Raw genomic sequence first — 57,671 nt, 5'->3', positions numbered from 1 at the left:
ATTATTTAAATTCAATAAATATGAAAACATTTCTACTCAAATCACATTTTCAAACCATTGTTTTTCTTGTTGCAAATTTGTTTTTTACAAGCGTTGCTCTCGGGCAGGCTACGGTCACAACGGACAAAGATGATTATGCTCCAGGCGAATACGTAATTATCACAGGAACAGGGTGGACACCGGGCGAAACTGTAACACTTCATTTTGATGAAACTCCCAAACCGGAAACATGTCTGCTTTCGCATGATTTGACCGCTGTGGCAGATTCCAACGGTACTATTTATAATAATCAATTTTTAATAAAAATCAATCATATTGGAGTAGCCTTTTTGTTAACAGCAACTGGGCAAACCTCAGGGCAGGTTGCAACAAGGAATTTTACGGATGGAAATATTAGATTGCAAACAAATTCAGGAAGTATTTCTGTTTCGGCTTATAATCACACTACACTTGCATGTGGTGGAAGTTTTGGTTCAGTAATAATTACAAGTGTTACTACTGCAAATCCGGGAGTGACAGTTGCTGCTGCCAATGGTAGTCAATCATCATTTGTTAAGGCTACTCAATTAAATAGTCTTAATCAGGTTTTTAGTTCATGGACTACAAATGAAGCTTTTACAACTCCAGATAGTAGTAAGCCATATGAAATTTGTGTCGTAGGTAAAAATGGTACTATAGATTTTACTGCAAATTATGTTACTTGTACACCACCTTCCGCTCCAACAATATCTAGTCCTATAACGTATTGCCAAGGAACAACTGCAATTCCCTTAACAGCAACAGGTAGTAATTTATTATGGTATACAGTTGCAAATGGAGGAACAGGAAGTGGTAGTGCACCGACACCATCTACCGCTTCATCTGGTACTTTAAGTTATTATGTAAGCCAAACAATAGGTTGTGAAAGTTCGAGAGCAAAAATTGATGTTGTAATAAACGGAATAAACTCTGGAGTAATAGCCAAAGGAGCAACGCAACCCGGTCCGGGCTGTGGAACATTAGATCCTGGTACTACTTCTACAACAGCTTCTAATGGTTCAGGGGTTCTAACCTATGCTTGGCAGCAAAGTACTGACGGGGGAGCAAGCTGGACAATAGTTTCTGGTGCTACATCCGATCAAAACAATCCTCCTGAATTAACAGTGACTACTTCTTTTAAGAGAATTGTAACTTCAACAGTCAATGGAGTCGCTTGTTCTGCCGAATCGAATAAATTGATTTATGTGGTTAACCCTTTGCCTACAGTCACTCCTATATCACCTGGTGGAACGACAAACGTTTGTGTGGGTTCTGCTATACAGTTAGGTAATACATCTAGTGGAGGTAGTTGGAGTAGTGCAAATAGTGCAATTGCTACAGTAAGTTCGTCAGGACTAGTTGCGGGCATCTCTGTAGGTGCTGTTTTGATCAGTTATACTGTAACTGACGCAACTAGTGGTTGCAGTAGGGCGGTGAATAAAACTGTAAATGTTCTTGCAGTACCGGCAGCACCAGTAGCTGTAAATTACACTGGAGTTTATGATGGTGCATCTCATACTGGATCAGCTATCACCAATGTCGGTGAAACTACTGACTGGTACACTGCGGCATCAGGGGGAATTATGACGAGTGCTCCAACGGGAACAAATGCTGGTATATATTCGGCTTATGCAGAAGCTAAAAATACTACTACTGGTTGTGTAAGTACAACTAGAATACCAGTGTCTGTAACAATAACTAAAAAATCCGCTTCGGTTTCACCGATTGCAAATACCAAAGTTTATGGTTCGCCGAATCCAACTTTGACGGGAGCTTTAGTTGGATTCTTAGAAGCTGATGGAGTTACTGCCGCTTACAGCAGAACTTCGGGAGAAACCGTTCTTGGAAGTCCATATACAATCAGTGCGGTTTTAAGTCCAGCGGGAGTCTTGAGCAATTATAACATCACGTACAACACGGCTGCATTTACGATCACGACAAAATCCGCCTCGGTTTCACCGATTGCAAATACCAAAGTTTATGGTTCGCCGAATCCAACTTTGACGGGAGCTTTAGTTGGGTTCCTTTCAACTGACGAAGTTACTGCCGCTTACAGCAGAACCGCTGGAGATACCGTTCTTGGAGGTCCCTACACCATCAGTGCTGTTTTAAGTCCAGCGGGAGTGTTGAGCAACTATGACATCACGTATAATACGGCTACATTTACAATCACCACAAAAGCCGCCTCGGTTTCCCCGATAGCCAATACGAAAGTTTACGGATCACCCGAACCGGTATTGACGGGAGCTTTAGTTGGGTTCCTTTCAACTGACGAAGTTACTGCCGCTTACAGCAGAACTTTGGGAGAAACCGTTCTTGGAAGTCCATATACAATAAGTGCGGTTTTAAGTCCAGCGGGAGTTTTGAGCAATTATAACATCACGTACAACACGGCTGCATTTACGATCACGACAAAATCCGCCTCGGTTTCACCGATTGCAAATACCAAAGTTTATGGTTCGCCGAATCCAACTTTGGAGGGAGCTTTAGTTGGGTTCCTTTCAACTGACGAAGTTACTGCCGCTTACAGCAGAACTTCGGGCGAAACCGTTCTTGGAGGTCCCTACACCATCAGTGCTGTTTTAAGTCCAGCGGGAGTCTTGAGCAACTATGAGATCACGTACAACACGGCTGCATTTACGATCACGACAAAATCCGCCTCGGTTTCACCGATTGCAAATAACAAAGTTTATGGTTCCTCGGATCCAACTTTGACGGGAGCTTTAGTTGGGTTCCTTTCAACTGACGGAGTTACTGCCGCTTATAGCAAAACTTCGGGAGAAACCGTTCTTGGAAGTCCCTACACCATCAGTGCTGTTTTAAGTCCAGCGGGAGTGTTGAGCAACTATGACATCACGTATAATACGGCTTTATTTACGATCACGACAAAATCCGCCTCGGTTTCCCCGATTGCCAATACGAAAGTTTACGGATCACCCGAACCGGTATTGACAGGAACTTTAGCTGGCTTCTTGACAGCAGACGTAGTTACTGCCGCTTACAGCAGAACTTCGGGCGAAACCGTTCTTGGAGGTCCCTACACCATCAGTGCGGTTCTAAGTCCAGCGGGAGTTTTGAGCAATTATAACATCACGTACAACACGGCTGCATTTACGATCACGACAAAATCCGCCTCGGTTTCACCGATGGCAAATACCAAAGTTTATGGTTCGCCGAATCCAACTTTGGAGGGAGCTTTAGTTGGGTTCCTTTCAACTGACGAAGTTACTGCCGCTTACAGCAGAACTTTGGGAGAGACCGTTCTTGGAAGTCCATATACAATAAGTGCGGTTTTAAGTCCAGCGGGAGTCTTGAGCAACTATGACATCACGTACAACACGGCTTTATTTACGATCACGACAAAATTCGCCTCGGTTTCACCGATTGCAAATACCAAAGTTTATGGTTCACCGAATCCAACTTTGGAGGGAGCTTTAGTTGGGTTCCTTTCAATTGACGAAGTTACTGCCGCTTACAGCAGAACGTCGGGCGAAACCGTTCTTGGAGGTCCCTACACCATCAGTGCTGTTTTAAGTCCAGCGGGAGTTTTGAGCAACTATGACATCACGTACAACACGGCTTTATTTACGATCACGACAAAAGCCGCCTCGGTTTCACCGATTGCAAATACCAAAGTTTATGGTTCGTTGGATTCAACTTTGACGGGAGCTTTAGTTGGATTCTTAGAAGCTGATGTAGTTACTGCCGCTTACAGCAGAACTTCGGGCGAAACCGTTCTTGGAAGTCCATATACAATAAGTGCGGTTCTAAGTCCAGCGGGAGTTTTGAGCAACTATAACATCACGTACAACACGGCTGCATTTACGATCACGACAAAATCCGCCTCGGTTTCACCGATTGCAAATACCAAAGTTTATGGTTCGCCGAATCCAACTTTGGAGGGAGCTTTAGTTGGGTTCCTTTCAACTGACGAAGTTACTGCCGCTTACAGCAGAACTTTGGGAGAGACCGTTCTTGGAAGTCCATATACAATAAGTGCGGTTTTAAGTCCAGCGGGAGTTTTGAGCAACTATGACATCACGTACAACACGGCTTTATTTACGATCACGACAAAATTCGCCTCGGTTTCACCGATTGCAAATACCAAAGTTTATGGTTCACCGAATCCAACTTTGGAGGGAGCTTTAGTTGGGTTCCTTTCAATTGACGAAGTTACTGCCGCTTACAGCAGAACGCCGGGCGAAACCGTTCTTGGAGGTCCCTACACCATCAGTGCTGTTTTAAGTCCAGCGGGAGTTTTGAGCAACTATGACATCACGTACAACACGGCTTTATTTACGATCACGACAAAATCCGCCTCGGTTTCCCCGATTGCCAATACGAAAGTTTACGGATCACCCGAACCGGTATTGACAGGAACTTTAGTTGGCTTCTTGACAGCAGACGGAGTTACGGCTTCTTACAGCAGAACTTTGGGAGAGACCGTTCTTGGAAGTCCATATACAATAAGTGCGGTTCTAAGTCCAGCGGGAGTTTTGAGCAACTATAACATCACGTACAACACGGCTGCATTTACGATCACGACAAAATCCGCATCGGTTTTCCCGATTGCAAATAACAAAGTTTATGGTTCCTCGGATCCAACTTTGACGGGAGCTTTAGTTGGGTTCCTTTCAACTGACGGAGTTACTGCCGCTTATAGCAAAACTTCGGGAGAAACCGTTCTTGGAAGTCCCTACACCATCAGTGCTGTTTTAAGTCCAGCGGGAGTGTTGAGCAACTATGACATCACGTATAATACGGCTTTATTTACGATCACGACAAAATCCGCCTCGGTTTCCCCGATTGCCAATACGAAAGTTTACGGATCACCCGAACCGGTATTGACAGGAACTTTAGCTGGCTTCTTGACAGCAGACGTAGTTACGGCTTCTTACAGCAGAACCGCTGGAGAAACCGTTCTTGGAGGTCCCTACACCATCAGTGCGGTTCTAAGTCCAGCGGGAGTTTTGAGCAACTATAACATCACGTACAACACGGCTGCATTTACGATCACGACAAAATCGGCATCGGTTTCCCCGATAGCCAATACGAAAGTTTACGGATCACCCGAACCGGTATTGACGGGAACTTTAGCTGGCTTCTTGACAGCAGACGAAGTTACTGCCGCTTACAGCAGAACTTCGGGCGAAACCGTTCTTGGAAGTCCATATACAATAAGTGCGGTTCTAAGTCCAGCGGGAGTTTTGAGCAATTATAACATCACGTACAACACGGCTGCATTTACGATCACGACAAAATCCGCCTCGGTTTCACCGATTGCAAATAACAAAGTTTATGGTTCCTCGGATCCAACTTTGACGGGAGCTTTAGTTGGGTTCCTTTCAACTGACGGAGTTACTGCCGCTTATAGCAAAACTTCGGGAGAAACCGTTCTTGGAAGTCCCTACACCATCAGTGCTGTTTTAAGTCCAGCGGGAGTGTTGAGCAACTATGACATCACGTATAATACGGCTTTATTTACGATCACGACAAAATCCGCCTCGGTTTCCCCGATTGCCAATACGAAAGTTTACGGATCACCCGAACCGGTATTGACAGGAACTTTAGCTGGCTTCTTGGGAGCTGACGGAGTTACAGCAACCTACAGCAGAACTTCGGGAGAAACCGTTCTTGGAAGTCCATATACAATAAGTGCGGTTTTAAGTCCAGCGGGAGTTTTGAGCAACTATGACATTACATACAACACGGCTGCATTTACCATCACGGCAAAAGCGGCATCGGTTTCTCCGATAGCAAATACGAAAGTTTACGGTTCACCGGAACCGATATTGACAGGAACTTTGGTTGGATTCTTGGGAGCAGACGGAGTTACAGCAACCTACAGCAGAACTGCTGGAGAAACCGTTCTTGGAAGTCCATACACGATCAGTGCTGTTTTAAGTCCAGCGGGAGTTTTGAGCAACTATGACATTACATACAACACGGCTACATTTACCATCACGGCAAAAGCGGCATCGGTTTCACCGATAGCAAATACGAAAGTTTACGGTTCACCGGAACCGGTATTGACGGGAACTTTGGTTGGATTCTTGGGAGCAGACGGAGTTACAGCAACCTACAGCAGAACTGCTGGAGAAACCGTTCTTGGAAGTCCATACACGATCAGTGCTGTTTTAAGTCCAACAGGAGTTTTGAGCAACTATGACATTACATACAACACGGCTGCATTTACCATCACGGCAAAAGCGGCATCGGTTTCTCCGATAGCAAATACGAAAGTTTACGGTTCACCGGAACCGATATTGACAGGAACTTTGGTTGGATTCTTGGGAGCTGACGCGATTACAGCAACCTACAGCAGAACTTCGGGCGCAACCGTTCTTGGAAGTCCATATACAATCAGTGCGGTTTTAAGTCCATCGGGAGTCTTGAGCAATTATAACATCACGTACAACACGGCTGCATTTACGATCACGACAAAATCAGCTTCGGTTTCACCGATGGCAAATACCAAAGTTTATGGTTCGTCGGATCCAACTTTGACGGGAGCTTTAGTTGGGTTTTTAGAAGCTGATGTAGTTACTGCCGCTTACAGCAGAACTTCGGGCGAAACCGTTCTTGGAAGTCCATACACGATAAGTGCGGTTTTAAGTCCAACGGGAGTCTTGAGCAATTATAACATCACGTATAACACGGCTGCATTTACCATTACTAAAAAGACAGCAAGTGTAACACCGTATGCAGCTAGCAAATATTGTGGTCAGATTGATCCTTTTCCTTTCACTGGATCTTTAGCTGGATTCATTATTAGTGATAATATTACAGCTGCGTTCAACAGAACAGCAGGCGAAATTGCGGGAGGGACATATACAATCAGCGCATTATTAAGTTCCAGCGGTGTTTTAGCAAATTATAACATTGATTATAAAACCGCTTTGTTCACAATAAATGGTGTAAATGTTGACGCAAGTGCTAGTAGTGCACCAGTGGCATTAGGTTCTTCAGCAATTTTAAGCGCAACAGTTACATCAACAGTATCTGGAAATCTTTCTGGAATACCAGTTGTATTCACGCTTGATAATGGGAATGGTGGAATTACAAGTTATACTGCTCAAACGAACAGTAGTGGGCTAGCAACCTTTTCTGTTGTTGGCCTTGCAACTGAGGTATATAAGATTACTGCTATAGCTGGTGCTAGTTGTGCCACAGCAAATGCATATCTTGCTGTATACGATCCAAATGGAGGATTTGTAACTGGAGGAGGATGGATTAACTCGCCGGCGGGTGCTTACACCGCCATACCGACACTTAGTGGAAAAGCTAGTTTTGGTTTCAATGCTAAATACAAAAAAGGGAGCACTGCAGTGGATGGAAATACAGAGTTTCAATTTCAAACAGGAAATTTAAACTTTTCGAGTAGCATTCACGATGCCATGTCATTAGTTATTGCTGGTGCACAAGCTATTTATAAAGGGCAAGGTACTGTAAATGGAGTATCAGGCTATAGTTTTATGGTGTCAGCAATAGATGGGGATAAGAAATCAATAGGTGTAACGGATAAATTTAGAATAAAAATTTGGAATGCATCAGGTATTGTATACGATAACCAGATTGGCTCTGCCGATAATGCCGAAGCAATAACAGCGCTTGGTGGTGGTTCAATTGTTATTCATGATGTGAGAAAAAATACAACTGCAAAAGAGATTACTGTTGCGAAAGTCCCAGAAATTGTACCATTCGCTATCACGGCATATCCAAACCCATCTACGCAATATTTTATTGTTGATATAAAAGGTGGTACTGAAGATAAAACTGAAGTAATTGTATACGATATATTAGGCAAGATGGTAAAATATATTCAAAATAGTGGTAGCCAAGAAATCAAGTTTGGAGATGAGCTTTCCGCAGGTGTGTATATTGCAATTATTAGTCAGGGCGATAAGCAAAAAACAGTGAAATTGATAAAACAGTAAAAATTATTATACTTGTAAGGTTTAAATTAACTCCATCTCAATTTTTATTGGGATGGAGTTTTTTTATGTTGTTTAGTATTTCTGAAAATGATAACAATAGTAATTGGTAGTAATAGATCATTCCATAAAACGAATTCGCACCTTATAACTACAGTGTAGAATACCAAAATTAGCTACATAAAATGATTGTTACTACATGGGTAAATTTATTATGGAAGAGATTGGGTTGCTTCTAAAGTTGGAGTCAGGAACCGTCTCAAACCCATTCAATTAATTTGAAGAGGAAAAAAAATGAAATTTATTTGTTGGGATTTAAGCAAAAAAAAACACTCTGAGACATTTCAGAGTGTTTTTTGATTTTATCTAAACATCAATTTACACAAACTCACCGTGTTGAGAAATATCTAAACCTAATTCTTCTTTTTCTTCACTTACTCTTAACGGAGTTATTTTGTTTACAATAAAGAAAAGGAAATAAGATGCTGAGAATGCAAATATTGAAACGATAATTAAAGCAGTTAATTGATTTAAAAATAAGGTAGCATCACCAAATATAAGTCCTTGATTATCTCCTACTGCTGCATTAACAGTTTTTGAAGCAAATACGCCGGTCAAAAGCATTCCAACCATTCCACCTACACCGTGACAGGCGAAAACGTCTAAAGCATCATCAATTTTTCCTTCATGAAAACTTCTAACCACTAAATTGCTCACAATACTGGCAAATATACCGATGAACATTGCATGTGGAATACTGACAAATCCTGCAGCAGGGGTAATTGCCACTAAACCTACAACCACACCAATACAAGCTCCCATCGCAGAAAGTTTATGTCCAAGAATTTTATCAAGAAATACCCAAGCCATTCCCGCAGCCGCAGCCGCTATGGTTGTCGTGCCAAGTGCTTGTACCGCTAATCCATTCGATCCTAGAGCAGATCCCGCATTAAAGCCAAACCATCCAAACCATAATAAGCCTGTACCTAATAATACATAAGTGATATGAGCAGGGGCTACTTTTTGAACTTTCCTTTTTCCTAAAAAAATAGCTCCGGCTAATGCAGCCCATCCAGCACTCATGTGAACTACAGTTCCACCGGCAAAATCCAATACACCCATTTTAAAGAAAATACCATCTGGATGCCACGTCATGTGTGCTAGTGGTGTATAAACAAGTAATATAAATAAAACCATAAATAATAAATAGGCCCAAAAACGAATTCGTTCTGCAAAAGCACCTGTTATTAAGGCAGGTGTAATGATTGCAAATTTTGCTTGAAATAGCGCAAACAACATAAAAGGGATTGTTGGAGCAAGACTCCAAGAAGTAGTGATGCCAACCCCTTGAAAAAATAAATTAGGTAGCGGATTACCAATTACTCCTCCTATTGTAGGGCCAAATGATAAACCAAAGGCGATAACGATCCATAAAACGGTAACAATTATCATAGCCATAAAACTTTGAAGCATGGTACTGATAACATTCTTTTTTCCTACCATTCCCCCGTAGAAAAAACCAAGGCCAGGTGTCATTATTAATACAAGTGCAGTAGCAACGATCATCCATGCTGTATCGCCAGTATCAAATTTTACAGCTTCTGTTGGAGCAGGACTGGCAATTATGAAATAATTTGAAAAAAGGGTTAATACCAAAATCGTGATTAATATCACACTTAAAATAATTTTTCGCATTGTTTTTTAGTTTTAAATTTCGATAAAAATATAAAATTGATTAACAATCCCCTTGAAAAGCATGAGTTAATGTTTAATTTTTGTCATTTTTTTAGTCTGGACCCTATTTAATTATGGGTATAATATTATTTAAAGTTAAAATTTACAATTTATTAAAGAAAGGTTAAGAGAAAATATCGTTTTAGGAGATTACAGCACAATAATTATAAGAATTTAGAGGTCTTATATTCGAATGGGTTTTATTTTTTCTACTAAAAGTTAAATAGCATTAAAAAAAATGCACCAACTGAAATGAATTCAATTGGTGCAATTATATTAAAGTTTAATAAATGATGTCTTTATTTTAAAAGATGTTGACTTAAAATTTTATACACCTCATTGATGTTATTCCCTCCTTTACCAAATTGTTTGACAATTGGTGTAGTATCATTATTTAACCAAATTTTTAATTCAGCATCCATATCTAATATTCCAGCACTCTCTTTAGAGAATTTTTTGATGCTGGAGTAGGGGATTGACATATAATCAACTTTGGTTCCAACCAATTGCTTTTCGACTAAAATCAATCTTTTATTGGTGAAAATAAACATATCACGAATAAGTTTGTATGCTTTTTCAATTATTTCTCCATCAATTAAGATTGGCTCAAATTCATTCCTAACATTTTCAATGTTAACTTCAGATGCATTGCCTAAGATGGCGTTAAATAGTCCCATTTTTAATTTATTTTTGATTGTATTTGGTTTTGTATCTGTCGTTCAGCTTTGTTTGATGGGTGTCCAGACTGATCATTCTACCTTGAATAAAAGCATTGGTCAATTTATTAGTTCTCATATCCAAAGCATCTCCTTCGGAAATAAATAGTGTAGCATCTTTTCCTTGCTCTAAGGTACCACATTGAGCGTCAATTCCTAGTATTTTAGCAGTATTTGATGTTATTAATTGCAAAGCTTGCTCTTTGTCTAGTCCATAAGCAGCACATGTTCCAGCTAAAAAAGGCAGGTTTCTAGTGTTCATTCTTTCATGGGCGCCGCTATTTTCTAAACCTACAACAACTCCTTTATCGGTCAATAATTTAGCTGATTTGTATGGTAAATCAATATCATGATCATCATTTTCAGGCATATCATGAACACGTCTAAGCAATACGCCAATATTGTTTTTTTGTAATAATTCAGCAGTTTTATAGGCTTCATATCCACCAACAATCACCATCTTCTTTACTCCATTTTCTTTGGCAAATTGCACGGCATCTATAATTTGTTTTTCTTCATTGGCATGAATATATAAAGTCTGGTTTCCATCAAATAACCCTTTAGTAGACTCTAAAACTAAATTTCGATCTTTTGAACTATCCCCTAAATATGCTTTGGCATTGGCTAAAAAAGAAGATAATTCTATAACTTGTTTTGCATAATCCTTATTGGTTTCAATGTTTCCTGGTTCAAATCGTGAACCACCTCTTCTAAAAGTAGCAGGGAAGTTTACATGAATTCCATCATTTTCTTTTAGCAACGCATCATTCCAGTTCCATGCATCCAGCTGAACAATTGATGAAGACCCAGAGACTGTTCCGCCACGAGGTGTAATTTGAGCCATTAAAATCCCGTTTGGTCGCACTGTTTCTATTACTTTAGAATCAGCGGTGTAAGCAATAATACTTCTAACATTGGGATTCATTGTTCCAATTTCGTCTTCATCATCAGAAGATTTCACGGCGTCAATTTCAACTAAACCCAATGTTGAATTAGGAGCAATAAATCCAGGATATACATGTTTTCCTGCGGCATTAATTGTAACATCATAGGCCCCTTCGGCTAATCGGATTACTCGAGCATCTGCAACTAAAGTAATTTTTCCGTCCACAAATCCTATGGCGCTGTTCTCAATTATTTGACCATTGCCTAAATGTGCTGTAGCATTAAGAATTAGTACAGACTTTGATTGCTTGGGAGCAGGTGTTTGTTGTGCTTTTGTAAGTATTGATAAACTAAATACCAATAGCAATAGATATGTTTTTTTACTCATCATATTTGTATTTTTTATTTGGAATTGCTTTGCCTCTTGGCAAAACCCTCGCAGTGAATTTTAGATTTTATTTTTATTCCTCTAAAGTATCACAGTGGTATTCTCTCTTTTCCGTTTTTTTAGGCTCTTGAGTGATCATTCCTTTATTCTTTTCTTGTAATAATTGACCAATCAATTCATTGCGTTCTTTAGCAATAGCGACTCTTTGTTCTACATCTTTTTGAAGATCATAATACACTACACCTTCGATTAACGTTTTTTCAGCTTTTGCATAAATAGATAACGGATTAGCGTTCCATAATACAATGTCAGCATCTTTACCTACTTTTATACTTCCTACTTTATCATCAATATGCAGTAGTTTAGCAGGATTCAGAGTTACAAATTTCCAAGCATCTTCTTCTGAAATATTACCATATTTTACTGCTTTTGCAGCTTCTTGATTCAATCTTCTTGACATTTCAGCATCATCCGAGTTGTAGGCTACTACAAGTCCTGCATTATGCATAATTGGTCCATTGAAAGGAATGGCGTCATTTACTTCAAATTTATAAGCCCACCAATCTGAGAAAGTGGAGGCTCCTACGCCGTGTTCTTTCATTTTATCGGCAACTTTATATCCTTCAAGAATATGGGTAAACGTATTTACTTTAAAATTAAATTTATCAGCTACATTCATCAACATCAAAATTTCAGATTGTACATAAGAATGACACGTAATAAAGCGCTCCTTATTTAATATCTCAGCTAATGTTTGCAGTTCTAAATCCACTCTAGGTGCTTTCCCTTTTGCTTTTTTACCAGAGGCATTGTAATTTTTCCAAGCAGCATCATATTCTTTAGCGCGTTGGAAGTAATCCGTAAAAACTTGTTCCACACCCATTCTGGTTTGAGGAAAACGAGTAGGATTAGTAATTCCCCAGTTGGCTTGTTTTACATTTTCTCCCAAGGCAAATTTGATAAATCCAGGTTGGTCTTTGTATAGCATTTCTTCTGCTGAAGCACCCCATTTCCATTTCACAATTGCTGAACGTCCGCCAATAGGGTTTGCTGAACCGTGTAATAATTGAGAAGTGGTAACTCCACCGGCTAAGTCTCTGTATATATTGATGTCTTCAGAATCTACTACATCTTGAATGGTTACTTCGGCACTGGAATTGTGTCCGCCTTCATTTACACCATTAGAAATTGCAATGTGAGAATGCTCATCAATAATTCCGCTGGTTAAATGTTTGCCTTTAGCATCAATAATAGTTGCTGAAGCGTCAGTAATATTTTTCCCAATAGATGCAATTTTTCCGTTTTTAACCAATACGTCAGTTTCTATTAAAATACCGTCTTTTTCATTGGTCCAAACGGTAGCATTTTTAAATAACAGTGTTTGTGTCGTTGGTTTTTTCAAATTACCATAAGCAACATTAGGGAATGTTGTAGGCATAATTGCATTGTTCTTTTCAATTTTTGAGGAATCAATAGCTTGTATAAAAGGAGCAGTTTTTACTGCAAACCATTTTACTTCATTTCCATTAAATAAAACCGCTTTTCCGGAAAGAGTCTGATTGTCTTCAACATATCCAATTAATCTTGTGAAACTGGTTTTTGTCGAATCAATAGGTTTGATTACCGTTGAAATCCAGTTATTGGTAAAAGTAAGTTTCGATTTTATTTTTTTGTTATCAACGGTTGTTATTTCAGATTTTGGTGCTAAAACTTCGCCATCAATCTTCCATTTGTATTTTTCAGAGTTAATGGTTAAATCGTAGTTACCACGAATATCTTTAATTGTAATATCGTTTATTACAAATTTGTTCCCTTGAACCCAGTTTTCATATAGTATTGTTTTTTCATTGAAAATCTCGCCGGATGCAATAATAAAATTGGCTAAACTTCCTGTTTTCAAACTTCCTATTTCATTGCTTTTTCCTAAAATTGAAGCGGGAATAGTTGTCAAAGCTTCTAATGCTTTCGTTTTATCAAATCCGTATTTAATGGCTCTTAATAGGTTTGGTCTAAAATCTTCCAATTTCTTTAACTTGTCTGTAGTCAAAGCGAAAATAATTCCATTATCGGATAAAATTTTAAGATTGGTTGGGGCTTGATTCCAAAAACGCAAATCTTTCAATTCCATTTGATTGGCAAGGTTTGGATCAGAAACATCATACGCTTCTGGGAAATTGATTGGAATAATAAATTTCGAATTTGTTTTTTTGATTTCTTCAATTCGTTCAAATTCATTTCCGTTTCCTTTCAAGATGTAATTTAAACCAAATTCTTTCGCTATTTTGGACGCTCTCAAACTGTTTAATTTGTCTTCAGAAGCAAATATTTGGACTAATTTTTCATTATTGGATAAGGCTTCTAAGGATAAATCTTTAGTTGTGGCGTTTCCTTTTTTGTACCAATCCAAATCTAAATACATCTGACGCAGTAATGCCATCATTCCCATCAATGAACTTGGATACGCTTGATTTGTTGTGGCACTTTTAGTAAACGCAAAATGGTTAGTCACTTTATCAGATAATAACTGGGTGCTTTTATCAAAATTATTCAAAGCAATCAGCGTTCCAGATCCGCGAGCAATTCCGTCAGGAACGTGAGTTCCCACAATACCAAATCCTGCTTTTAATAATTCTTCGGCTTTATGTTGGTCGTATTTAAAGCTCTCATATCCATTTACTTCTGAACGAATACTTTCATTCCAGTAATGTCCTGATTTTTTGGTGTCATATAAAGGATTTCTTTCCGTACTGTTAGTTCCTTTCGGATTTTCGATTCCAAAACTGGTGTACATATCAATAAATGAAGGATAAATTGATTTCCCGTCTAAGTTTATTGTCATGCAATTTTTAGGAATAGCGATGTTATTTCCTGCACTAATAACTTTTCCGTTTTGTATTAGTAATGTACCTTTTTCAATAATTTGTGTTGGTGTAACATAAATTTTTGCATTGGTGAAAGCGGTAAAATTGGTGTTTTTGTTTTGCACACTTTCATTATTTGGAAAGTATTCTTGTGCGTAGGTTTTGGGTAATAAAACACTGAAATAGAGTAGAAGTAAGATTTTTTTCATAGTATAGTTTCTAATTATTCTCTAAAAGTAAAAAAAGGAATATGTTAAGCATTATTTTTTTTGTTTTTAACATTTATTTTTTGAAGAAAAAAAACAAATTGGGACACTACACCCTATTATTTTAGTTTTTAGACATAAATAGCTACGATTCTGCATCATTTTTAAATTTTGTAGGAATAAGTATAATAATTAAAAATGTTTAGCTAATTTTAGAATCAAATAAGTAAATATGTTAGTTAAAATTTTTGGAAGTGCTGTTTTTGGAGTGGAGGCCACGACAATTACCGTAGAGGTAAATATTGACAAAGGGATTGGTTATCATTTAGTTGGTTTGCCAGATAATGCTATTAAGGAGAGCAGTTACAGGATTGCGGCGGCTCTCAAAAATAACGGATACGCGATGCCTGGTAAAAAAATCACCATCAATATGGCTCCAGCTGATTTGCGTAAAGAAGGTTCTGCTTATGACTTGACTTTAACCATTGGAATTCTAGTCGCTTCGGGTCAAATAAAAGCTGAGGAGGTAGACAGGTACATCATTATGGGAGAACTTTCCCTGGATGGCAGCCTTCAACCGATACGAGGTGCTTTGCCCATTGCCATTAAAGCCAAAGAGGAAGGATTTAAAGGTTTTTTTCTCCCGAAACAAAATGTAAAAGAGGCCGCGATTGTTAGTGGATTAAATGTATACGGAATTGAAAATGTACAAGAAGTTATTGATTTTTTTGAGGGAAAAGGAACGCTGGAACCAACAACAATTGACACCAGAGCCGAATTCTATAAAGATTTAGATTTCCCTGAATTTGATTTTTCGGATGTCAAAGGACAGATATAAATGATTATAAATAGCTAACAAGCAAATACTTAGTTAATATAATAAATAAATTGTACAACAAACGTATAACAATAGTAAAAATATAAGATGAATAAGGAATCAAAAATGATGTATAAAATAATTATGTTTGTTGCGGTAATCGTTATTTTAATCCAGCTAATGATGTTATATAAAAAACTGGATTTGTTTAATATGTGACAATAAAATAATATTTTAAAATTGATAACCAGTTAATTATGAAGTTTTTTTTTATGTTGGTTTCAATATTATTGTTCAATTTATCAAACCATACTGATGATGTTTACATATGTGTTAGTAAGACCGCCAGTAAATATCACTATTCTAAAAGTTGTAGAGGTTTAAGTGCTTGCACACATACTATTTCAATAGTACCATTAGATGATGCTAAAAAAAGTGGTTACAGTTTATGTGGTTGGGAAGATTAAATATTTAATAAATAATTTTATTAAAAGGTATCAATTCAATTTATCAACATTAACTTTTTAATATCTATTTCAAATTTTCATTTTGAGTAACTTTGTATTCTCAAAATGAAATTGAAAATGAAAGTAAGAAATATTGATAATGTGACGCTTGAATTTTTATCATCGGATTTGACTTCAATAAATGAAGTCCCTTTTTTTGACTATGGCATTTCTGCTGGATTTCCATCACCAGCGGATGACTTCCAAGAGCTTAAAATCAGTTTTGATAAAGAAGTATTTGGAACATCACCATCAACTATATTTTGTGCCAGAGTTAGCGGTTCATCAATGGAAGGTGCGGGTATTTCTAATAATGATATTATTGCTGTTGATAGGCTACTAGAACCAGAAGATGGTGATATTGCAGTTTGCCTTATTTATGATGAATTTACACTTAAACGATTACGGGTTGAAAAAGATTGTGTTTGGTTAATACCAGAAAATGATAATTACAAACCAATCCAAATAACAGATAATGAATCATTTCAAATCTGGGGTATTGTAATTAATACTCTGAAATACCACCGTAAAAGAAAATAGCTATGTATGCTTTAATTGATTGCAATAACTTTTATGCTAGTTGTGAACGGGTGTTCAAACCCAGTCTAAGAAATAAACCAATTGTTGTTTTAAGTAACAATGATGGGTGTGTTGTTGCTCGGTCAAATGAAAGTAAAGCTTTAGGTGTTAAAATGGGTGTGCCAATTTTTCAAATTAGTGATTTAATTAGGCAACATGATATTGTTGTTTGTTCATCTAATTATACACTTTATGGTGACTTATCAAACAGGGTAATGACCTTGATAAAAGAGTTCTCACCAGATGTTGAAGTTTATTCAATTGATGAAGCATTTTTAAAGTTTAATGGGTTTAAGTATTTTGATTTTAATCAGATTGGTTTGGAAATGCACCGTATAGTAAAAAAAGGGGTAGGCATACCAATTTCAGTTGGTTTTGCTCCGACTAAAGCATTAGCAAAGGTTGCCAATAAGATTGCAAAGAAGTATCCAGAACGCACACAAAACTACTACATAATTGATAGTGAAGAAAAGAGAATTAAAGCCCTTAAATGGACTGAAATTGAAGATGTTTGGGGTATAGGTAGACAGTTTTCTAAAAGACTTCAATCAGTTGGTGTTACCAATGCTTACCAATTCACACAATTAAGTGATTCTTACGTTATCAAATATTTTACGGTTGTTGGTTTACGTCTTAAAAAAGACTTAGAAGGTGTGCCAACAATAAATTTTGAAGATATTAAACCTAAACAAAACATTGCAACAACACGAAGTTTTGATGTAATGATGAAAACGCAAGATGAATTGCGTGAACGTGTTTCAACATTTGCTTCATTAGCTTCTGTTAAGTTAAGAAATCAAAAAAGTAATTGTGAATTGATTCAAGTTTTTATTTACACAAATAGATTTAGACTAGATTTACCACAGTATAGCGGTTATAAAACCGTGAAATTACCATTTCCAACGTCATCAACATTTGAATTAAATAAATACGCTCAAATGGCTTTAAATTCCATTTACAAAGAAGGATATAGTTACAAAAAGGCTGGTGTTATTTTGATGGGAATTAGTCAAGATGAAACCCAGCAATTAAGTATGTTTGAATATGAAAATCCAAAACATAAAGTGTTGATGAATGTATTGGATAAAATGAATATTAAGTTGGGTGATAAAGTTAAATTTGGTGGACAAGATTTAAAAAGAAAATGGAAAATGAAACAAGAAAGTTTATCACCATGTTATTCAACTAATTTAAAAGATATAATAACTATTAACTGTAAATAGATATGTGTTTTTTTACTCAACAAGTAGCATTATTTAATGAAGTTGAAACAAGATTATCTGCTAGGGTTGATAATCGAGAAAAGTTTGTAAAATCTGATTTTGTTAACGGATTTAGTTATCCTAACCTACCAGTAATAATTGATGATAAACCAAATATTATTTTTACAAATTTTACTTGGGGTTTAATACCTTCTTGGGCTAAAGATGATGAAATTAGGAAAAACACACTTAATGCCCGTATAGAAACTGTTGAAGAAAAGCCATCGTTTAAAAACAGTATAAATGATAGATGTTTAGTCATTATAACTGGTTATTTTGAATGGCATTGGAACGATTCAAAAGGTAAGGAAAAAGAAAAGTATATTATAAATTCACAAGAAGATGAAATTTTTTGTTTGGCGGGGTTATACTCAAATTGGGAAAATATAGCAACAGGCGAATTATTACATACATATACTATCTTAACAACTGAAGCTGATAAAACTATGCAGTATGTGCATAACCACAAAAAAAGAATGCCAGTTATGCTTAAAAAAATAGATGAAAAAAAGTGGTTGGATGATTCTATTTCAATTAAAGATTTTGCTTACCCTAACTACCAGCCAAATTTAATAGCGTTTAAAACACAGTGACAATGGACTATTTCAAGGTACTAACAAATGATGATTTTAAAGCTTATTTTTTGAAAAATTTAAATTGTTTGAAATAATTAACTCAATATATTTATCCAAATGAGATGTTGGAAGGAAATTGTGTTGTTGATGCTCATATTATTAGATTTCAAGAAATATTAAGTGATTATATTTTAAACATTTTGGCTGGAAATGATAATATATCTACTGAAAAGATAAATGAATTATTTAATGTTAAAAGGAAAGAATTAATTCCAATTTTATCTGCTGATATTTAAATTTATTTTAGTAAAGTTAATGTTACGATAATAGACCTTCGTTAATATAAATTTCTATATCTTTTTCATCAATAATAATTTGACCAATTTCATTGTTATTCAAAAGTTTGAACAATAAGTTAATTGTATTATCTTCATTTAGTATAATATAATCTATTGCATCAGCTGTAAAATGGAATGTTAGAAAAGTTGAATTATCAAGTTTTGCTTGCATTTCTTCATCAATGTAATCTATGCTGTTATCCAGTTCAACCCCAAAATAATCAATGTTGGTTAGATTGGCAGAAATTAATTCTTTTGTGAACTCAATTATATTAGTTGCTGGAATTTCAATTTTTGGCGTGGTCAGTATGATTGTGTGTTGTGTCATTATTTCTAATTTTTAAATTTCGTTTTATAAAAGTAATAAAAAAAGCTAATCAATTATGATTAGCCTATATTAGTTACTCTTCCTCTAAATTTTCTTTATTTCAAATTTAAAGTTTCCGATTTCAATTGTTAAATTTTGATTGGCATGTTAAACATTATCACTGCTGATATCCAATCTATTAATATAGTTTTATTCATAAAAACTATAAATCATGAAAAATTTAAATCAACAAAAATTTGATTTCACATTACTACTAAATGATAAAATCATTTGCCAACGGAATTTTGACATAGGGGATTATAATCATAATTGCAGAGAATCAATAGAAATTAAAGAAATGATTTCAGAGGTAATAATGATAATTGAAAACCAACTAAAAGATAAAAGTTTAGATTATCTGTGGGAATCATATAATCCATTTACACCGAAAATTATCCCCCAAATTGCCTCTAAAAACATAAAAAGAGACCTCTTTAAATTAAATATTAACATGAATTCAAAAATTGTGGTAAGCGGTTGTTTTGATGGTAAAAAATATCCACCAAAAATCAGATACAGAGTTGATATAAAACCAATAGTCCCAATATTAATTGATACAATAAGGCTTTATGCCAGTAATAAAATGGATTATAATTTCATAACCAATTTTCAATTTTAATTAATATCAAAAAATAATGAAGCCGCTCCTAGAGCGGCTTCTTAAAATTTAAAGTTTACTACAATGACTGCATAGAGGTTTTCCACCTGTTCCAGATTGCAAATTTTCTTTTTCAATATTGTTACCTTCTGTACAACTGCTGTTGTTGTGATGAACAGTTTGTTTTTTACTGTAGAATGTTGAAATTTTAGCCATTTTTTAATACGGTTTATTGATTAATAATAATTAAAAGTACACATAATAAATTATTAAAAATCAATAAGTTATAATTAGTTATTGACAACTTATCTTACAAGATTATTTTAATTTTCTGTTTTTTATGCTCCAGAGTTAATTCTGAAGTACAATTTTACAACTATGGGGTGACTTTCGCTAACAAGATTAGATTTTAATTTTGGCTTATATCCACTATTAGTTAGTATAAATAACCGTTTAAATTTGCCCAGATTTATAATTTTCAATTTTGATATTTGGAACCGCTCCAATATTTTTCTCTAAAATAGCTGACATTATCTCTAGGGTTTTATGTTGATGCTCAAGTGGTACCAAAAGACCATCGTGAATGGTGTACGGTATGATATTCTGATTGACCAATTCTCTACTTATTTTATCAATAAATATTTTGCTTTCGATAATCTGTAAATCAATTGCAAATTGGGCATGATTCTGTTCTTTTATTTTTTCAATCAATACATAAATATTTGGCAACGCCTTCTTAAATACCTTTTTAACATCAACATAATGGTCATTTTTTGAATAAGCAATTTGCATCCATATTTCTTTACACTTATCTCTGGATAAACCATATAGATTCTGTAGCCATTCATACCATCTTCCAGATAATGTAACATCTAAATATAAATCCATTTCCTTTTGTAGCTCTTTAGAAGCAGTATTTTGATAGTTTTTAAGCATAATGTTAAACAATACTGGTTGTGAATTTGAGAGGTCTAAATAAGTCATTTTTTCATATCCAATAATAAACACTTTCAAGTCCGAAGCCATGTTTGTTAAATTCGTATCTAAACGGTTATTGGTAGTGTTTCTGGTAAATCGCAACGACTTGTTGACACTTCCATTATTAATAGCATTTATAGACGATACCCGTGACGAATATCGTTTATAAGCAGAATTCTCGTCTTTTGAGTTTTTTGATTCTATAAGCTCTTTATTGTATCTATTAACAGTATGAGTCATTGCAGAGTCATAATCTATGGCTAAGTTTTTTCTATAATGACTCCCCATTTTTTTTATGTGTTTCGGTGCATTGTTTATATATTTAGAATCTTGTTCATAATCTCTGGTCAGAAACTTACGATTAGTCTTTGTTATAGGCACCTTAATTCTATACCAGCAGTCGTGAATCCTACTTTTTTGATTACCTACAATCCCTTTTATAGTAAGCGTTTCAAGGGTTATTTCTATGTTATCTCTTATACAATAGGTATCTATTATCTCTTTTATCTCATCTGTTTTAATATCATTTTCTTTCAATAACCGAGAAGTGATGTCTAAATATGCATTCATGGAATGTAAATAATAACTTGTTGCTTTTCCTTCGTGGGATTCATCTCTCCAAACAATATTCCTTATAATTAACCAATGGAAGTAATTCTTATAATTATTACCATATTTCAGTTGCAGATATGTAGAAGCCATCGGAATAAAATGAAACGAATAATCTTCAAATTTCCTATTCTGATTTGATTTGGATAAAATATCATTAATGACCGCTAATCCAACTATGATTTCTGATTCTTTGTTGTCTAGTAATGGTGACACGTGGGCTGAAGCGAAAAGTAAATCAACCATTTCTTTAGGTAAAAGGAAACTCCTAAATTTTTTATATTTAATACTCATGATAATGTATTCTCTCTTTTGTTATAATAACTCTCAATTTTATACTGGGGAGAGAACCAAGCGTTGCAAACCGCTTGGAACCCAGCTGTAAGTAATAGACCCTACATTTATAAATATAGATATTTTTAAAAATAAGTCAAGCAAATTATGAAAATAAATTCTGCCCGACCCTTCCCATGTATCCCTTCCCGCATAGGACTCCCTTCGTTTCTTTCCTCAGACTGTCCCCCGTAGCCCTTACTATATATGGGTATGATACCTTAAACTAAATTCTGGATATTTTTTGGACTTAGAAAAGAGACACCTCTATTTTAAAAAATATTTTTTTTTATTTTTTTTAGCAAAATAATTGTTCTTATTAGATAAATATAGAGAGGGTAAAACCGTTCTTTATGTACCAACCTTACTAACAATAGCACGTTAGCTTTCTTAAACCTTATTAACAATTGTGGGTTTATTTGTCTGCAAATGGCGATTTGAGAGCACTGAAGTGGCTTCCCTATGATATGACGCTCATACAGTTGATAAAAACGGTTGTATTTTTTAAATTTACCTCAATAAATAAGATAATTATTCTATTTTTATACTTTTAATTGAATAATTCTATGAATCGCTTAAAAGAGATTCTGAAAGAAAAAACTTAAATCAATCTGCTGAATGAAAATTATAAATAACCAAGATTTACTATTAATTGATGAAGTTAAGCAATTAATAAACCCAAAATCAAATATTTATATAAGCTGTAATCACTTTACTGGATTTGCATTATTTGAATTGATTGAGTTATTTTCAAAAGCGAAACAAATTAATTTTTTACTGAATAACGACTTTGGTTCCGATGATGATTTTCGTTTTATTCAAAGCGAGACTGAAAATAAATTAAATCTTTTACTGGATAGAAAATACCGAATCAATCAAGTCATAGGTTTAATTGATGATAAAATTCAAATTAGGAAAGGTGGTCTCGGTAATCAAAATATCTTGATTGTCGAAAATGAAGGTGTTTCAAATTGTTTTTCATTGACCCCAATGAACTTAGATTCCGTTTGTTTGGGTGTTTTAAGTTCAGATAATCCCATTTTTATTACTGGTTTTGAAGATACTAATAATCAATATTTAGCATTATTTAAAAATGCTTGGGATAACAGCAGAGAAAATTTAAATGACAGCATCAAAGGACTTTTAGAAAAAGGAACATCTAATATTTCGGGTGAAGCCATTTATAAATATAGTATCCGTGAGATTTTTCATTACTCCACAATCAATGAAAGAGCTGATGAAAAATTTGAAAAAGTTGGATTTAAAAATTCTAAAATCTGGAGTTTACTGTATAACTTCCAGAAGGATGCCGTTATTGGTGCTATTGAAAAAATAGAAACGTATGGTGGTTGTATCATAGCGGATAGCGTAGGTCTCGGTAAAACTTTTGAAGCTTTAGCGGTGATGAAATATTACCAACTTCGTAACGATAGAATCTTATTGTTGGCACCAAAAAAATTACGTGATAACTGGACGGTTTATCAAAGTAATGACAAACTTAACATTCTGGCAGAAGACCGTTTAAACTATGATGTATTAAACCATACCGACCTATCTAGAGAAACTGGAAAATCGGGTGATATTAATTTGGATACAATTAACTGGGGGAATTATGATTTAGTTGTTATTGACGAATCACACAACTTCCGAAACAATCCAAATAAGCGTGGAATGACTCGATACAAGCGTTTGATGAATGATGTGCTTAAATCGAACATCCGAACCAAAGTACTGATGCTTTCCGCAACTCCTGTCAACAATAAGATGAATGATTTAAAAAATCAAATTGCATTTATTACTGAAGGTGACGATAAAGCGTTCTCTTCTTATGGTATTGACAGCGTTTCACAGGTGATGAAGGATGCACAGCGAAAATTTACCAACTGGTATAATAATGGTGACCCAAATAATTTGAACGTTAACGAATTGATGTCACAACTGGATGGTTCCTATTTTCGTATTCTGGACATGCTTACCATTGCAAGGTCACGTAAGCATATTGAAAAATATTACGATACCACTGATATTGGAAAGTTTCCAAATCGTTTAGTACCCATTACTATATATCCAGAAATTGACAGACAAAACCAGTTTAAAGATATTGGAGAAATATACGATGAATTAAGCACATTAAATTTGGCCTCTTATACCCCTTTAGGATATGTTAGAGCTGATAAGAGGGAATATTACGAAGAAAAATACGATATGCTAACTCATACAGGAAGCATATTCAAACAAGTTGACCGTGAACAGAGTTTGATATACTTAATGCGTATTAACCTCTTAAAACGACTAGAAAGTTCTATCCACTCTTTTAAACTTACCGTTGAAAAACTGATTCAGTTAATTGATTCTAATTTGAAGCAAATTGAAGGTCATGATAATGGTGCTGTAGATTTAGACATAAATATTACCGACATCGACATTGATGATACTCAGCTTCAAGATTTACTTGTAGGTGGTAAAACCAAAGTAATGATTCAAGACATTGACATCATCCGTTGGAAACAAGACTTAAAACAAGATAAATCGGTTTTAGTTGCATTAATGAATAACATCAAATTGATTGATGTGGAACGTGATGCCAAACTGCTGGTGTTAAAAAATATAATTCAGAACAAACTGGAAAAACCTATAAATCAATATAATAAGAAAGTAATCGTTTTTACAGCTTTTGCCGATACTGCAAGCTATCTACACAAAGAATTACACGAATGGCTTAAAAATGAATTCGGTCTTTACAGTGCATTGGTAACTGGTTCTACAACCAATAAAACTAATATGCCTAAATGCCGAACTGATTTAAGTTCTATCCTTACTCACTTTTCTCCAAAATCAAAAAAAAGAGATTCCATTTTTCCAGATGAATCGAATCAGATAGATATTTTGTTTTGTACTGATTGTATTTCAGAAGGGCAAAATTTACAGGATTGTGATTATTTAATCAATTACGATATACACTGGAATCCAGTACGAATCATTCAACGATTTGGTAGAATTGACCGTATTGGTTCTGTAAACGAAAATATTCAGTTAGTTAACTTTTTCCCAACGATGGAATTAGACAGCTTTATTGACTTGGTAGCAAGAGTTCAAGGTAAAATGGTCATGTTGGATGTTTCTGCTACTGGTGAGGATAATATTATTTCTCAAAACAGTTCTGAAATGCAAGATTTGGAATACCGTAAAAGACAGCTGAAACAAATGCAGAATCAAGTAGTTGATTTAGAAGACTTTCAAGGAAATATTTCGATAACAGATTTAACGTTCAATGATTTTAAAATTGATTTAGAAAAAAGTTCCGATGACCAGCTTCAAGAATTAAGTCAAATTCCCAAAGGCTCTTATGCGGTGGTGAAATCTAATCTTCCAAGCCTTAAAACAGGCGTTATATTCTGCTTAAAAGGGAATAGTGATGACTATGCCAAAAAACTAAAAAACAACATCTTATATCCGTTCTTTTTAGTCTATATCAGTTTGGATGGTGAAGATATTGTGAAAGCTTCTCAAACCAAATTAGCACTAGATTATTTCAGAAAGTTGTGTATGAATAATGAAACGGTACTTCCAGATTTAATAGCGGAATTCGATAAAGAAACAAAAGGAAACAAAAGAATGGAAACGTATGCTAAACTTTTAAAAACAGCAATGCACGAAGTGGTTGGTGTTCAAGAAGAAGTTGGTTTGGATTCGTTAGCAACGCCAGGCGGAACAACTTTGTTAAGCGATGCTTTAGCCAAAGAAGAAAATTTAGAATTAATAAGTTTCTTAATTATAAAATAAATGTCGTTTTCATACAATACCATTTTTAACATTCCAGAACGAAGTGTTTTAGAGAAAAAGCTGACAAAGGCTTTCTTTCTGAAAAACTTTGATTTGTCGGTTGTCGAGAAAAAACTATTAAACAATTCCATTATTAACATGGATTGGTTAGCGAGTATAAAACCCACCATTGCTAACATTCCAATAGTTAAGAATGACAATTATACATATGAAGAAATTCAGATAATTGTCTGCACCGTTGTTGACAATCAACTGGATGAATTAGCCACTAAATGTATTGTTCTGTTACAGAAATACATTCCATACCAAATGATTTTAATTGTCGAAGATGACTCTAATTTTGTCATAAATGCTTGTGATAAGCGTATCAACTTAAACGACACTAGCAAACGAATCATTGACAGTTACAGTACCACAACCGCATTGTCAAAATTGTACAAAAACGAAATAATAACATCTTTTTTTAGTGCGTTAGATTTTTCTTCATTGGATAAAAGTAATATTGAAACCACTTATAAAAGTTACATCCAAGCCATAGTTCAGTTCCAAACTGCTTCAATCACAGGAAGTTTTAACAAACGAAGCCATAGTAGAACTGAAGAAGACATAATATTGCTTGCTTCCATTGAAACTATAGAAAAAGAAATAGCGAGACTGAGTAACCAAATAAAAAAAGTAACACAACTCAATAACAGAGTATCTTTGAACATTGAAATTCAAAACCAGAGAAAAAAAATTCAGAATATAAAAACCAAAATATCCATAAATGAACATCAGTAAAGAAAGTCTAATTAAACTATTTAACACAGGTACAAATCAGTATTTAATACCATTTTTTCAACGACCGTATGTATGGAAAAAAGAAGATTGTGAGACACTTTATGAGGATTTAATTGAGACTAGAGAAGAAAATAAAGTGAATCCACAAAAGGAACACTTTATCGGAACCATAATAACTAAAAACAGTCTTTCTAGTACGCAAATGACTGCTCAATATGATTTAGTTGATGGTCAACAACGAATGACGACATTTTCTGTGTTAATCAAGGCTCTAGCCAATAGCGTTGACATGAGTCAAGAAAATGCGGAACATCTTTTTGATAACTTAAACAGCACGCTATTCTTTAAAGATGCTTATGGAAAAATTCATTATCGAATTATTCATAACAGATTAGACCGAAAGTCATTTGATTTGATAATGCAATCTGATGGCAATAATGATGAAGATTTAGAAACTAACGATAGTAAAATTGTGGGTACCTATTTATATTTCAGAGAAAAATTTAATCAGCTAACCAACGAAGAAATCCTTAATTTAAATTTCACTCTACTTCATAAATTTCCAGCTATCAACATGGTTTTAGAATTACACGATGATGAGCAAGAAATTTTTGATACTATAAACTCACTTGGGGTAAAATTAACTACATCAGAATTATTGAAAAATTATATCTTTAATGATGCCGAGTCTAAAGCACTTTATAAAGAATTCTGGGAAGATGTATTTGAAACCGATGATGATACCGTCAAATTTTGGAATACTAAAAAAACTGCTGGTAGGGTTTACAGAGAAAATATTGATGTATTGCTTTATTGTTATTTACTTATAGAAAAAGAAAAAGATGTTTCGTTAGAACATTTGTTTAAGGATTACAAAGGATGGCTAAGCACAAAGACATTCCAAGAGAAAAAACTGTTCCTAGAAACCTTAAAAAATTATGCAGAGATTTATATCAATTTACCTTCTGGTACTGAATTAAATAATATGCGATTTAGTGATAATGAGAAACGATTTTTTCATGTTATCGAGAATCTAAATATTACAACAATTTATCCTCTAATTTTATTTCTTTACAAAAACGTTTCTGATTTAGTAGAACGTGAAAAATGCTTAGTTTTATTAGAAAGTTATTTAGTACGAAGAGCAGTATGTAAATTAACAACTAAAAACTACAATAATCTTTTTATATCGTTCATCAAGCAGTTAAAGCATACGACTGGAACAACTGTAGCAGAAAAACTTTCTGATATTTTGTTTGATTATACTGAAGACGGTAGTAGATTCCCTACTGACGTGGAGTTTAAAACGGGTTTTGCTAATTCGAATTTGAGTAATCAACATGCAAAAGAAATTTTATTTATCATAACCTTATTCCAGATTAACACCGTTCTGAATGATTTAACGGCTTTGTCTTCACAAGCTTTTTCTGTTGAACACATGATGCCAAAACAGTGGAAACAAAACTGGAATGGAGTATCAACAAGTGAAGAAATAAACCACAGAAATTTTAAGTTATTAACACTTGGGAATCTTACAATAATTACAAAAAATTTAAATAGTAAATTGCGTAATTCAGCATGGTTAAACAAAAAAACGATTCTGAATCAATTTTCGACATTGCCTATTACTACAAAATACACTTCATTAACAGATTGGAATGAAGTAAGTATTGAGGATAGAGCAACCGATTTATCGTTGACAGCATTAACTATTTGGAAGAAATAAAAAGCATGGAAAAAATAATTAAAGGAGATGAACTGACTCAAAGTTTAGATATAGTGAATGATAATATTGCTCGATTGAAAGAACTTTTCCCAGAAGTATTTACCGAAGGAAAAATTGATTTTAAAGTGTTACAAGATGTTTTAGGTGACGAAATAGAAACGGAAGAAGAATATTACCGTTTTACTTGGGCTGGAAAAGCACAAGCCCGTAGAGAAGCACATAAACCCAGCACAGGAACATTAAGACCTTGCAAAGAAGACAGTGTGAATTGGGATACAACTGAAAATTTATACATTGAAGGTGATAATCTCGAAGTACTAAAGTTGTTGCAAAAAAGCTACAACAACAAGGTGAAGATGATTTACATTGACCCACCATATAATACAGGAAAGGACTTTGTATATAAAGATAATTACAAAGACAATCTTAAAAATTACCAACAGATTTCTGGTCAAATTGATGATGAAGGAAACAAATTAACTACCAACTCTGATAGTGATGGTCGTTATCATTCTAATTGGTTAAATATGATGTATCCTCGTCTAAAATTAGCAAGAAATCTTTTGACTGATGATGGAGTTATTTTTATTTCAATAAATAATATTGAAGTACATAATTCGAGAAAACTGTGTGATGAAATATTTGGGCAGAATAATTTTGTAGAATGTATAATCTGGAACAAACGAATACCAAAAAATGATAAGGGTATTGGAAGTATTCACGAATATATCTTGATTTATACAAAAAATTCTGAATTAGAACATATATTCACAATGCCTAAAGGTGGATTGGATGAAATTTTTGAACTCACAGAAACATTAAAAAAGAGTAAAATCTTAATTAATTTAGCTGAAAAAGAGGTGAAAAAACTTTACAAAAGAAAAGACTATGACCGTGGCATTACACTTTACAATTCTTTAGATAAAAATTATAATCTTTGGGGTAAAATTAATATGAGCTGGCCAAATGCAAATACTTTTGGGCCACGATATGAGGTTCTACATCCAAAAACTAAAAAACCTGTTAATATACCAGATAGAGGTTGGAGATGGAAAGAAGAAACTTTTAATGAAGCAGTTGATTTTGATAACATTATTGAACTACATGATGGAAGTTTTATGTGTGGTAAAATTTGGTTTGCAAAAGATGAGAACACTCAGCCAAGCTCTATAAAATATTTAAATGAGGTTAATGATATGCTTCTACGTTCAATTGTAAGTTTTAAAAGTGATGGAGGGATAGAAGCTGAAAATCTTTTTAACAACAAAAGTATTTTTTCATATCCAAAACCAACTTCCCTTTTAAAAGCTATTCTATCATCGATTAATTTAGAAAAAAGTATTGTTTTAGATTTTTTCTCTGGTTCATCAACGACCGCTGATGCAGTTTTACAAATTAATGCTTTAAACGGTTTTAACAATAAATTCATTATGGTTCAATTACCAGAGAATCTTGATGAAAATTTAAAATACGCTGATAACAATACTAAACAAACAATTTTAAACGCAATAAATTTTCTTGATGAAAATAATAAACCTCATTTTCTTACGGAATTAGGTAAAGAACGAATTAAAAGAGCTGGAAAATCTGTAGTTAATTCTAAATTAGAAGAACTAAAAAAATTAAAGGCTAAAAATAGTTTGCTAAAAGAAGACTCTGAAATAATTAATAATTTACAATCAACAATCAATAATTTAGATACGGGTTTTAAAGTTTTCAAACTCGACAGTTCCAATATAAAAGGATGGGATGGTAATCCAGATAACTTGGAACAAAATCTTTTTGATTCTCAAGATAATATCAAAACAGACCGTTCAGAAGAAGATGTGTTATTTGAAATTCTTTTGAAATATGGTTTAGATTTAACCTTACCTATCGAAGAGAAAATTATTGAAGGCAAGAAAGTATTCAATGTAGGTTTGGGTGCTTTATTCATTTGCCTTGCTGACGATATAACCAGTAAAGTTGCGGAAGGAATTGGTAAATGGAAAGAACAAATCAATCCAGAAACTTGCAGAGCTATTTTTAAAGATTCTGGTTTTACAGATGTGGAAAAAACCAATGCGGTGCAAACCTTAAAACGTTTTGGGATTCATGAAATTAAGAGTATCTAGTTATGAAAATACAATTTGATAGTTCGTTAGGATACCAGCAAGAAGCTATTGATGCTATTGTGGATATTTTTAAAGGTCAAGAATCATGTGATTCTAACTTTACAGTATATTCACCAGAATTTTTAGCCAAACAGCAAAATATTGGGTTTACTGATATTGGTTACGGAAATAGAATGACAATTACCGAAGGTCAACTGCTGGAGAACATTCAAAACATTCAACTAGGTAACGGTTTAAAGCCGTCATCTCGAAATGAAGTGAATAGAAAAAATCTAGATTTTACCGTTGAGATGGAAACTGGTACAGGTAAAACTTATGTTTACTTGAGAACCATAGTGGAACTGTATAAAAAATACGGATTCTCAAAGCATATTATTGTAGTCCCATCAATACCAATCAAAGAAGGAGTTTATAAATCATTACAGATAACTAAGGAGCATTTAAGAGAATTGTATGATAATTTCAACTACAATTTTTTCATTTACGATAGTAGTAAACTTAATGAAGTAAGGGATTTTTCTACTAATGATGGTTTGGAAATCATGGTTATCAATATTGATGCTTTTGCAAAAAGTTTTGAAAACCCAGAAGACGAGAAAAAAACAGCCAATATAATCCACCGATATAATGATTCTTTAGGTTACAAACCTTTAGACCTTATCAAGAATACACATCCAGTCATTTTCATAGATGAACCTCAAACGACAATGAGTACCCCTTTGAGAAAAAAGGCGGTGCAAAGTTTGAATCCATTAGCCATATTTAGGTATTCTGCAACCCATAAAAAGGATGAGAAAATCAATATGATGTACAAACTTGATGCTGTAGATGCTTATGAGAAAAAACTGGTCAAGCAAATTGAAGTAGGTTCAGTACAAACGGAAGGGGTAAATAACGAAGCTTACATCCGATTAGTTGAAGTAAAAGTAAGCAAGGGCTATCCAGTGGCTAAACTGGAATTAGATATTTTCAGTAAAGGAAGTATTTCCAGAAAAATAGTTACAGTTAAACAAAATGAAGACCTTGAAGAGCTGACTGATAGAGCCGAATATCAAGGATACATTATCAAAGATATCTATGCAGTAACTGGAAGTGAGTATATCGATTTTACAAGTAAAGACGATATAATCAAGCTAGGCGAAGCCATTGGTGATGTTGATGAGAAACAAATCAAAGTAGCTTTGATTCGTAAAACGATAGAAGAACATTTAGACAAAGAGCGAATTTTAAACCCACAAGGGATAAAAGTATTAAGCTTATTCTTTATCGATACCGTTAGTAAGTATAGGATATATGATGAAGACGGAAATGCTCTAAATGGTGACTATGCCCAAATTTTCGAAAAAGAATATGTAAAGCTTATCAAAAAACCAAAATACCAAGATTTATTCAAAGACATAACGGACTCAGAGGCTAATGTTTCAGAGGTACACAATGGTTATTTCTCGATAGATAAAAAATCTAAAAAGAGTAACGCAAAAGAAAAGTTTGAATACTTTAAAGATACCAAAGGAACTACTAATGCTGATGAGGACACGTATAGCTTAATCATGCGTGATAAAGAAATGCTATTAAGCTTCGATTCTAAGTTGAGGTTTATCTTCTCGCATTCGGCTTTAAAAGAAGGATGGGATAATCCAAACGTATTCCAGATTTGCACCCTAAAAGAAGCTGGTGGTTCAGACACTAGAAGAAGACAAGAAATTGGTCGTGGTTTACGTTTGTGTGTTAACCAAATAGGAGAACGTGTGTATGGTCACGAAGTAAATACCCTAACAGTAATGGCTTCAGAATCCTATAAAGATTTTGTTGACAACCTACAGAAAGAGATTGAAACTGAAACTGGAATTCGTTTTGGAGTGCTGGAAAGTCACAGTTTTGGTGACGTGGTTTTGGATATTGTAAATTCTGAGGATGAAGAAGGAAACCCAATAAATGATGTGATTTACTTGGGACAAGAAAAATCAGAAGAATTGTATAAATTCCTAATCGAAAAAGAATACATAGATAGCAAAGGAAAAGTTCAAGACAAATTAAGAACCGCTATTAAAGAAGATAAAGTAGAACTACCAGAAGAATTGATGGAAGACCACAAAGTGGTTAATCAAATTCTCAATACTTTAAAATTAACAGCGGGAAAACTTGATGTTAAAAACCAAGCAGACAAAAAGCAAGTAAAAGTCAATAAACGAGTTTTGGATAGCCCAGAGTTTAAAGAATTATGGGAACGTGTTAAGTTCAAAACTACATTCTCAGTTGATTTTAATTCCGACAATTTAATAAACGAATGCATTCGAGCATTAGATGCCAGTTTGAAAATTACAAGAGGTAAACTAATTTATACCAAAGTTAAAGTTGGAATAACCGTTGGTGGTGTTGATGCAGAAGAAACTCCAAATACTGAAGTTAGTCAATTAGATTCGGAAGTAGAAAACTTACCAGACATAGTTAGTTATTTACAAAATGAAACCAAGCTTACCAGAAAGTCTATCGTAAAAATACTGACAGGAACTTTGAAACTGAAATACTTCAAAGTCAATCCTCAAAAATTCATTGAAGGCTGTATTGACATTATCAATGAACAAATGCGATTGCATATCATTGATGGAATTAGCTACAAGAAAATTGGCGATGCTGAATACTATGAACAAGAACGTTTCGAAAATAAAGAATTATTTGGCTACCTAAAAAGTAATCTAAAAACGAGTGAAAAATCACCTTATGATTACGTGGTTTATGATTCAACTGTAGAATCTACTTTAGCCACCGAATTTGAGAACAGCAGTAATATTTCCGTTTATGCGAAATTACCAAGTTGGTTTGTAATCGATACGCCACTAGGAACATACAATCCAGACTGGGCGGTACTTTGGAAAGATGAAAATGAGGAAAAATTATTCTTTGTTGTGGAATCAAAAGGTAGTACCAGTTTATTCGATTTAAGACCAAAAGAAACTGCTAAAATTGATTGTGGCAAAAAACACTTTGAAGCTATTGGTAGTGAAATGATTTTTGCCAGTGAAATGAGTGATGTGGTGGATTTTGCTTTAAGTAATTAATTTTATAAAATTTAAAATGAGTACATCAAGAAAAAAAATTACAACAAATTCTAGGATTGTTAAAGAGCATCTAACAAATTACAAAGATACTTTTCAAGCACTTACTGAACTATTAAACAATTCAATTCAGGCAAATGCTAAAAATATTCAATTAAAAATTAATTATGTTGGTAATGCACTTTCAAAATCACCAATTAATAAAATTGAGATTATTGATGATGGTCATGGTGTTTCATATTCTGAATTTGCAGATAAAATTCTTGAGATTGGTACAATCTCTAAAACTTCGGGCAAGGGGATTGGTAGATTTGGAGTTTTCCAAATTGGTGATGAAATGAAAATTGAAACCATTGGATTTGATTCAGCGGAAAATAAATACAGTAGAACTTCATTTACTTTAAATTCTAATGTACTTAAAAATGTTAAATTCAATGAAATTGAGTTTGATGTTGATTATGAGTATTATGACAAAGGAAATATAGCTACAGAGTACAAAGTCTCTATTAATGCGCTGCACCATAATAAACAGGAGACTATTTTTAAAAAAAATAAACTTACTGATAGTTTTCTAAATAAAAATATTAAATATGCTATTTTTGAACGCTATCCAAACGAAATTTTTAATAATACAGTTAATTTTTCAATAAACGGAGATTCAATTACCAAAGAAGACTTTGTTATCGGAAAACCTTCGTTGGTTAGAAATAAATTTATGGATAAAAAAGGTGTTGAACATGCCACATCTTTTTATTTCTATAATATCAAATCTGATATGAACAAGGTGAAAGTTTTCTTCCAAGTTGATAACTCTGGAATTAAAAGCATAGCTCATGAATTCACTTATTCATCGGATTGGTATACAGATGAGCTTGGCACTTGGTTTATTTATGTAGAATCCCCAATAATGATTATTGACTTGTTTAGAAATCTTGATATAGAATCATTGGGAGAACAACAAGTTATAGAATATAAAAATTTTATAAAAGAAACTATAAATGTTTTTTTTAAAGCTAAAAATAAAAGATTTGAAAAGTTTATTAGCACTCTCGAACAGGATATATATTATCCATATAAAGAAGGAAATAAACCAAGTTCTGAAATTCATGAAATAGTTTTTAAAAAAGTTGCTTATCTTATAGAGGATGAACATAAATTACTTCAGAAAAATAATAAGATAAGAGAATTTATTTATTTACTCCTTAATCAATCAATTTCTAATGGACACATAGAAGAAATATTTACTAAAGTTCTAAATTTAAATGGTGAGAATTTAAATAAGTTTCATTCATTATTACAAAAAACAGATTTAGAAGATATTGTTCATTTTTCAAGTCAAGTGGCTGAAAAAAATGAATTTTTAGATTTTTTTCATGAATTAACCTACGGAGAAATTTCAAAAGTTCTTAAAGAAAGAAGTCAATTGCATAAAATTTTAGAAAAAAACTTGTGGATATTCGGTGAAAATTATAATGGTACTCCCCATGTATGGTCAGATAGAAAAATAGAAAAAATATTTAATGAGATTAGAGAAAAGCATTTCAATTACGAACCAACTAAACAAGATGAGAATTTAATTGAGATAGAAGGAAAGGGGTTGAATGATATTACTGATTTATTCTTTTTTAACGAAAAAATTTTAGATGATGAAACAAAGGAGATAATGGTTGTTGAGTTAAAATCACCTAAATGTTCAATAGGGCTAAAAGAATTAAATCAAATAGACAAATATGCCTATACAATTGAAAAACATAGTTCTCTTCCAAATGACAAGGTGAAATATAAACTTATATTAGTTTCATCGAAGCTAAACGATTATGCAAAATCAAAAATGAAATCAGCTTCTGAAATTCATAAAAAGCCTTTTTTATATGACATAAAATCTGAAAAAAATATTGAAATTTATATAATCGAATGGAAGGAGTTGATTGAGCAAAACAAGAGAAAATTAGGTTATTTATCGAGTAAGTTGAGCGTAAAAGATGTATCTGTTAAAGATAAATTTGAAGCGGAATATTCTGAATTGATTGATAAAAAAGTTATCGCACAATTAAGAAAAGTGAGTTAATATAAATATTTTACATTTAGAAATTTATAGCATTATTATAATAATTAAAACAGAACTATAAAAAATAATGCTAATTTCTATAGTCAAAATTATTTATGGAAAAACCAATCCTTTCTAAATCAACTTATATTAGAGGCTTACAATGTGAAAAGTCATTGTATTTATACAAGCATGATTACAATTTAAGAGATGGTATTTCTTCTCAACTGCAAGCCGTTTTTAATCAAGGTACTAATGTTGGAATATTTTCACAACAATTATTCCCCAATGGAGTGGATGCGTCACCCTCAGACCATTTTAAAATTCAAGAATCAGTAAAAAAAACAAAGGAATATATTGAAATTGGGGAGTCAATTATCTATGAAGCCACGTTTCAATTTAATGGTGTATTAGTAGCCATAGATATATTAGTAAAGGATGAAGAAGGCTGGAAAGCCTATGAAGTAAAAAGTTCAACAAGTATTTCCGAAACATACATAAATGATACTGCAATACAATATTATGTAATTACCAATTCTGGTATCGAACTTAAAGATATTTCAATTATTTTTATAAATAATCAATATGTAAAAAACGGTGATATAGATGTAAAGGAACTATTTACAGTTGAATCGGTTTTGGAAAGAGTTAAAACAGTTGTTCCAACAATTCCCAATCAAATTGAGTCTTTTAAAAGATTAATATCTCAAGATTCTGTACCTAATATTGATATAGGAATTCATTGTTCCACACCTTACGGTTGTGATTTTATGGGTCATTGTTGGAAACATATACCAGAATATTCCATTTTTAATATTTCTAATTTATACACTACAAAAAAGTTTGAACTTTATGAAAATGGTATCGTTACTTTTGAACAAATTGACTTAAACAACTCCAAACTAAATCCAAATTAACTTTTACAAGTTACAAGTGAGTTAAACAATAGCACTTATATTGATAACTATAATATAACTCAATTTTTAAAAGACTTTGAATATCCATTGTATTATCTCGATTTTGAAACAATGACTTCAGCTGTGCCAATCTATGACAACAGCAAGCCTTATCAACAATTAGGTTTTCAATATTCATTGCACATTCAAACAGAACAAGGTTAATTAGAGCATAAAGAATACTTAGCTGAAGCCAATCCAAATATAGACCCTAGAATTAACTTCGTTAAACAATTGATAAGCGATTTTGGTAGCACTGGTGATATTTTGGTATATAATATTGGATTTGAAAGAGGAAAACTGAATGATTTAATTACAATGTTTCCAATCTATACATCTGAAATTACTAATATAATTGGTCGCCTAAAAGATTTGATGATTCCATTTCAAAAAAAATGGTATTACACTCCAGAAATGAAAGGCAGTTACTCAATTAAGTATGTATTACCAGCATTGGTTCCAGAACTCTCATATCAAGATTTAGAAATAAAAGAGGGTGGTACTGCAAGTTCTACATTTACACAAATGGTCAGTGGGGAATTTCAAGGAAATATTGATAAAACTAAAATTGATTTATTGGAGTATTGTAAATTAGATACTTATGCAATGGTAAAAATATTGGAAAAACTGAAAGAAGTTACCCAATAAATCATAAGCCCATATTGAGAGCATTATTCACAATTATATTACCATAATTGTGTGCGTTAGACTAAAACTGATAATTTTCAGCTTGTCTATTCCAATCAAATTTTTCTAACTCAAAAATTATAATTTACTGCCCTATTTTCGTAGTCAAAATCTGCTAACCCTTCTTTAATAATTTCTGTTATCGACTTATCAATTTGGTCTTCGCCAAACCAACACACAGCGATACAACTACCATCAAATTCGTTTTTGGGGTCATTAATGGGGTCAGCATCCAGCCATGCGGTATACATTATCGGTTTTAGTACCTCATCTGAAACATAGTCGTTATTAGTAAAATGAAAAACAGATAAATGATTCGCTCTTTTTAATGCTTCTTGGTAATCATACATGATTTTTTCATTAACATCCTTACTTGGCGACCCAGCTAGTAGACCACTGTATGTATGACTAAACTGAAATTTTTCAACTGTTATTTCACGTTTACTAATTTTAATATTACCCATAATCTGTTTTTAATTATAAAATAGCTGATGATAATAATATGGCATATTTAAACATTTCCTTTTAAAATTTGAAGGCTTTTTTCTAATAATACTTTAGCTTCGTCAACTTCACTTTTTGTAATAACATTTCCCATTGTTGGAACAAACAATTCTCTTATATCAACATCAAGTGCTTCTGCTATCTTTAATAGTAGTTGAATAGTTGGTAAGTTTTTTTCACTTGAAATATTAGATACAGTTGTTGGTGACACACCCACTCTTGAAGACAGTTCATCTCGTGACATTCCTTTTAATGTCATTAGTTCCTTTAATCTTAGTACAGCCATTTGATTATTTTTTACAAATATAGTTAATTAATCAAGTGAAACTTAATTAATTAATTAAAATATAAAATAAAACTTGCTTTTTAATAAAATAATGCTTTACTTTGTAGTGTATTAATCAAGTTCCACTTTATAATTACAATACTATGGAAATCGCTAAAACAATCCTTGAACAAATAAAATATGCTGATAAATGGGCTTTGATGGCTTATGGGTCTAAAATTTTTATTGCATTACCAGAATCAAAAGAATATCAAGGTGGGTTACAATTTCAATGTTCTGGCATTGTGCATAAAGGATTGGTCAGAATCCAATTAAAATGGATTGATACGTACACAATCTCTTTTGTAAACAAAAATGGTGAGGTTGTGAAAAAAGTTGAAGATGTTTATTGCGATATGCTAGTTGATGTTCTGGATTACATCGAAGGTAAATAGTAACCCGTTGTGCAGAATTAGAGTATAATCATACAGCAAGCAAAAGCTCATATTAATTTTATAGGATTTCCAAGAAAATAAATTGTGAAATATACACCAGCCTAATATTGCACATAAAACAATAATAAAAACACTTATGAAAAAAGCAAGGTACATTCGTCAAAGTAGTCAAGGGCAAAAAAATTTTCGTCAGTTAGCTATAGCTCATCCAGACGAAAAACTATTTATTGATATTATTAGTGGGTCTATTCCATTTAATGAACGCCAACAAGGTAAATTATTATGTGAAGCAGTTGAAGGTGGAGAAATTGATTATGTGACTTTTCATGCTATTGATAGAGCTGGTCGTAATACTATTAATGTTTTGCAAACCCTAAAATATTTTTATGATAAAGGTGTAACAGTAAAAATTGACAATCTAGGACTTGAATCGAGGATTAACGGTAAATCAAATCCTGTATTTAATTTAATCACCACAATTCTTATTGAGCTGAGTTCTTTGGAAAAATTAAGTTTACTTGAAAGACAAGCAGAAGGAATTTTACAGGCAAAATTAAGGGGTAATGTCTATAAAGGGCGTGTTAAAAACACTAAAGACACCCCTTTACAGACCATTTTGAAACATAAAAGAACAGCTAAGGTAATCAAATCAAATCCAACTCTTTCACTTAGACAGATTGCTAAATTAGCTTCAGAAAGTGATTATAAAGTTTCTGCTAATACAGTAAAGAAGGTTAAAGAGTTGCTTAAAAATCAAATACTTGAATAGTTATGAGAGACGTTAATTTATCTAATATTTATCTTTACATGATTCAGTTTTATGGTGTAAAGAAGTTTGAAGTTTTTAGTGTTATAAATGAATTTGGTTCATCACCAACTGAAACCATGATAGAATTCTATTACAATAGTTCTATAAAAGTAAATCCAATTAGATTACATAGGAATCTTGAAAATAAGATTAGAAACGTAAACAAGTTTTTTGTAATTGTTGAAGAGTCAAAAATTATTGTCCATATTGATTTCAATAGAGAAAAAGGAATGATTCAATATGATTTGGAGTATAGTATGAACTAGAAAGAGCGATAAAAAAATTAGAAACCTTCAAAAATACCTAATTCGAATATGGCAAAATAGAATTTAACTGGCTCAGTTGGTTCAAACTGTATTAAATTTATCCGTTTCTTTATCTGAAATAAAAAAGAGCGGGTGTCTCAAATGACAACCCTCTCTTTTTTATCTATGACATTTGGGTTATACTTTAGTAAAAATCTATTGATTAATTATTAGCAACATGAAAATCATTAACTAAAAAATGGCAAGCTACCAATCTATTCTCGCCATAAGAAATCACATAAATTTTTTCTGGATTTGCTTTAATTTTTTCTATCATAAAAGGTTCAAGGTTATCATAAAGAACTTTATTTTTAGTTTCAGATATATAATAATATTTCATTTCATCATTAGATATTTGAAGTATTAAAGCACCGCTATCTTCTTTTCCACTTTGAATATAACAATCAACTAAGGCCTTGTTATTCTCATTTATAAGTCTTGATGTTTCTGTTGCAAATTGTTCTACAGTCATATTATATAGTTTTTATTGGTTTTAAAAGCTAGTGGCATTTTATGATAATCTATCTTAAAATTATCTCGCACTAATTTAAAAAAAATGTTTGGATATCATTGAATTAATTTTATTATTTCATGATAATAGCTAATAAATGTTTATGATATTCATAAATTTATAATAATATCTTTTCAATAAGGGAAATTTAAAGGTCAAGTAAAAGTTAGCTGAATTGGTCAGATAGCATTGTATTTATACTTGTGATATTGTTACTTGGTAATCTTGAAATATATGTTTGTGTTGTTGATAGATTGCTATGACCTAATGATTGGCTTATATCAGTTATATCAGCATTATTTTCTAATAACAATTGAGTGTAACTATGTCTGGCAATATGACTGGTTAACGATAAAATAATACCACATTGTTTTTGTACATCTTTTAATAATACATTATAATATGCACGTGTACCAGTTAACCGTTTATATTGTAGTGGTGATAAGTTATCAAAATTATTTGTTTTAAAATTACTGAAATCGGTTTTTTGTAAAAAAAAGAAAATAAAATCATTTTTAATACCACTTAAAATAAGACTTTTTATCGCATCAGCATAAACGGTATATACTTCAATCTCAATTTTTTTTAATAATTCTTCATTCATTGTAATTATACCTTTATATGAAATTTCAATAGCTTGTTTATTTGCATATTTCTTTGCTGTTGGTTTAAAAGCAGAATCAGCAATTGCTGCAAGTTGAATTACCGTTGATAAATCTTGTTTGTTATTAGGTATTAATAATGCTTTATATTTTTTAATTTCTTCTATGTGGTCTTCTTTTCTCAATTCAATTATTGCTATCTGTTCTTTTAATGTTGGTATAAGTCTAAATAATGGATAGTTCAACATCTTTAAAGCCATTGGTGTTAGATTAAGTGTCATACCTTTTTTGGTTTTAAACATAGTGTAATCTAGTTGCACCACGTCATTAATAATAGAAAATGAAGACCATCTTAAAAGTTGCACATCTGAACATCTTAAACCTTGTGTAAAGAATTGAAATAAAAATATAGTAGCAATTTCATTTAGTGTAATATCGGATTCTCGTTTATTATATTTGAAATTTCTTGTATCAACAAAATTTGTATTTAATATTTTTTTTATTTCATCAGCTGATAAAGCTTTTACTTTCTTTTGTGAAAACTTATAACTGATATTTTCAAATGGGTCAATTATGTATGTAACAATCTTAGCACGTTTTGCTTTATTGATAATTGATTTAAATGATTTTAAATTATAATTTGCTGTATCAATTGCATTGCCATTTTGTGTTATAAATAAATGAAATTCTTTAACTCGTTGGTTTGTTAACTGGTTAAATTTTAAATCAGAAAAACCAATTGATTCAAGATACTTTTTAAATTTATTCCTTATGTTAGTGTATTTTAACTTAGTACCTTCATTAATGGTAGTACTGATAATATCATTATAAAATTCAAGTATTGTTTTATTTGTGGTTGCTAATACTTGTACATCGTTATCGTGTGCTGATAAATCTTTCAGTACCTCAATAATCTTTTCGTTAATTTTTTCGTGGTTATCTTCTTTTACAGATACACGCTGTTTTGTTTCCAGCCAATTTTTACCAAATATTTTAATACCTAATGATGATATTTTTGTTTTGCGGTTTTCAGTTATTCTGACTTTTAAAAAGCCATGTTTATCAGTTGGTGTTACTGGTCGGTAAATTATCTTAACGCTCATAACTTTTTTTTTCAAAGATATATATAAATTATTACCGTACAACAATCATACAACAAAGGTTAATAAAATATAGTAAACATTTTCGATTGAAATATGTAAAGTATTGTATATTAACAAAATATAAAATTATATAATATTAATACTAGATGTCAAAGGACAAGAAAGTATTAAGCGCTGCATGGAAATTGCGGCAGCTGGAGGACACAATATTATTTTGATTGGTCCACCGGGAGCCGGAAAAACAATGTTAGCCAAGCGTTTGCCCAGTATTTTACCGCCCATGACGTTGCGGGAAGCTTTAGAAACTACTAAAATTCATAGTGTTGCCGGAAAACTAAAGGAAGTAGGTTTGATGAATCAAAGACCGTTTCGCAGTCCACATCACACCATTTCAAATGTTGCTTTAGTAGGAGGAGGTAGTTATCCGCAGCCCGGTGAAATTTCTATGGCGCACAACGGCGTTTTATTTTTGGATGAGTTACCGGAATTTAAACGTGATGTTTTGGAAGTTATGCGTCAGCCATTAGAAGACAGGGAAGTAACCATTTCCAGAGCCAAATTTACGGTTACCTATCCATCCTCGTTTATGTTGGTGGCGAGTATGAATCCAAGTCCGAGTGGTTTTTTTAATGATCCCGATTCACCACAAACTTCTTCCCCACATGAAATGCAACGGTATTTGAGTAAAATTTCAGGACCTTTATTAGACCGAATTGACATTCATATCGAAGTGACTCCGGTTCCTTTTGAAAAATTATCTGATGACCAAAAAGCAGAAAGTAGTGTTGATATTCGCAAAAGAGTTACTGCCGCTAGAGAAATTCAAACCGAACGTTTTGAGCAAATGGAAAATATCCATTACAATGCGCAAATGAATACCAAACACATTCGGGAATATTGCGCCTTAGACGATGTTTCCAAACAATTGTTGAAAACCGCGATGGAACGCTTGAATTTATCGGCGCGGGCCTACGATCGTATTTTGAAAGTCGCACGCACAATCGCTGATCTTGATGCGGCTCCAATAGTGGTTTCCAGCCATATTGCTGAAGCGATTCAATATAGAAGTTTGGATCGTGATGGTTGGTTGGGGTGAATCAGATTTCAGATTTTTGATTAACGATTTTTGATTGCAGCTATTTAACCTCTGCCCAAGCTCCGCAAAGTCTCCGACTTTGAGGTAGTGATTTTCAGTCTCTGACTGACCTTAAAAAAAACAAAATGAAAGAGAAAGAAGGATTCATAATTCGAGATCAATCCAAAACGCATTTTATAACTACAACGGTTGTGGACTGGGTTGATGTTTTTTCTAGAAAAACCTATAAAGATTGCATCATCGAAAGTCTGGTTTTTTGTATAAAAAACAAAGGAATGATTTTGTATGGATTTGTAATTATGTCCAATCACATTCATTTAATCATTCATTCAGAAAACAGTAAATTATCCGATTTGATTCGGGATTTCAAGAAGTTTACGGCAAAGACCATTCTGAATAAAATAGAAACTGAGCCAGAAAGTAGGGCCGATTGGATGCTGAAACGTTTTAAATTTGCTTGTAAAAGTCATAGCCGAAATGAAAAATATCAGTTTTGGCAATATGGAAATCATCCCGAAGAAATTTTTTCAGAAAAGTTCTTTTGGTCGAAATTGGATTATATTCATTTGAATCCTGTTCGAGCAGGAATTGTTGCCAAAGCTTCTCATTATGTTTATTCCAGTGCTTCTAATTACGTTGAAGATAGTGGAATTATAGCAATTGCAAAAGTTGATAATCCGGTAATAGATGTTTTGAAACCACAATCAATTAGCACTATTTATAATTGGTAACGAAGGTCGGAGACCTTTTATCACATTCTCAAAGTCGGAGACTTTGCGTAGCGTGTACTAGAATCAACACTATAAAAGAGCATTGGGATATAATTTTAATAACAGTTTTAGCAATCGTAATCTTCTATTTTGTTTTTAGAACTAAAATGAAAAAAGAAAAGTATAGAAATAAATAAGTCAAAAAAGAGATTTCGATAGAAATCTCTTTTATTTTTGCCAAATGTTAGAAATTCTTTACCAAGACGAATATATTATAGCCATTAATAAACCAAGTGGATTGTTGGTCCACAAATCATTTTATGCGCGCGATGCAAAAGTTTTTGCTATTCAAGAATTGAGAAATCAAATAGGAGGGCAACACGTTTATCCTATTCATCGGTTAGATCGCAAAACATCTGGTGTGTTGTTATTTGCGTTGGACAAGGAGGTTTTAAAAATTATGAATGATCGTTTTGCCACGCGCGAAGTCGAAAAAAAGTATTTAGCCATTTTACGGGGTTGGTCACCCGAAGAACTAACGATTGATTATGATTTAACCAATGATGATGGCATTATACAAAATGCAATAACCTACTTTCATCGATTGCAAACTACCGAAATTGAGTTAGAGTTTAACAATAAACCAACGTCACGATATTGTTTGGTAGAAGCGATTCCTGAAACGGGACGTATGCATCAATTACGAAAACATTTCAAACATATTTTTCATCCCATTTTAGGAAGTCGTCCACATGGTTGTAACAAACAAAATAAATTATGGTTGGAGCATTTTGAACTGAAAGGAATGATGCTTCATGCACATCAGTTAATTTTTAATCATCCAATAACAAATGAACAACTTATCTTGAATGCAAAGATTAATGAAGAGTTTAGCAGAGTAGGTACTATTCTTAATCTAGATTTGAATACCTATGAATAGAATACTAATTTGTAAATTAATGCTTTAAATTATTGTTGTATTTGGAAACAACAGTTTTCAGTGTAAAGAGGAGCAGATTTCAGATTTTTAATTTCAGATGTTTAAACTATGCTTCGCAAAGTCTTAGACTTTGAGGAAGTGACTTTCGGTTTTTAACCGATTTTGTTTTTTTAATATTTGAATTTTAAGGTCAGTCGGAGACTGAAAAATACATACTCAAAGTCGGAGACTTTGCGTAGCTGGACAGATTTTTGATTAACAATTTTTGATTTCAGATGTTTAAACTATGCTTCGCAAAGTCTTAGACTTTGAGGAAGTGACTTTCGGTTTTTAACCGATTTTGATTTTAAATGTTTGAATTTTAAGGTCAGTCGGAGACTGAAAACACATACTCAAAGTCGGAGACTTTGTGTATCGGGGTTTTTAGTCATCATCTTCCTTTAATTCAGTACAAATTAATCTATATGCGGAATAATATTCAATTTCGTCATATATATACGATTCCATATGCTTCAACTCATTAAGAACTATTTGATTATCTGCACATTTTCTTTTTAAACAACCTCCAAAATGATTAAAGTCCATTAGATTCCTTTTTGTTGCTATTTTTCCAAGTTCATAATGATATGTTACAGGTCTTTCTATATTTTCAAATGGAGTTCTTGCTGAGATATCAATAAATCTTATGTTATTTATGTCGAATATTGGTCTTTCAGTTTGAGATACTTCAAATACTTTTTTGGGTTCAAAAAATGTAATAGCATATTCTTTTTTTTCTTTAAGAGAGCTTTTTAAATCACTGTAAAATTTATCAATTAAGTTTTGATATCTTCTATTTTCATCTTTGCGAGCGTAAATATTTAGTAAAGATTCTTTGTCATATATGAAATCATATTTAAAAATTGATTCATAAAAGACAGACAAAATGTTAAGGATTTCATCAAAGCTTTTTGTACCAATTAACACTTCTAAATTCTCTATTTTCTTTACAAAACTTGATAGAATACTTTTTAGTTTATTCAGGATTTTATCAAAATATTTGTCCAAAAAAAAAATATGTCTTAAGATGATATCAGAGACAGCAAATTCTATCGATTCAAATTTGTAATTATTGTCTTTATGATATCTTAAATAAACAATTTTATCACTTCCTCCATTGTAACCAAATAAACAAGAAGAAATGAATTCTCCCTTAATTTTTCTAATTGGATGACCAACTAATTCATTTCTTATTTCACGGTTTACCGAATAGTTAAAATCTTTTTTTAAAATTCCTTTATCTATTCCACATTTAAAGATTATCAATAGCTCTTCTATAAAGTCTTGTTGGAGATAAATACTCTGTAAAAGGCTTATTTGGTTAGAGAACTTATCTGAATATGATTTGGATTCTCTATAATTAAATATTATGTCAAAAGTGTCTTGAAAGTATCCTAATATATCGCCTAAATAATTTGTTCTTACTTCTGGTGTAAAATTAATTTTGTGCGTGCAAAAATCATATTCCAAAATGAAATGATTCCAAATATCTGCTATTTGGTCGAGTTTATATTTTACGTCTTCTTCCATTTTTTTTAAGGTTGCACATAACTAATATGTGTATGACAAAATCATACAAAGCCACCCAATTTAGGGTAGATAGGTATCACAACGGTCATACTATTTATTTCAAATATATTAATTTTTTCTTACAAGTTAGCTGGCTATTTTAGATTTGTGGTATGAATTTACTAAATGGTATATGAAAGTAAAAACACTCTAAATAGCCCCGATAGAAACGAAAAACCTTCTTAGGGGGTGTTCAGACATAAGAAGGTTTGTAATGTATAGCGGGAGGTGACTTCCTTAAAAAACGAACTCATCCTGCTCCTAAAAAAAAGAAAACGTATTTTCTTAGTTGTTATCTATTAGTACGTCTGTCATTATTTTGACTTGGACGTCTCGGACCAAAACTATTGTTGCTGGTTCGGTTTGTAGTATCTGTTTTTGGTTTCTTAGGAGTCGAATTCCGTTGTTGTCTTCCTTGACCTTGTTTAATTGGTTCCGTTGAAGCGTTAGGATCTGGTTCAAAACCTCTAATGTTTTCTTTCGGCAATTTCAAACCCACTAATTTTTCGATATCACGTAAAAAGACAGTTTCGTCTGGACTAAATAACGAAATGGCTTCTCCACTTGCTCCGGCTCTACCAGTTCTACCAATGCGGTGCACGTAATCTTCAGGAATATTAGGCAATTCAAAATTGACCACATGCGGTAATAATGGAATGTCTAAACCTCGAGCGGCAATATCAGTGGCGACCAAAGCCGTTAAGCTTCCGTCTTTGAAACCTGCTAAGGCTTTGGTGCGTGCGCCCTGCCCTTTATTTCCATGAATGGCAGCTGCTTTGATTCCGGCACTAATCATGCTTTCCGTCAGTTTATTAGCACCTTGTTTAGTACGGGTGAATACCAAAATTTGTTTCCAGTTACCATCCGTAATCAATTTAATGATCAGTTCTGTTTTTTTCTCTTTGGCAACAGGATATACTTTTTGGATAATAGCATCCACGGTCGTGTTTTCTGGAGTTGCTTCAACATGAACGGGATGGTGCAAAATGCCCATGGCCAATTTCTTGATGTCTGTTGAAAAGGTTGCCGAAAACATCAAATTTTGCCTTTTTGAAGGTAATACTTTTATAATGCGCTCAATGTCTCGTACGAAACCCATGTCCAGCATACGGTCTGCTTCATCTAGAACTAAGATTTCAACTTTGGCAAGCGATATTAATCCTTGATTTTGCAAATCGATTAATCGACCTGGAGTGGCAACTAAAATATCAACACCTTGACGCAATTGAGTCACTTGTGGGTTTTGGTTTACGCCTCCAAAAATAACAGTACTTTTTAGGTCTAAGAACTCACTGTATTCTTTTATATTGGCCAATATTTGTGCTGCTAATTCTCTGGTTGGAGTCAATATCAAGGCACGAATAGGTCTTTGTCGCAAGTGTTGACCTTGTGATAATATTTGTAAAATAGGTAATGTAAAACCGGCTGTTTTTCCTGTTCCTGTTTGTGCGGATGCTAATACATCTTTACCTTCTAAAATTGGGGGGATTGCTTTTTGTTGTATTGGTGAAGGAGTAGAATATCCTTTTTTACTGATGGCTTTTAATAAAGCATCAGATAAGCCTAATGAGTTGAATGACATAAATAGTATTTATAAAGTAAACACTATTATTTAGGTTACTTTTTTAATTGGGCGCAAAGGTACTGCTAATTTTTCCGATGTGCTTTTGATTGCTTGATTTTGTTTAGATAAAATTATAGTACTTCGTTTTAATCCGTTACAAATAATTGTCGAAACGCTAATGATAATGGTGAATTCCATGGGAAGCTAAAATTGTTACATAACTGTCCTTAAATTGTGTCCAGTCTTTTTTTTGCCACAGATTTCATAGATTTTATAAGCATTAGTGATGGAATCTGGATGAAAAGGTTTGCCACAAAAGAAATATAAAAACAGATAAGTTATTGCTTTTTATATCCTGCTTAAATGACCTTATATTTCTTACATGGTTAAAATTAAATGCTGTTTGTTTTTAAAGTATAGAGATTATTTCAACTCTGCAAATGTATCTCCTTGACTAATATCACCCGTTTTATACCCTTTCATGAACCAAGCTTTTCGTTGTGCGGAAGTTCCGTGAGTAAAAGATTCTGGAACAATATGTCCTTGTATTTTAGCTTGAATAGCGTCATCGCCTACAGCATGAGCTGCACTTAATGCTTCGTCAATATCGCCATCCTCCAAGAAATTGTTCATTTTTTGATTGTAATGTGTCCATACACCAGCATAAAAATCAGCTTGCAATTCTAAAGCTACAGATAATTTATTGGCTTCGGCTTCACTTTTTCCTTCTTGCATCTGTCTCATTTTATTGGAAGTTCCCAAAAGTGTTTGTACATGATGACCAATCTCGTGGGCAATTACATAAGCGGTGGCAAAATCACCTCCTTGAGCTCCAAATCTTGTTTTTAGCTCTTCAAAGAAAGCCAGGTCCATATATACTTTTTGATCACTAGGACAATAAAAAGGTCCTGAAGCAGAGGTAGCATTACCGCACTCCGTTTTCACCGCATCAGTAAACAATACTAATTTAGGATTTTGAAATTGCATATTATTTTCCTGAAAAATCTTTGACCAGACATCTTCATTGTCAACTAATATTGAATTTATAAATTTACCTTCTTCTATTTCTTGTGCAGTTAAGTCCCTTTGTTCAGTAGGAGCACTTTGTCCTTGGTTCATTTGTTCTAGTATTGGCGTAAGCATTTGGGCATTTTCTCCCCCAAAAAGATTCAATAACAAAATAATAATTCCAATAATTCCACCTCCTATAATTGTTTTCCCTCCAGAAGACATTCCTCTTCGGTCTTCCATATTGTCACTTTGACGTCTGCCGCTCCATTTCATATTCAGTTTATTTTTTAATTAGCAATGAATTTATACATATAAAATTACATAATTTAAAAGAATAATTTTTAATTTTTGAAGCTGTTATTTGACCCATTTCACAATTGTTTCTTCAATTATTCCTTTTATAATTGGTTTTGGGATATAATCATTCATTCCGGCTTTAATGCACTTGTCTTTTTTTCTTTTTCAGCACCCGCAGTAAATGCAATGATGGGTACATTTTGGACGGATTTTAAAGTTCTGATTAATTGGGTCGTTTCATATCCATTCAGGATTGGCATTTGGATATCTATAAAAATAATATCTGAATTTATCATTTCAAATTGATCAACTGCATATCTACCCTTTATAATTTCAAAAATGATGGGATTAATAGCTGCGTTTTTAATAATGGTTTTGAGCAATAACACATTCACGTTGTTATTTTCCACAATCATTACTTTGATTTTTTTGGTGCTGATATTTTTTATGTAAGACTATTTCAGGACGAGAAAAGATTTGGGACTCTGTCTTGCTATTGATTTCAATGCAAGGATTTATTTTAAATAAAAACCAAAATTCATTAAAATTTAAATTTTGGTTTTTAGCTATAATTTTTTTTAGTTTCTATTTTCAATCTCAGTCTCAAAACCTATTATTTCGCTATAAATAGCATAATATAATGAATTCAAGAAGGGAAGGGTAAAAACGATTCCGATGCAGCATCCAATAAGGCCTACCAACGTACCAATAGATCCAACAACAATTAATCCCAGTAGAATCAAGGGCTGTTTAGAAACAATTAGAATACTCGCTTCTAAAGCTTCAATAGCTTTTAGCTTTCCAAAAATAATAAGGGGAATCATTAAAATGGTAAATAATTCGATAAATACTGTAACAACAAAACCAATAACCGGTATTTGCATGTAATTAATGATAGTAGAGATTATGGAACTAATTATGGAAATTACAAATGTAGCTATGAAAATTTCCTTGAAATAAGGTGCTTTGTAATATTCAAACATCGTTGAAATATGGAATTCTTCATCTCTTTCAGCACAATATGCCATCTTTATCAATGCCGCTGTCAAAGGACTTATTAAGCAAGAGATTAATACAGAAATTCCAGAGAAAATCAATAAGGTATTTAAACTAAATTCTTCCGGTTTTAAATTTTCCGGTTTTAAAAAATCAACAACTGCAAGACCTCCAAAAATTGCAATCAGTACTCCAAATGCCAAAATACTGAGCAGAACGAAAATAACAAAAATCATTAAACCGCCATACAATGCAATTTTTTTATAATTTTCGAATGCATGGTTGAAAACATTTCCAAAATCTAAGGTATAACTATTCTTTTTTATTTCTTCAATTCGGTCTTGTGTAGTTTTGATCATTTGGTTTTACTATTATTTGATTTGTTAGTTATTAAAATAGACTTCGTTAAAAGGAACTCTGAATTGTTCCTCGAACACACCTTGCTAGTCTCTTATTCCACAGCCTAAAATCATGTTTATTGCTGAAGAAGCCAGTAAATGTAATATTTTTTTAATTCTTAGCGAATCAAAACCTTCCATTGGACACGTATCATAATTTAGGGCCGCCGTGCTTATCATAAAATTCTGTGCTTTAATTCCGCACTTTTCTGAGCCACAAACCTTTCCTTACCGGAGCCGCTACTATTTGTTGTGCTGTTATTACAGCGTTCTGATCAAAATTTCGGCTATTTCTTGTATGATTCCTGGAGAAATAACAGGGTGAAATTCCCAAAGTTACTTATTACTGCTTGTGGGTGCCGGAGTCGGTAGTTGAATGCATTCGTTTACTTTTTGCTCAATAGCGTCATTTTTATAAGCCCGAACGGAGCGTCGGTGTTTAACGAAATTGCGTACTGATTTTACATTAGTTACAACCATTTTAAGACTTTCTGAATGGTTTTTAATTTGTCTTTATAAGGCGCATAACGCATCTGTAAATCGAGCCAAGTCCCTTTTTTTACAATCGCTTTTTTATGGGAAAAAACATCAAAACTTAATTTTCCATGATACGCTCCCATTCCGGAATTTCCAACACCGCCAAACGGCAAACGATTGTTCGCCAAATGAATCACCGTATCATTGATGCAACCGCCACCAAAAGAATATTTTTGCAACACTTCATCGATAAAGGATTTGTTTTGGGAAAATAAATACAGTGATAATGGTTTTTCGAAGCTCGAAATTATTTTTTCAATATCTGATTTTGATTCATAAGAAAGTATGGGGAGGATGGGACCAAAAATTTCTTCTGTCATCACTAAACTATCCATTTTTGGTTCGTCAAGTAAAGTAGGAGCAAGGTAGAATGTCTCTTTGTTAGATTGTCCGCCAAAAAGTATGGTTTGATTTTCCAATAAACGTAATTGACGTTGCCAGTTTTTCAAATTGATAATTCTGGCATAATCTTGAGATTCTTCCGGGTTTGTTCCAAGTGCTTTTTCAATTTCTTGAATCAGCAATTTCACAAAAGTAGCCTTGATTTTATGGTGTACCAAAATATAATCAGGCGCAACACACGTTTGTCCGGCATTTATGATTTTTCCCCATACAATGCGTCTCGCACTTAATTCTAAATTAGCGGTTTCATCAACGATACAAGGACTTTTTCCGCCCAATTCGAGTGTAACTGGCGTTAGGTTTTTGGCAGCAGCTTTCGCCACTATTTTTCCAACAGCGACACTTCCTGTAAAAAAAATATAATCCCAACGTTGGTTTAATAATTCCTGTGCAATTGCGGCATCTCCCGTTACAACCACAACATCTTTTACAGCAAAAGTTTCAGTGATAATTTTGGAAATGATATTAGAAGTATTTGGTGTAAGTTCAGAGGGTTTTAAAGTTACTTTATTCCCCGCAGCCACAGCAGCGACAAGCGGGCACAAAGCCAATTGAAAAGGATAATTCCAAGGAGAAAGAATCAATACATTCCCGTATGGTTCGCTATAAATATAATCGGAGGAAGGAAAATTTACGAGAGAAGCAAAAACTTTCTTTGGCTTTGCCCAGGAATCGATATTTTTTATGGTTTCTTTTAAGTCACTAATCACATAGTTAGTTTCTGTTAAAACGGCTTCAAATGCAGGTTTTTTAAAATCATCGTATAAAGCCTTAATGATTGCCTCTTCATTTTCTATAATGTTTTGCAATAGTTTTTTAAGAGACTCTTTTCGAAAAGCAATTTCTGTATGATATTTCATTGAATGATTTTAATTTAAAATTACATAAATATTATTTTAAACCCACTCTATATCCGAAATAAAAAACATTAAAACAGGAATAATTATTCCTGTTTTATAAGGTGTAAATCTGTAAAGTATTGTTTTTGTTCTATTTTTAATTGAAACCTAATAATCAAATTAAACAGCATTCCATATCACATCATCTGGTGTTGGTGCGATGATTTCTATATTTTCTTTGGTAACAGGATGTACAAAAACTAATTTTCGGGCATGCAAATGAATGCCGCCATCAGGATTACTTCGGTCAAAACCATATTTTAAATCTCCTTTTATCGGTGAACCAATTGCAGAAAGTTGAGCCCGAATTTGATGGTGTCTCCCTGTATGAAGATTGATTTCAAGAGCAAAATAATTGTTAAGTTCCTTAATGATTTTATAATCTAAACTGGCTAGTTTGCTCTCAGGAACTTCTTTTAAATGCGCTTTTGAAGTGTTGTTTTTTTCGTTCCTTTTCAGGAAATGAACCAATTTATCTTCGGACTTTGAAGGTTTATTTTTGACAATACACCAATACGTTTTTTGAGTTTCACGGTTGCTGAACAACTCATTCATTCTCGTCAACGCTTTACTCGTTCGGGCAAAAACGACTATTCCGGTTGTAGGTCTATCCAAACGATGCACCACACCCAGAAATACTTCTCCGGGTTTGTTGTACTTATCTTTGATGTATTCTTTCACCACATCAGATAATGGTTTATCCCCGGTTTTATCGCCTTGCACAATATCGCCTACACGTTTGTTTACCACAATGAGGTGATTGTCTTCGTGTAGCACTTGAAGGTTATTTTTATTCGAAACTATTTTCATTTGGATTTTTAGAGGATTGGATTTTTAGATTGTTAGATTTCTTAGATTCTTAGACTGCAAGACTTGTCTAAGAATCTAAGAAATCTAACAATCTTTTAAAAAAAAGTCTATAATAAAGTTACTCTAAATCTTGAAGTCATTTTAATGATTTCGTCTAGCATATTTGTTATTTCTATTACATCTTCTGGAATGATAAAACCTAAATTGGATGAAATAAGAATTTGTGTTTCAACTTCCTAAGCTGAACCGATTGCAATTTCTAAAAATCGTGCAAAGTCATTATTCGATTGTCTTGATGATCCTTCGGGAATATTAGATGGAATAGAAACAGAAGCTCTTCTTAATTGATTTGTTAGTCCAAATTTTTCTTCGTTAGGAAAAGACAAAGTCACTTTGTAAATTTTAGAACAGAAATATCTACTTTTTTTCCAAATCTCTAAATCCTTAAATTTATGCATTTCTATTTTTTTTGGTCTAACAATCTAAGCAGTCTAATAATCTTAGATGTCTAATTTAATATTGTTCGCTTGAATTAGGAAAATCACTTGATTTTACATCGGCAACATATTGACCAATGGCAGTTGTCATTCCTTCGTATAAATTCATGTATCGTCTCAAGAAACGCGGGCTAAATTCATTATTCATTCCTAACATGTCGTGAATCACCAAAACTTGTCCGTCAACTCCGCCACCTGCACCAATCCCAATTACTGGAATCGAGATACTTTGGGCAACTTTCTCGGCTAAATGAGCAGGAATTTTTTCTAATACTAATCCGAAACAACCTAATCTTTCCAGTAATTTAGCATCTTCAATAAGTTTATCTGCTTCTTCCTCTTCTTTGGCACGAACCGTATAGGTCCCAAATTTATAAATAGATTGTGGTGTTAAACCCAAATGTCCCATAACTGGAATTCCTGCGTTTAATATTTTCTTAATTGAATCTTTAATTTCTTTACCGCCTTCCAGTTTTACTGCATGACCACCGCTTTCTTTCATAATTCTGATGGCAGAACGCAATGCTTCTTTTGGATCTGATTGGTAACTTCCAAAAGGTAAATCCACGACAACCAATGCTCTTTCTGTAGCTCTCACTACAGATGACGCGTGATAAATCATCTGGTCCAAGGTAATTGGCAAAGTCGTTTCGTGACCGGCCATTACATTCGAAGCAGAGTCACCCACTAAAATGACATCAATTCCGGCAGTATCGACAATTTTTGCCATGGTATAATCGTATGCTGTAAGCATGGAAATTTTCTCCCCATTGGCTTTCATCTCAATCAGTGATTTTGTAGTAATCCTTTTATAATCTTTTTTTGCGACAGACATATTTGTTGGTTTAAGATTGTAAAGGTAATAAAATGTATATTTTTAACTCAAAAATGTAACAGTAATGTTATTTGTAATACCAATTTATTAAAAAAGTACTTATGCGTAAAATAGTAGTATTGATAGTATTGTTCTTCTCGGCAAATTCTCAGGCTCAAAATCAAGAAATTCAAAACGTAATTGAAACTTTTTTTGAAGCTTTTCACGCTAAAGACACGCTGAAATTAAAGGCGCTTTGTAACGAAACTATGATGTTACAGTCCATAAGTGAAAATGTAAAAGGAACTAAATTATCCAGTGAAAACCCACAAGCTTTTTTTAAATCAATCGGTTCTATTCCTGCTGAATTACAGTTTCAGGAAAAAATTCTGAGTTATTCCATTCAAGTGGATGGAAGCATGGCGCATGCCTGGACGCCTTATGAGTTTTATCTAAATGGTAAATTAAGTCATAAAGGAGTGAATGCTTTTACGCTTTTGAAAAAAGATAACACTTGGAAAATAGTACATCTTATTGATACGAGAAGAAAGTAGTTTTGATTTCTTTTTTCATGAAATCATTTCATAAAAATGGATTTCTACAGGCTTCTACTTGAGTTCAAGGACATATTTCATTTACCGCAAGAGTAAAACAGGGACCCATTTCAGGATTTGTTGAAATTTTACTTCCTTTTTTCGGATTTCTTCGAGCCAGATTTGCGAGTATTATAATTGAAATTAAAACAGTTTTCGACACTTTTTTTACTGTAGCAAAATTATTAAAAACAAATGCTTTTAATAATTTTGACTAATGAATTTATGACGCTTTATGACCAAAAGATATGATTTAGAAAAGGGTTAATTTTAATGCGAGGAAGGTTCATAAATAAGCCGTAAAAAGGAGCTAAATCGCTGGTTTTCTCTATTTATGGGGATCCCGGTTACTATTCCTATCAGTAAACTATCTGTAATTTCTACTCTCATTTGAGGTCGTATGGTCATATCAAAATCATTATTGTTAATTTCTTTATTAAACTCAAGACCTACAAAATTTCGTGTGCCGGGAATCATATAGTGGATATTTGAATTAATTTGCCAGTTGGTTTGTGTTGCATTATCTGAAAAATGGTGCGTGAATTGTGGCCCGGTATATAATAAGGTATGGAAATTTTGCCCCCAGCGTTTGGCAATCACCAAGAACGGATTATATCCATTTCCAGTTATCAAAGTGCTACTGCCATAGCTGTTAAAATTGGGTAACAGGAATTCATGAATATAGCCAATAGCCATCGACATTTTCTTTTTTTCTGAAACAAAAAAGGTATATTGCGCTGCTAATTTGATACTGTTTAAGTTACTTTCCGGTGCATTTGCATTTCCTGAAGTGGGATAGTAAATTGAAAAAGGTAATTCTACTTCAAGCCCTAATCTATCAATTGGCGCCCATTCATATTCTATTAAAGCGGTGTATTCGTCATGAGTGATATTGTCTGTCAAACCAAGGCCTAGGTTCCATTCTCTTTCCCCTTTTCGGGCTCCCAAATCTCTAATTAGGTCAATATACAAGGGTTCAGCGTGTAAAACTTTCGCCCGTTTTTTTTTGCCTTCAACCTTTTGAATATAAAGACTGTCTTTAATGCTGGTTTCTTGGTGTTTTTCTGTTTGTGCTTGAGAATTGGTAACTGCAATTACAGTTAATAATAAGGTAAATACCTTTGTTTTTAAATATGGGGAAGTCATTTTAATCTGTTTTTATTTCTGTTATACAAAATGAAGGCCTTTGTTCTCATAAGAAAATAAAGGTGGTTAATGATAAAAAAACAAATTAAGCTTCTGGAGGAGGGATGTGAATTTTAAAATATGGGGTCAAAAGGATTGGATTTTGGAACACTAATTTTTCCTTTTTTAAACACATATAATTTTTATCAATGCTAAGAGCAATGATTGGTAAAACAAAAAAATCTATGAAAAAATTGCTTTTTAAAGGGGAATTTTGATTTGTATCATTATCGTCGTTTTCAGGTATGGCATTTTCAAATCCGAAGGCCTTTTCAACCACTATTTCAATAATACTTTCCATATCATTATAAGTCAGGTCCTCAGGAAAATGATTTGGATGGGAATCAGGGGAGTCAACAAAGCAGTTAAGCAGGTATAATGACATAAAACCCCAAAAATATTGGGTTAAAAGACTATGTCGGATCTGTTTAATCATTTTGCATAATTACAATATTTTATAGCTTAATAGTTGTAAATTTTCGTTAAATTCCGTTAGGATTTATGCAAGTCCTATTTATTCTCCTTTATTTTTCGGTATTAAACTAACCTTTTTTTTGTTTCACAAAACGCTGTTAGTCAATTGGTTATTTAGATAAAAAAACAGCCATGTAGAATACTAATCAGTAGGTATTGTCGTTCAACTCTGACTCTTCTTCATCAGCTTTTTTGTAATCATTGTTCAAGAAATGAGTGTACTTCTTTTTATCTTTTTGATTTTTTCTAATAATGAGTACAATCAAAATAAGCATACAAATGATTACAATGCTAACTATTACCCAATTGATTTCCATAGTTTTTGGTTTAAGAATATTGATAAACTTACCATAAATAGTTGAATTTTAGCTTATCCTTATTTTAAATCTATGTTATAAAACGTAGTAAGGACAACAAATAATAATTCATCTAGCAATCCGCCAGATTCACGGCAATAGCTAATCCACCTTCGGAGGTTTCTTTATATTTATTATTCATGTCTTTAGCGGTTTGCCACATCGTGTCCACTACTTTGTCCAAAGGCACTTTTGCGTTTTTTGGGTCAGTTTCCAAAGCTAGTTCAGCGGCATTAATGGCTTTTATGGCACCCATTGTATTTCGTTCAATACACGGAATCTGAACCAAGCCACCAATAGGATCACACGTCAATCCCAAGTGATGTTCCATAGCAATTTCGGCAGCCATTAAAACCTGTTCGGGAGTTCCGCCCATCAATTCGCATAAAGCAGCTGCAGCCATCGAGGAAGAAACACCTATTTCGGCCTGACAACCACCCATTGCTGCGGAAATGGTAGAGCCTTTCTTGAAAATACTGCCTATTTCTCCGGCAACCATCAGGAATTGTTTGATTTCTTTTTCTCTGGCATTATGGTTTTCAATCACTAAATAATACATCAAAACAGCCGGAATCACGCCCGCACTTCCATTCGTTGGAGCAGTAACAACACGACCTAAAGCAGCGTTTACTTCATTTACCGCAAGGGCAAAGCAAGAAACCCATTTCAAGATTTGGCGAAATTTCACTTCTGTTTTTCTGATTTCTTCGAGCCAGCTTTGAGGCGAATCATAATTGGCTAAACCGATGAGGTTTTGGTGCATATCAAAAGCACGGCGACGCACATTTAATCCTCCAGGAAGAATCCCTTCAGAATGACAACCAATGTACATGCATTCGAGCATCGTTTTCCAAATGCGCATCAATTCATGATCGATAACAGCTTCGGTACGCATTGATTTTTCGTTTTCATAAACGATTTCCGATATGGATTTATTCTCTTTTTTGCAATAATCCAATAGTTCGGATGCTTTGTCAATAGGATACGGAAAAGCACATTTTATCTGGATTTTCTTCTTGGCGTTGATGCGTTCTTCTTTGACTACAAATCCGCCACCAATAGAATAAAAGGTGGAAAC

General features: G+C 33.3%; 43 protein-coding genes and 3 pseudogenes (1 of these 46 only partly in view). 21 read left to right on the top strand and 25 right to left on the bottom strand.

What is annotated here, in order from left to right; translation table 11 throughout:
- The first annotated feature begins 20 nt into the window (after positions 1-20).
- A complete protein-coding gene (locus ACNQGD_RS12440) occupies positions 21-7,955 on the top strand; it encodes an MBG domain-containing protein (protein WP_417999511.1) in 7,935 nt (2,644 codons plus the stop codon).
- Between the two features lie 375 nt (positions 7,956-8,330).
- On the opposite strand, the gene ACNQGD_RS12435 is transcribed toward ACNQGD_RS12440, so the two are convergent.
- From ACNQGD_RS12435 to ACNQGD_RS12420, 4 genes are all read right to left on the bottom strand, one after another.
- Positions 8,331-9,647, bottom strand: coding sequence for an ammonium transporter (locus ACNQGD_RS12435; RefSeq protein ID WP_417999510.1), 1,317 nt, complete (start codon positions 9,645-9,647; stop codon positions 8,331-8,333).
- A 338-nt stretch (positions 9,648-9,985) separates the two neighbouring features.
- Entirely contained in the window at positions 9,986-10,363 is a 378-nt protein-coding gene (locus tag ACNQGD_RS12430; RefSeq protein ID WP_417999509.1) for a PH domain-containing protein, read from the bottom strand.
- Between the two features lie 7 nt (positions 10,364-10,370).
- Entirely contained in the window at positions 10,371-11,675 is a 1,305-nt protein-coding gene (locus ACNQGD_RS12425) for an amidohydrolase family protein (RefSeq protein ID WP_417972556.1), read from the bottom strand.
- A gap of 73 nt (positions 11,676-11,748) precedes the next feature.
- Positions 11,749-14,745 carry an amidohydrolase family protein gene (locus tag ACNQGD_RS12420; RefSeq protein WP_417999508.1) on the bottom strand — a complete coding sequence of 999 codons (2,997 nt, stop codon included), beginning with the start codon at positions 14,743-14,745 and terminating at the stop codon, positions 11,749-11,751.
- A gap of 229 nt (positions 14,746-14,974) precedes the next feature.
- Here ACNQGD_RS12420 and ACNQGD_RS12415 point away from each other — a divergent pair.
- From ACNQGD_RS12415 to ACNQGD_RS12400, 4 genes and pseudogenes are all read left to right on the top strand, one after another.
- Positions 14,975-15,574, top strand: a pseudogene (locus ACNQGD_RS12415) (magnesium chelatase domain-containing protein); the annotation flags it as partial.
- A 569-nt stretch (positions 15,575-16,143) separates the two neighbouring features.
- Positions 16,144-16,605, top strand: a complete 462-nt coding sequence (locus ACNQGD_RS12410; protein ID WP_417999507.1) for a LexA family protein — start codon at positions 16,144-16,146, stop codon at positions 16,603-16,605.
- A 2-nt stretch (positions 16,606-16,607) separates the two neighbouring features.
- A complete protein-coding gene (locus ACNQGD_RS12405) occupies positions 16,608-17,867 on the top strand; it encodes a Y-family DNA polymerase (RefSeq protein ID WP_417999506.1) in 1,260 nt (419 codons plus the stop codon).
- A 2-nt stretch (positions 17,868-17,869) separates the two neighbouring features.
- The gene (locus tag ACNQGD_RS12400) at positions 17,870-18,499 is read left to right on the top strand and encodes an SOS response-associated peptidase (protein WP_417999505.1); all 630 of its coding nucleotides are present in this window, start codon (positions 17,870-17,872) and stop codon (positions 18,497-18,499) included.
- Between the two features lie 300 nt (positions 18,500-18,799).
- On the opposite strand, the gene ACNQGD_RS12395 is transcribed toward ACNQGD_RS12400, so the two are convergent.
- Complete coding sequence (locus ACNQGD_RS12395; RefSeq protein WP_417999504.1) at positions 18,800-19,147, bottom strand: hypothetical protein; 348 nt, start codon at positions 19,145-19,147, stop codon at positions 18,800-18,802.
- A gap of 211 nt (positions 19,148-19,358) precedes the next feature.
- Between ACNQGD_RS12395 and ACNQGD_RS12390 the strand changes: the two genes are divergently transcribed.
- Positions 19,359-19,805, top strand: coding sequence for a hypothetical protein (locus tag ACNQGD_RS12390; protein ID WP_417999503.1), 447 nt, complete (start codon positions 19,359-19,361; stop codon positions 19,803-19,805).
- A gap of 432 nt (positions 19,806-20,237) precedes the next feature.
- Here ACNQGD_RS12390 and ACNQGD_RS12385 read toward each other — a convergent pair whose 3' ends face one another.
- Positions 20,238-21,587 carry a hypothetical protein gene (locus ACNQGD_RS12385; RefSeq protein ID WP_417999502.1) on the bottom strand — a complete coding sequence of 450 codons (1,350 nt, stop codon included), beginning with the start codon at positions 21,585-21,587 and terminating at the stop codon, positions 20,238-20,240.
- A 735-nt stretch (positions 21,588-22,322) separates the two neighbouring features.
- Here ACNQGD_RS12385 and ACNQGD_RS12380 point away from each other — a divergent pair.
- From ACNQGD_RS12380 to ACNQGD_RS12345, 8 genes and pseudogenes are all read left to right on the top strand, one after another.
- The gene (locus tag ACNQGD_RS12380; RefSeq protein WP_417999501.1) at positions 22,323-25,487 is read left to right on the top strand and encodes a helicase-related protein; all 3,165 of its coding nucleotides are present in this window, start codon (positions 22,323-22,325) and stop codon (positions 25,485-25,487) included.
- A complete protein-coding gene (locus ACNQGD_RS12375) occupies positions 25,488-26,267 on the top strand; it encodes a DUF4391 domain-containing protein (protein ID WP_417999500.1) in 780 nt (259 codons plus the stop codon). It begins immediately after the preceding gene.
- On the top strand, positions 26,254-27,993 hold the full coding sequence (locus ACNQGD_RS12370; RefSeq protein WP_417999499.1) for a DUF262 domain-containing protein: 1,740 nt from the start codon (positions 26,254-26,256) through the stop codon (positions 27,991-27,993). Before ACNQGD_RS12375 ends, ACNQGD_RS12370 begins: the two co-directional genes overlap by 14 nt.
- Positions 27,994-27,998: 5 nt before the next feature.
- Positions 27,999-30,107 (top strand): site-specific DNA-methyltransferase, encoded by a 2,109-nt coding sequence (locus ACNQGD_RS12365; RefSeq protein ID WP_417999498.1) that lies wholly within the window; start codon positions 27,999-28,001, stop codon positions 30,105-30,107.
- Between the two features lie 2 nt (positions 30,108-30,109).
- Positions 30,110-33,166, top strand: a complete 3,057-nt coding sequence (locus ACNQGD_RS12360) for a type III restriction-modification system endonuclease (protein WP_417999497.1) — start codon at positions 30,110-30,112, stop codon at positions 33,164-33,166.
- Positions 33,167-33,182: 16 nt separating this feature from the next.
- Positions 33,183-35,231: an ATP-binding protein gene (locus ACNQGD_RS12355; protein ID WP_417999496.1), complete on the top strand. Its 2,049-nt coding sequence runs from the start codon at positions 33,183-33,185 to the stop codon at positions 35,229-35,231.
- A 95-nt stretch (positions 35,232-35,326) separates the two neighbouring features.
- Positions 35,327-36,127 (top strand): hypothetical protein, encoded by an 801-nt coding sequence (locus tag ACNQGD_RS12350; RefSeq protein ID WP_417999495.1) that lies wholly within the window; start codon positions 35,327-35,329, stop codon positions 36,125-36,127.
- Positions 36,128-36,214: 87 nt separating this feature from the next.
- A pseudogene (locus tag ACNQGD_RS12345) lies at positions 36,215-36,814 on the top strand (DUF2779 domain-containing protein).
- A 110-nt stretch (positions 36,815-36,924) separates the two neighbouring features.
- Here the strand turns inward: ACNQGD_RS12345 and ACNQGD_RS12340 are convergent.
- Together ACNQGD_RS12340 and ACNQGD_RS12335 are read right to left on the bottom strand one after the other, a co-directional pair.
- Complete coding sequence (locus ACNQGD_RS12340) at positions 36,925-37,317, bottom strand: hypothetical protein (RefSeq protein ID WP_417999494.1); 393 nt, start codon at positions 37,315-37,317, stop codon at positions 36,925-36,927.
- 47 nt (positions 37,318-37,364) lie between these two features.
- Complete coding sequence (locus ACNQGD_RS12335) at positions 37,365-37,643, bottom strand: helix-turn-helix domain-containing protein (protein WP_417999493.1); 279 nt, start codon at positions 37,641-37,643, stop codon at positions 37,365-37,367.
- 143 nt (positions 37,644-37,786) lie between these two features.
- Here ACNQGD_RS12335 and ACNQGD_RS12330 point away from each other — a divergent pair, with 143 nt between their 5' ends.
- The 3 genes from ACNQGD_RS12330 (at position 37,787) to ACNQGD_RS12320 (ending at position 39,151) form a co-directional block, all read left to right on the top strand.
- Positions 37,787-38,077 carry a hypothetical protein gene (locus ACNQGD_RS12330; RefSeq protein ID WP_417999492.1) on the top strand — a complete coding sequence of 97 codons (291 nt, stop codon included), beginning with the start codon at positions 37,787-37,789 and terminating at the stop codon, positions 38,075-38,077.
- 136 nt (positions 38,078-38,213) lie between these two features.
- On the top strand, positions 38,214-38,846 hold the full coding sequence (locus tag ACNQGD_RS12325; protein WP_417999491.1) for a recombinase family protein: 633 nt from the start codon (positions 38,214-38,216) through the stop codon (positions 38,844-38,846).
- 2 nt (positions 38,847-38,848) lie between these two features.
- Complete coding sequence (locus ACNQGD_RS12320) at positions 38,849-39,151, top strand: hypothetical protein (RefSeq protein WP_417999490.1); 303 nt, start codon at positions 38,849-38,851, stop codon at positions 39,149-39,151.
- A 202-nt stretch (positions 39,152-39,353) separates the two neighbouring features.
- Here the strand turns inward: ACNQGD_RS12320 and ACNQGD_RS12315 are convergent, their stop codons facing one another.
- Both ACNQGD_RS12315 and ACNQGD_RS12310 read right to left on the bottom strand, forming a co-directional pair.
- Entirely contained in the window at positions 39,354-39,662 is a 309-nt protein-coding gene (locus ACNQGD_RS12315) for a hypothetical protein (RefSeq protein ID WP_417999489.1), read from the bottom strand.
- A 205-nt stretch (positions 39,663-39,867) separates the two neighbouring features.
- Positions 39,868-41,406 carry a tyrosine-type recombinase/integrase gene (locus ACNQGD_RS12310; protein ID WP_417999488.1) on the bottom strand — a complete coding sequence of 513 codons (1,539 nt, stop codon included), beginning with the start codon at positions 41,404-41,406 and terminating at the stop codon, positions 39,868-39,870.
- 145 nt (positions 41,407-41,551) lie between these two features.
- Here ACNQGD_RS12310 and ACNQGD_RS12305 point away from each other — a divergent pair.
- From ACNQGD_RS12305 to ACNQGD_RS12295, 3 genes and pseudogenes are all read left to right on the top strand, one after another.
- Positions 41,552-42,502: pseudogene (locus ACNQGD_RS12305) on the top strand (YifB family Mg chelatase-like AAA ATPase); the annotation flags it as partial.
- A gap of 125 nt (positions 42,503-42,627) precedes the next feature.
- The gene (locus ACNQGD_RS12300) at positions 42,628-43,233 is read left to right on the top strand and encodes an REP-associated tyrosine transposase (RefSeq protein ID WP_417999487.1); all 606 of its coding nucleotides are present in this window, start codon (positions 42,628-42,630) and stop codon (positions 43,231-43,233) included.
- 220 nt (positions 43,234-43,453) lie between these two features.
- Positions 43,454-44,152, top strand: a complete 699-nt coding sequence (locus ACNQGD_RS12295) for a pseudouridine synthase (protein ID WP_417999486.1) — start codon at positions 43,454-43,456, stop codon at positions 44,150-44,152.
- A 423-nt stretch (positions 44,153-44,575) separates the two neighbouring features.
- Here the strand turns inward: ACNQGD_RS12295 and ACNQGD_RS12290 are convergent, their stop codons facing one another.
- The 11 genes from ACNQGD_RS12290 to panB all read right to left on the bottom strand — a co-directional run bounded on the left by ACNQGD_RS12290 (position 44,576) and on the right by panB (position 54,006).
- Positions 44,576-45,721, bottom strand: a complete 1,146-nt coding sequence (locus tag ACNQGD_RS12290; protein WP_417999485.1) for a hypothetical protein — start codon at positions 45,719-45,721, stop codon at positions 44,576-44,578.
- A 331-nt stretch (positions 45,722-46,052) separates the two neighbouring features.
- Positions 46,053-47,342: a DEAD/DEAH box helicase gene (locus tag ACNQGD_RS12285; protein ID WP_417999484.1), complete on the bottom strand. Its 1,290-nt coding sequence runs from the start codon at positions 47,340-47,342 to the stop codon at positions 46,053-46,055.
- Positions 47,343-47,747: 405 nt separating this feature from the next.
- A complete protein-coding gene (ypfJ, locus tag ACNQGD_RS12280) occupies positions 47,748-48,608 on the bottom strand; it encodes a KPN_02809 family neutral zinc metallopeptidase (RefSeq protein ID WP_417999483.1) in 861 nt (286 codons plus the stop codon).
- A gap of 152 nt (positions 48,609-48,760) precedes the next feature.
- Entirely contained in the window at positions 48,761-49,048 is a 288-nt protein-coding gene (locus ACNQGD_RS12275; protein ID WP_417999482.1) for a response regulator, read from the bottom strand.
- 162 nt (positions 49,049-49,210) lie between these two features.
- Entirely contained in the window at positions 49,211-49,987 is a 777-nt protein-coding gene (locus ACNQGD_RS12270; protein ID WP_417999481.1) for a hypothetical protein, read from the bottom strand.
- Positions 49,988-50,071: 84 nt separating this feature from the next.
- Positions 50,072-50,206: a nitroreductase family protein gene (locus tag ACNQGD_RS12265; protein WP_417999480.1), complete on the bottom strand. Its 135-nt coding sequence runs from the start codon at positions 50,204-50,206 to the stop codon at positions 50,072-50,074.
- Positions 50,207-50,362: 156 nt separating this feature from the next.
- Entirely contained in the window at positions 50,363-50,506 is a 144-nt protein-coding gene (locus ACNQGD_RS12260) for a nitroreductase family protein (RefSeq protein ID WP_417999479.1), read from the bottom strand.
- Positions 50,497-51,825 carry an aldehyde dehydrogenase gene (locus tag ACNQGD_RS12255; protein WP_417999478.1) on the bottom strand — a complete coding sequence of 443 codons (1,329 nt, stop codon included), beginning with the start codon at positions 51,823-51,825 and terminating at the stop codon, positions 50,497-50,499. Before ACNQGD_RS12255 ends, ACNQGD_RS12260 begins: the two co-directional genes overlap by 10 nt.
- 159 nt (positions 51,826-51,984) lie before the next feature.
- Positions 51,985-52,674, bottom strand: a complete 690-nt coding sequence (locus tag ACNQGD_RS12250) for an RluA family pseudouridine synthase (protein WP_417996220.1) — start codon at positions 52,672-52,674, stop codon at positions 51,985-51,987.
- A 236-nt stretch (positions 52,675-52,910) separates the two neighbouring features.
- The gene (locus ACNQGD_RS12245) at positions 52,911-53,132 is read right to left on the bottom strand and encodes a four helix bundle protein (RefSeq protein ID WP_417999477.1); all 222 of its coding nucleotides are present in this window, start codon (positions 53,130-53,132) and stop codon (positions 52,911-52,913) included.
- Positions 53,133-53,187: 55 nt separating this feature from the next.
- Positions 53,188-54,006 carry a 3-methyl-2-oxobutanoate hydroxymethyltransferase gene (gene panB, locus ACNQGD_RS12240; protein WP_417994846.1) on the bottom strand — a complete coding sequence of 273 codons (819 nt, stop codon included), beginning with the start codon at positions 54,004-54,006 and terminating at the stop codon, positions 53,188-53,190.
- A gap of 101 nt (positions 54,007-54,107) precedes the next feature.
- Here panB and ACNQGD_RS12235 point away from each other — a divergent pair, with 101 nt between their 5' ends.
- Positions 54,108-54,539 carry a Cif family virulence factor gene (locus ACNQGD_RS12235; RefSeq protein WP_417999476.1) on the top strand — a complete coding sequence of 144 codons (432 nt, stop codon included), beginning with the start codon at positions 54,108-54,110 and terminating at the stop codon, positions 54,537-54,539.
- Between the two features lie 309 nt (positions 54,540-54,848).
- Here the strand turns inward: ACNQGD_RS12235 and ACNQGD_RS12230 are convergent, their stop codons facing one another.
- The 4 genes from ACNQGD_RS12230 to ACNQGD_RS12215 form a co-directional block, all read right to left on the bottom strand.
- Positions 54,849-55,724, bottom strand: a complete 876-nt coding sequence (locus tag ACNQGD_RS12230) for an HAEPLYID family protein (protein WP_417999475.1) — start codon at positions 55,722-55,724, stop codon at positions 54,849-54,851.
- Between the two features lie 85 nt (positions 55,725-55,809).
- The gene (locus tag ACNQGD_RS12225) at positions 55,810-56,064 is read right to left on the bottom strand and encodes a hypothetical protein (RefSeq protein ID WP_417999474.1); all 255 of its coding nucleotides are present in this window, start codon (positions 56,062-56,064) and stop codon (positions 55,810-55,812) included.
- Between the two features lie 319 nt (positions 56,065-56,383).
- Entirely contained in the window at positions 56,384-56,554 is a 171-nt protein-coding gene (locus tag ACNQGD_RS12220) for a hypothetical protein (RefSeq protein WP_417999473.1), read from the bottom strand.
- 112 nt (positions 56,555-56,666) lie between these two features.
- Positions 56,667-57,671, bottom strand: partial view of an L-serine ammonia-lyase gene (locus ACNQGD_RS12215; protein ID WP_417999472.1) — the 3' portion only. Its footprint extends 423 nt past the window's final position; only the last 1,005 of its 1,428 coding nucleotides appear in the window; its start codon lies beyond the right edge, outside the window; its stop codon occupies positions 56,667-56,669.

It is taken from the genome of Flavobacterium glucosi (assembly GCF_048286535.1).
In the GTDB taxonomy this organism is placed as follows: Bacteria; Bacteroidota; Bacteroidia; order Flavobacteriales; family Flavobacteriaceae; genus Flavobacterium.
This window is presented reverse-complemented; position numbering and strand designations above follow the sequence as displayed.

Bases quoted from the DNA above. Each gene is read 5' to 3' on its own strand.
- ACNQGD_RS12265 (WP_417999480.1), bottom strand. From the start codon at position 50,206: ATGATAAGCACGGCGGCCCTAAATTATGATACGTGTCCAATGGAAGGT.
- ACNQGD_RS12250 (WP_417996220.1), bottom strand. From the start codon at position 52,674: ATGAAAATAGTTTCGAATAAAAATAACCTTCAAGTGCTACACGAAGAC.
- ACNQGD_RS12225 (WP_417999474.1), bottom strand. From the start codon at position 56,064: ATGGAAAGTATTATTGAAATAGTGGTTGAAAAGGCCTTCGGATTTGAA.
- ACNQGD_RS12390 (WP_417999503.1), top strand. From the start codon at position 19,359: ATGAAAAATTTAAATCAACAAAAATTTGATTTCACATTACTACTAAAT.
- ACNQGD_RS12245 (WP_417999477.1), bottom strand. From the start codon at position 53,132: ATGCATAAATTTAAGGATTTAGAGATTTGGAAAAAAAGTAGATATTTC.
- ACNQGD_RS12275 (WP_417999482.1), bottom strand. From the start codon at position 49,048: ATGATTGTGGAAAATAACAACGTGAATGTGTTATTGCTCAAAACCATT.
- ACNQGD_RS12375 (WP_417999500.1), top strand. From the start codon at position 25,488: ATGTCGTTTTCATACAATACCATTTTTAACATTCCAGAACGAAGTGTT.
- ypfJ (WP_417999483.1), bottom strand. From the start codon at position 48,608: ATGAAATGGAGCGGCAGACGTCAAAGTGACAATATGGAAGACCGAAGA.
- ACNQGD_RS12290 (WP_417999485.1), bottom strand. From the start codon at position 45,721: ATGGAAGAAGACGTAAAATATAAACTCGACCAAATAGCAGATATTTGG.
- ACNQGD_RS12360 (WP_417999497.1), top strand. From the start codon at position 30,110: ATGAAAATACAATTTGATAGTTCGTTAGGATACCAGCAAGAAGCTATT.
- ACNQGD_RS12310 (WP_417999488.1), bottom strand. From the start codon at position 41,406: ATGAGCGTTAAGATAATTTACCGACCAGTAACACCAACTGATAAACAT.
- ACNQGD_RS12260 (WP_417999479.1), bottom strand. From the start codon at position 50,506: ATGGTTGTAACTAATGTAAAATCAGTACGCAATTTCGTTAAACACCGA.
- ACNQGD_RS12435 (WP_417999510.1), bottom strand. From the start codon at position 9,647: ATGCGAAAAATTATTTTAAGTGTGATATTAATCACGATTTTGGTATTA.
- ACNQGD_RS12295 (WP_417999486.1), top strand. From the start codon at position 43,454: ATGTTAGAAATTCTTTACCAAGACGAATATATTATAGCCATTAATAAA.
- ACNQGD_RS12440 (WP_417999511.1), top strand. From the start codon at position 21: ATGAAAACATTTCTACTCAAATCACATTTTCAAACCATTGTTTTTCTT.
- ACNQGD_RS12395 (WP_417999504.1), bottom strand. From the start codon at position 19,147: ATGACACAACACACAATCATACTGACCACGCCAAAAATTGAAATTCCA.
- ACNQGD_RS12340 (WP_417999494.1), bottom strand. From the start codon at position 37,317: ATGGGTAATATTAAAATTAGTAAACGTGAAATAACAGTTGAAAAATTT.
- ACNQGD_RS12315 (WP_417999489.1), bottom strand. From the start codon at position 39,662: ATGACTGTAGAACAATTTGCAACAGAAACATCAAGACTTATAAATGAG.
- ACNQGD_RS12255 (WP_417999478.1), bottom strand. From the start codon at position 51,825: ATGAAATATCATACAGAAATTGCTTTTCGAAAAGAGTCTCTTAAAAAA.
- ACNQGD_RS12230 (WP_417999475.1), bottom strand. From the start codon at position 55,724: ATGACTTCCCCATATTTAAAAACAAAGGTATTTACCTTATTATTAACT.
- ACNQGD_RS12270 (WP_417999481.1), bottom strand. From the start codon at position 49,987: ATGATCAAAACTACACAAGACCGAATTGAAGAAATAAAAAAGAATAGT.
- ACNQGD_RS12355 (WP_417999496.1), top strand. From the start codon at position 33,183: ATGAGTACATCAAGAAAAAAAATTACAACAAATTCTAGGATTGTTAAA.
- ACNQGD_RS12365 (WP_417999498.1), top strand. From the start codon at position 27,999: ATGGAAAAAATAATTAAAGGAGATGAACTGACTCAAAGTTTAGATATA.
- ACNQGD_RS12300 (WP_417999487.1), top strand. From the start codon at position 42,628: ATGAAAGAGAAAGAAGGATTCATAATTCGAGATCAATCCAAAACGCAT.
- ACNQGD_RS12350 (WP_417999495.1), top strand. From the start codon at position 35,327: ATGGAAAAACCAATCCTTTCTAAATCAACTTATATTAGAGGCTTACAA.
- ACNQGD_RS12410 (WP_417999507.1), top strand. From the start codon at position 16,144: ATGAAAGTAAGAAATATTGATAATGTGACGCTTGAATTTTTATCATCG.
- ACNQGD_RS12325 (WP_417999491.1), top strand. From the start codon at position 38,214: ATGAAAAAAGCAAGGTACATTCGTCAAAGTAGTCAAGGGCAAAAAAAT.
- ACNQGD_RS12330 (WP_417999492.1), top strand. From the start codon at position 37,787: ATGGAAATCGCTAAAACAATCCTTGAACAAATAAAATATGCTGATAAA.
- ACNQGD_RS12285 (WP_417999484.1), bottom strand. From the start codon at position 47,342: ATGTCATTCAACTCATTAGGCTTATCTGATGCTTTATTAAAAGCCATC.
- ACNQGD_RS12405 (WP_417999506.1), top strand. From the start codon at position 16,608: ATGTATGCTTTAATTGATTGCAATAACTTTTATGCTAGTTGTGAACGG.
- ACNQGD_RS12370 (WP_417999499.1), top strand. From the start codon at position 26,254: ATGAACATCAGTAAAGAAAGTCTAATTAAACTATTTAACACAGGTACA.
- ACNQGD_RS12220 (WP_417999473.1), bottom strand. From the start codon at position 56,554: ATGGAAATCAATTGGGTAATAGTTAGCATTGTAATCATTTGTATGCTT.
- ACNQGD_RS12380 (WP_417999501.1), top strand. From the start codon at position 22,323: ATGAAAATTATAAATAACCAAGATTTACTATTAATTGATGAAGTTAAG.
- ACNQGD_RS12335 (WP_417999493.1), bottom strand. From the start codon at position 37,643: ATGGCTGTACTAAGATTAAAGGAACTAATGACATTAAAAGGAATGTCA.
- ACNQGD_RS12425 (WP_417972556.1), bottom strand. From the start codon at position 11,675: ATGAGTAAAAAAACATATCTATTGCTATTGGTATTTAGTTTATCAATA.
- ACNQGD_RS12430 (WP_417999509.1), bottom strand. From the start codon at position 10,363: ATGGGACTATTTAACGCCATCTTAGGCAATGCATCTGAAGTTAACATT.
- ACNQGD_RS12320 (WP_417999490.1), top strand. From the start codon at position 38,849: ATGAGAGACGTTAATTTATCTAATATTTATCTTTACATGATTCAGTTT.
- ACNQGD_RS12235 (WP_417999476.1), top strand. From the start codon at position 54,108: ATGCGTAAAATAGTAGTATTGATAGTATTGTTCTTCTCGGCAAATTCT.
- ACNQGD_RS12420 (WP_417999508.1), bottom strand. From the start codon at position 14,745: ATGAAAAAAATCTTACTTCTACTCTATTTCAGTGTTTTATTACCCAAA.
- ACNQGD_RS12400 (WP_417999505.1), top strand. From the start codon at position 17,870: ATGTGTTTTTTTACTCAACAAGTAGCATTATTTAATGAAGTTGAAACA.
- panB (WP_417994846.1), bottom strand. From the start codon at position 54,006: ATGTCTGTCGCAAAAAAAGATTATAAAAGGATTACTACAAAATCACTG.